General features: G+C 47.4%; 55 protein-coding genes, 1 pseudogene and 1 riboswitch (1 of these 57 running past the window's edge). Of the genes and pseudogenes, 14 read left to right on the top strand and 42 right to left on the bottom strand.

All coding sequences use genetic code 11. From position 1 onward, the window contains the following. The 12 genes from FGQ85_RS10725 to FGQ85_RS10670 all read right to left on the bottom strand — a co-directional run. On the bottom strand, window positions 1-541 hold the 5' end (the start) of the coding sequence (locus FGQ85_RS10725; protein WP_171027940.1) for a sensor histidine kinase. Its footprint begins 671 nt before the window's first position; only the first 541 of its 1,212 coding nucleotides appear in the window; the start codon lies at window positions 539-541; its stop codon lies off the left edge, out of view. 95 nt (window positions 542-636) lie between these two features. Further along, the gene (locus FGQ85_RS10720) at window positions 637-1,401 is read right to left on the bottom strand and encodes a LytTR family DNA-binding domain-containing protein (protein ID WP_138373442.1); all 765 of its coding nucleotides are present in this window, start codon (window positions 1,399-1,401) and stop codon (window positions 637-639) included. Beyond that, window positions 1,394-1,972, bottom strand: a complete 579-nt coding sequence (locus FGQ85_RS10715) for a hypothetical protein (protein ID WP_138373441.1) — start codon at window positions 1,970-1,972, stop codon at window positions 1,394-1,396. The genes FGQ85_RS10720 and FGQ85_RS10715 overlap by 8 nt, the downstream gene beginning before the upstream one ends. A 220-nt stretch (window positions 1,973-2,192) precedes the next feature. After that, a complete protein-coding gene (locus tag FGQ85_RS10710; RefSeq protein ID WP_087167095.1) occupies window positions 2,193-2,426 on the bottom strand; it encodes a polya polymerase in 234 nt (77 codons plus the stop codon). A gap of 42 nt (window positions 2,427-2,468) precedes the next feature. Then, the gene (locus FGQ85_RS10705; protein WP_118636084.1) at window positions 2,469-3,296 is read right to left on the bottom strand and encodes a S1-like domain-containing RNA-binding protein; all 828 of its coding nucleotides are present in this window, start codon (window positions 3,294-3,296) and stop codon (window positions 2,469-2,471) included. Further along, the gene (locus FGQ85_RS10700) at window positions 3,262-4,023 is read right to left on the bottom strand and encodes an acyl-ACP thioesterase domain-containing protein (RefSeq protein WP_087253702.1); all 762 of its coding nucleotides are present in this window, start codon (window positions 4,021-4,023) and stop codon (window positions 3,262-3,264) included. Before FGQ85_RS10700 ends, FGQ85_RS10705 begins: the two co-directional genes overlap by 35 nt. A gap of 12 nt (window positions 4,024-4,035) precedes the next feature. After that, window positions 4,036-5,223, bottom strand: coding sequence for a cation diffusion facilitator family transporter (locus FGQ85_RS10695; protein ID WP_138373440.1), 1,188 nt, complete (start codon window positions 5,221-5,223; stop codon window positions 4,036-4,038). A 40-nt stretch (window positions 5,224-5,263) separates the two neighbouring features. Continuing rightward, window positions 5,264-5,884, bottom strand: a complete 621-nt coding sequence (gene spoIIR / locus FGQ85_RS10690) for a stage II sporulation protein R (protein WP_138373439.1) — start codon at window positions 5,882-5,884, stop codon at window positions 5,264-5,266. A 59-nt stretch (window positions 5,885-5,943) separates the two neighbouring features. Then, window positions 5,944-6,636: a GntR family transcriptional regulator gene (locus FGQ85_RS10685; RefSeq protein ID WP_087167090.1), complete on the bottom strand. Its 693-nt coding sequence runs from the start codon at window positions 6,634-6,636 to the stop codon at window positions 5,944-5,946. Beyond that, complete coding sequence (ispE, locus tag FGQ85_RS10680) at window positions 6,636-7,523, bottom strand: 4-(cytidine 5'-diphospho)-2-C-methyl-D-erythritol kinase (RefSeq protein ID WP_087167089.1); 888 nt, start codon at window positions 7,521-7,523, stop codon at window positions 6,636-6,638. The genes FGQ85_RS10685 and ispE overlap by 1 nt, the downstream gene beginning before the upstream one ends. 117 nt (window positions 7,524-7,640) lie before the next feature. Continuing rightward, window positions 7,641-9,200: an SPOCS domain-containing protein gene (locus FGQ85_RS10675; RefSeq protein ID WP_087253694.1), complete on the bottom strand. Its 1,560-nt coding sequence runs from the start codon at window positions 9,198-9,200 to the stop codon at window positions 7,641-7,643. 11 nt (window positions 9,201-9,211) lie between these two features. After that, window positions 9,212-9,643, bottom strand: coding sequence for a protease complex subunit PrcB family protein (locus FGQ85_RS10670; RefSeq protein WP_087167087.1), 432 nt, complete (start codon window positions 9,641-9,643; stop codon window positions 9,212-9,214). A 168-nt stretch (window positions 9,644-9,811) separates the two neighbouring features. Here FGQ85_RS10670 and FGQ85_RS10665 point away from each other — a divergent pair, with 168 nt between their 5' ends. Next, entirely contained in the window at window positions 9,812-10,546 is a 735-nt protein-coding gene (locus FGQ85_RS10665; RefSeq protein ID WP_118636088.1) for a lysophospholipid acyltransferase family protein, read from the top strand. Between the two features lie 64 nt (window positions 10,547-10,610). On the opposite strand, the gene FGQ85_RS10660 is transcribed toward FGQ85_RS10665, so the two are convergent. Genes FGQ85_RS10660 through FGQ85_RS10650 form a run of 3 tightly spaced genes read right to left on the bottom strand, consistent with a single transcriptional unit; the run spans window position 10,611 to window position 12,749 of the window. Continuing rightward, window positions 10,611-11,333 carry a DUF3226 domain-containing protein gene (locus FGQ85_RS10660; protein WP_330616859.1) on the bottom strand — a complete coding sequence of 241 codons (723 nt, stop codon included), beginning with the start codon at window positions 11,331-11,333 and terminating at the stop codon, window positions 10,611-10,613. Between the two features lie 9 nt (window positions 11,334-11,342). Next, complete coding sequence (locus tag FGQ85_RS10655; RefSeq protein ID WP_087167084.1) at window positions 11,343-12,452, bottom strand: ATP-binding protein; 1,110 nt, start codon at window positions 12,450-12,452, stop codon at window positions 11,343-11,345. A gap of 33 nt (window positions 12,453-12,485) precedes the next feature. Then, window positions 12,486-12,749, bottom strand: a complete 264-nt coding sequence (locus FGQ85_RS10650; protein ID WP_087167083.1) for an HPr family phosphocarrier protein — start codon at window positions 12,747-12,749, stop codon at window positions 12,486-12,488. A gap of 188 nt (window positions 12,750-12,937) precedes the next feature. Here FGQ85_RS10650 and FGQ85_RS10645 point away from each other — a divergent pair, with 188 nt between their 5' ends. Genes FGQ85_RS10645 through FGQ85_RS10630 form a run of 4 tightly spaced genes read left to right on the top strand, consistent with a single transcriptional unit; the run spans window position 12,938 to window position 17,763 of the window. Next, entirely contained in the window at window positions 12,938-14,398 is a 1,461-nt protein-coding gene (locus FGQ85_RS10645) for a nicotinate phosphoribosyltransferase (RefSeq protein WP_087167082.1), read from the top strand. A gap of 13 nt (window positions 14,399-14,411) precedes the next feature. Further along, window positions 14,412-15,470, top strand: a complete 1,059-nt coding sequence (locus tag FGQ85_RS10640) for a D-alanine--D-alanine ligase (RefSeq protein WP_138373438.1) — start codon at window positions 14,412-14,414, stop codon at window positions 15,468-15,470. 23 nt (window positions 15,471-15,493) lie between these two features. Next, window positions 15,494-16,936 carry a UDP-N-acetylmuramoyl-tripeptide--D-alanyl-D-alanine ligase gene (gene murF, locus FGQ85_RS10635; RefSeq protein ID WP_138373437.1) on the top strand — a complete coding sequence of 481 codons (1,443 nt, stop codon included), beginning with the start codon at window positions 15,494-15,496 and terminating at the stop codon, window positions 16,934-16,936. After that, window positions 16,933-17,763: a Cof-type HAD-IIB family hydrolase gene (locus FGQ85_RS10630; RefSeq protein WP_330680249.1), complete on the top strand. Its 831-nt coding sequence runs from the start codon at window positions 16,933-16,935 to the stop codon at window positions 17,761-17,763. The genes murF and FGQ85_RS10630 overlap by 4 nt, the downstream gene beginning before the upstream one ends. A 206-nt stretch (window positions 17,764-17,969) precedes the next feature. Here FGQ85_RS10630 and FGQ85_RS10625 read toward each other — a convergent pair whose 3' ends face one another. The 3 genes from FGQ85_RS10625 to FGQ85_RS10615 form a co-directional block, all read right to left on the bottom strand. Further along, window positions 17,970-19,082 carry an aldo/keto reductase gene (locus FGQ85_RS10625; protein ID WP_138373436.1) on the bottom strand — a complete coding sequence of 371 codons (1,113 nt, stop codon included), beginning with the start codon at window positions 19,080-19,082 and terminating at the stop codon, window positions 17,970-17,972. A 144-nt stretch (window positions 19,083-19,226) separates the two neighbouring features. Then, window positions 19,227-21,125 carry an ABC transporter ATP-binding protein gene (locus FGQ85_RS10620; protein ID WP_138373435.1) on the bottom strand — a complete coding sequence of 633 codons (1,899 nt, stop codon included), beginning with the start codon at window positions 21,123-21,125 and terminating at the stop codon, window positions 19,227-19,229. A 22-nt stretch (window positions 21,126-21,147) separates the two neighbouring features. After that, complete coding sequence (locus tag FGQ85_RS10615) at window positions 21,148-22,887, bottom strand: ABC transporter ATP-binding protein (RefSeq protein ID WP_138373434.1); 1,740 nt, start codon at window positions 22,885-22,887, stop codon at window positions 21,148-21,150. 177 nt (window positions 22,888-23,064) lie between these two features. Between FGQ85_RS10615 and FGQ85_RS10610 the strand changes: the two genes are divergently transcribed. Then, window positions 23,065-23,955 (top strand): LysR family transcriptional regulator, encoded by an 891-nt coding sequence (locus tag FGQ85_RS10610; protein WP_087167076.1) that lies wholly within the window; start codon window positions 23,065-23,067, stop codon window positions 23,953-23,955. 33 nt (window positions 23,956-23,988) lie between these two features. On the opposite strand, the gene FGQ85_RS18845 is transcribed toward FGQ85_RS10610, so the two are convergent. From FGQ85_RS18845 to FGQ85_RS10590, 5 genes and pseudogenes are all read right to left on the bottom strand, one after another. After that, window positions 23,989-24,432 carry a GNAT family N-acetyltransferase gene (locus tag FGQ85_RS18845; protein ID WP_243128539.1) on the bottom strand — a complete coding sequence of 148 codons (444 nt, stop codon included), beginning with the start codon at window positions 24,430-24,432 and terminating at the stop codon, window positions 23,989-23,991. Between the two features lie 84 nt (window positions 24,433-24,516). Next, a pseudogene (locus FGQ85_RS18840) lies at window positions 24,517-25,023 on the bottom strand (O-acetyl-ADP-ribose deacetylase); the annotation flags it as partial. Between the two features lie 23 nt (window positions 25,024-25,046). Further along, window positions 25,047-25,715 (bottom strand): HAD family phosphatase, encoded by a 669-nt coding sequence (locus tag FGQ85_RS10600; RefSeq protein ID WP_138373433.1) that lies wholly within the window; start codon window positions 25,713-25,715, stop codon window positions 25,047-25,049. 6 nt (window positions 25,716-25,721) lie between these two features. After that, a complete protein-coding gene (locus tag FGQ85_RS10595; protein ID WP_138373432.1) occupies window positions 25,722-27,374 on the bottom strand; it encodes a glycoside hydrolase family 32 protein in 1,653 nt (550 codons plus the stop codon). A gap of 148 nt (window positions 27,375-27,522) precedes the next feature. Then, window positions 27,523-27,906, bottom strand: a complete 384-nt coding sequence (locus FGQ85_RS10590) for a DUF2007 domain-containing protein (protein WP_087167072.1) — start codon at window positions 27,904-27,906, stop codon at window positions 27,523-27,525. A 179-nt stretch (window positions 27,907-28,085) separates the two neighbouring features. On the opposite strand from FGQ85_RS10590, the gene FGQ85_RS10585 reads away from it, so the two are divergent. Together FGQ85_RS10585 and FGQ85_RS10580 are read left to right on the top strand one after the other, a co-directional pair. Next, window positions 28,086-29,075: an SPFH domain-containing protein gene (locus FGQ85_RS10585; RefSeq protein WP_087167071.1), complete on the top strand. Its 990-nt coding sequence runs from the start codon at window positions 28,086-28,088 to the stop codon at window positions 29,073-29,075. Between the two features lie 24 nt (window positions 29,076-29,099). Further along, entirely contained in the window at window positions 29,100-29,282 is a 183-nt protein-coding gene (locus FGQ85_RS10580) for a hypothetical protein (RefSeq protein ID WP_087167070.1), read from the top strand. Window positions 29,283-29,343: 61 nt separating this feature from the next. Here the strand turns inward: FGQ85_RS10580 and mgtE are convergent, their stop codons facing one another. After that, window positions 29,344-30,678 carry a magnesium transporter gene (gene mgtE / locus FGQ85_RS10575; RefSeq protein ID WP_138373431.1) on the bottom strand — a complete coding sequence of 445 codons (1,335 nt, stop codon included), beginning with the start codon at window positions 30,676-30,678 and terminating at the stop codon, window positions 29,344-29,346. Window positions 30,679-30,871: 193 nt separating this feature from the next. Further along, window positions 30,872-31,041: riboswitch (M-box (ykoK) riboswitch) on the bottom strand. An 89-nt stretch (window positions 31,042-31,130) separates the two neighbouring features. On the opposite strand from mgtE, the gene FGQ85_RS10570 reads away from it, so the two are divergent. The 4 genes from FGQ85_RS10570 (at window position 31,131) to FGQ85_RS10555 (ending at window position 35,031) form a co-directional block, all read left to right on the top strand. Further along, a complete protein-coding gene (locus FGQ85_RS10570; protein ID WP_207738726.1) occupies window positions 31,131-31,811 on the top strand; it encodes a response regulator transcription factor in 681 nt (226 codons plus the stop codon). Next, window positions 31,808-33,166, top strand: a complete 1,359-nt coding sequence (locus tag FGQ85_RS10565; protein WP_138373430.1) for an ATP-binding protein — start codon at window positions 31,808-31,810, stop codon at window positions 33,164-33,166. Before FGQ85_RS10570 ends, FGQ85_RS10565 begins: the two co-directional genes overlap by 4 nt. A 108-nt stretch (window positions 33,167-33,274) precedes the next feature. Next, a complete protein-coding gene (locus FGQ85_RS10560; RefSeq protein WP_087253638.1) occupies window positions 33,275-33,919 on the top strand; it encodes a PepSY domain-containing protein in 645 nt (214 codons plus the stop codon). 308 nt (window positions 33,920-34,227) lie between these two features. Beyond that, entirely contained in the window at window positions 34,228-35,031 is an 804-nt protein-coding gene (locus FGQ85_RS10555; RefSeq protein ID WP_138373429.1) for an AraC family transcriptional regulator, read from the top strand. 12 nt (window positions 35,032-35,043) lie between these two features. Here the strand turns inward: FGQ85_RS10555 and FGQ85_RS10550 are convergent, their stop codons facing one another. From FGQ85_RS10550 to FGQ85_RS10480, 15 genes are all read right to left on the bottom strand, one after another. Then, window positions 35,044-36,408: an MATE family efflux transporter gene (locus FGQ85_RS10550; protein ID WP_087167064.1), complete on the bottom strand. Its 1,365-nt coding sequence runs from the start codon at window positions 36,406-36,408 to the stop codon at window positions 35,044-35,046. A 77-nt stretch (window positions 36,409-36,485) separates the two neighbouring features. After that, on the bottom strand, window positions 36,486-37,451 hold the full coding sequence (locus tag FGQ85_RS10545) for an aldose 1-epimerase family protein (RefSeq protein WP_087253633.1): 966 nt from the start codon (window positions 37,449-37,451) through the stop codon (window positions 36,486-36,488). Window positions 37,452-37,477: 26 nt separating this feature from the next. Next, entirely contained in the window at window positions 37,478-39,439 is a 1,962-nt protein-coding gene (locus FGQ85_RS10540; RefSeq protein WP_138373428.1) for a beta-L-arabinofuranosidase domain-containing protein, read from the bottom strand. Between the two features lie 167 nt (window positions 39,440-39,606). After that, window positions 39,607-42,027 (bottom strand): ABC transporter permease, encoded by a 2,421-nt coding sequence (locus FGQ85_RS10535; protein WP_138373427.1) that lies wholly within the window; start codon window positions 42,025-42,027, stop codon window positions 39,607-39,609. Further along, window positions 42,024-42,698, bottom strand: coding sequence for an ABC transporter ATP-binding protein (locus FGQ85_RS10530; RefSeq protein WP_087167249.1), 675 nt, complete (start codon window positions 42,696-42,698; stop codon window positions 42,024-42,026). Before FGQ85_RS10530 ends, FGQ85_RS10535 begins: the two co-directional genes overlap by 4 nt. A gap of 118 nt (window positions 42,699-42,816) precedes the next feature. Next, window positions 42,817-44,052 (bottom strand): HAMP domain-containing sensor histidine kinase, encoded by a 1,236-nt coding sequence (locus FGQ85_RS10525; protein ID WP_138373426.1) that lies wholly within the window; start codon window positions 44,050-44,052, stop codon window positions 42,817-42,819. Beyond that, window positions 44,049-44,753 (bottom strand): response regulator transcription factor, encoded by a 705-nt coding sequence (locus tag FGQ85_RS10520; RefSeq protein ID WP_138373425.1) that lies wholly within the window; start codon window positions 44,751-44,753, stop codon window positions 44,049-44,051. Before FGQ85_RS10520 ends, FGQ85_RS10525 begins: the two co-directional genes overlap by 4 nt. 24 nt (window positions 44,754-44,777) lie before the next feature. Then, entirely contained in the window at window positions 44,778-45,542 is a 765-nt protein-coding gene (locus tag FGQ85_RS10515; protein WP_243128538.1) for a class I SAM-dependent methyltransferase, read from the bottom strand. Between the two features lie 98 nt (window positions 45,543-45,640). Further along, complete coding sequence (locus FGQ85_RS10510; protein WP_138373424.1) at window positions 45,641-46,525, bottom strand: HAD family hydrolase; 885 nt, start codon at window positions 46,523-46,525, stop codon at window positions 45,641-45,643. Window positions 46,526-46,702: 177 nt separating this feature from the next. Beyond that, window positions 46,703-47,536, bottom strand: a complete 834-nt coding sequence (locus FGQ85_RS10505; protein ID WP_087167057.1) for a MurR/RpiR family transcriptional regulator — start codon at window positions 47,534-47,536, stop codon at window positions 46,703-46,705. Beyond that, entirely contained in the window at window positions 47,524-48,294 is a 771-nt protein-coding gene (locus tag FGQ85_RS10500; RefSeq protein WP_087253613.1) for an inositol monophosphatase family protein, read from the bottom strand. The genes FGQ85_RS10505 and FGQ85_RS10500 overlap by 13 nt, the downstream gene beginning before the upstream one ends. A gap of 44 nt (window positions 48,295-48,338) precedes the next feature. Continuing rightward, window positions 48,339-49,133: a PHP-associated domain-containing protein gene (locus FGQ85_RS10495; RefSeq protein WP_138373423.1), complete on the bottom strand. Its 795-nt coding sequence runs from the start codon at window positions 49,131-49,133 to the stop codon at window positions 48,339-48,341. Between the two features lie 9 nt (window positions 49,134-49,142). Continuing rightward, entirely contained in the window at window positions 49,143-49,979 is an 837-nt protein-coding gene (locus FGQ85_RS10490) for an energy-coupling factor transporter transmembrane component T (RefSeq protein WP_138373422.1), read from the bottom strand. Between the two features lies 1 nt (window position 49,980). Next, on the bottom strand, window positions 49,981-51,675 hold the full coding sequence (locus tag FGQ85_RS10485; protein WP_138373421.1) for an energy-coupling factor transporter ATPase: 1,695 nt from the start codon (window positions 51,673-51,675) through the stop codon (window positions 49,981-49,983). 27 nt (window positions 51,676-51,702) lie between these two features. Next, window positions 51,703-52,554 (bottom strand): cell division protein FtsQ, encoded by an 852-nt coding sequence (locus tag FGQ85_RS10480; RefSeq protein WP_138373420.1) that lies wholly within the window; start codon window positions 52,552-52,554, stop codon window positions 51,703-51,705. A gap of 319 nt (window positions 52,555-52,873) precedes the next feature. Here FGQ85_RS10480 and FGQ85_RS10475 point away from each other — a divergent pair, with 319 nt between their 5' ends. Beyond that, window positions 52,874-53,935: an NAD(P)-dependent alcohol dehydrogenase gene (locus FGQ85_RS10475; protein WP_118636108.1), complete on the top strand. Its 1,062-nt coding sequence runs from the start codon at window positions 52,874-52,876 to the stop codon at window positions 53,933-53,935. 20 nt (window positions 53,936-53,955) lie between these two features. Then, window positions 53,956-54,864, top strand: coding sequence for a GTP-binding protein (locus FGQ85_RS10470; protein ID WP_138373419.1), 909 nt, complete (start codon window positions 53,956-53,958; stop codon window positions 54,862-54,864). A gap of 537 nt (window positions 54,865-55,401) precedes the next feature. Here the strand turns inward: FGQ85_RS10470 and FGQ85_RS10465 are convergent. From FGQ85_RS10465 to FGQ85_RS18835, 3 genes are all read right to left on the bottom strand, one after another. Next, window positions 55,402-56,412: a PD-(D/E)XK nuclease family transposase gene (locus tag FGQ85_RS10465; protein ID WP_138373418.1), complete on the bottom strand. Its 1,011-nt coding sequence runs from the start codon at window positions 56,410-56,412 to the stop codon at window positions 55,402-55,404. Between the two features lie 265 nt (window positions 56,413-56,677). Next, window positions 56,678-57,187, bottom strand: a complete 510-nt coding sequence (locus tag FGQ85_RS10460; RefSeq protein WP_243128537.1) for a DUF4405 domain-containing protein — start codon at window positions 57,185-57,187, stop codon at window positions 56,678-56,680. 12 nt (window positions 57,188-57,199) lie between these two features. After that, a complete protein-coding gene (locus tag FGQ85_RS18835) occupies window positions 57,200-57,361 on the bottom strand; it encodes a hypothetical protein (protein ID WP_243128536.1) in 162 nt (53 codons plus the stop codon). Between the last annotated feature and the right edge of the window lie 310 nt (window positions 57,362-57,671).

Here is a 57,671-nt window from a genome sequence, read left to right as displayed (position 1 = left end):
TTTGAAAACGATTAAAAAGCACGAAAACACCTGCTGTCAGCGCAGCTACAACCCCCATCGAAACTGCCGCTCCCAATCCTTGCGCCTTTCTGGAATCTATTGCCATATTCATCATTATTACCCGATATATCTTCAAAATTCCTAAAAATACGACACAAAGGAGTGCTAGCGTCTTTCTGTCCCCTTCTAAAACCAAGCTTTTCTCTTGCCATTTCGCCAAAAGCAACGCTACACCTGCTCTTGGTATCAAAAACAACGCACATTGCACCATGGACTGTGAAAACTTATAAATCTCTTCCCAAAATTGTTTTCCGATCATTTCCATGCTGATAAATCCACAGAAAAAATCCAGCAAAGCAAGAATCGTATAATATAGAATAATGATTTCTATTTTAATTAACATATTCTTTCTCTCTACAATCCAAGCACAGAGTAGCGTAGTTAAAATAATGAATACAAACATAGTAATAGAGAAAAAAATGATCTTTCGATTAATCCCTAACAGGATACCTGCCCCCAGAATATTCCCCCAGATCAGCACCTTCTGCCAGTTCCGCAGATATTTCTTCTCCAGCACCGTCCGGTATAATACCTGATAGCACATCCATACTTCAAAGATAGAAAGCAAAATCAATACTATGACATGGATTTGTCGTTCCATTCCCGTTCCCTCCAGTAAGCTTCAATCTTTTTCTTCGCTGCATCGATCCGGTACTGATTCAGTTCAAGTTCGTAGTCTTTCTCCATGTAGATCGTATTGTCCTGGATTCCCTGGACATTGCGGAGGTTGATAATATTACTTCGATCTGCAAGGAAAAATTCATTACTGTCCAGCTTTTTCATCAATTCGCTTAAAGGAATCCGTTCTTTGAAGTTCCCGTGGAAGGTCGCATATTCTGCATATTTTCCCATCTTTTTCTTATGGACGGTAATAATTTCACGGAAATAGACTTTTTGTTCTTTTTCTTCCGGTTCATCCTGTCGTTTCAGCATTAGATATTCATTTTTTTCTGCTCCCATCCGGCGCATGAGTTTTTCCAGGATGTGCGGCAGCCGCTCATCCATCGTTTCTTTCAGGATATACTGATCTGCCTCGATCTCATAGCTTTCCAGCGCAAATTCCGTATGAGATGTCAGGAACACAAGTCCCCGGTTCGGATATGTTTTTCGCAGAAGCCTTCCAAATTCAAGTCCGGTCATCCCGTTCCCAAGTTCGATGTCCACAAAAAAGATATCCCCTTCCTCTCCGTATTCCTGCGTCTTCGCATACTCCAGAAATGCTTCTCCCGATGAGAAAACCAGAAGTTGTGTGTTCAGAAATGCGTCCGCCGTTTCTTTGATTTTGTCCCGGATCATATCCTGCATCCATTTGTCATCATCAACGATAATAATTTTAAACATGTGATTTTTCCTCCTTCAATAGCAGATAATATCGGTTCTGATTGACATCGTGGAAAATTGCTTCTCCATCCTGTATTTGAAGGCGGAAAGTATGCTCCCACAGTCCGTCTTCCCCGTCTCCGGCAATCATTCTTCCGCAGTGATAGAGGAAGATTCCCTCCTCCTGCTCTGTCACTTTCCGGATGATATCATCCACCGCATCACTGATTCTCATAGAATGCCGGGCCGGATTCCATCGTCCAAGCAGACGGTTGACTCTTGTTTTGTTGACGACGATCTTTTCGCAGAAATGTCTCCGAAACTCTTTTCTCACCTCCTTGTCCGCTTCCAGCAGGCCGAAGATCTCTTCCGCCTCATCTTTTACATCGTCGTATGAAAAGCCAAGCTCTCCATATGCCTCCATATGGCAGAGCGCTTTCTTGAGATCTTCTTCCTCTTTCAAACGCTCATACCGATCCCTCAGCCACTGAATGCTCTCTAATAAAATCTTCCTACACTGAAGTGCGTCCGTTTTGTAAAATTTTGAGACCGCAAGTTTGATTCCTTCGACTTCTACTTTGGCAAATTTCATTTTTTCTCCCTGCGCCCTCAACTTAACTATCTTTTCGTCCTGATGAAATTGTACTACATTTCTCACTAATTTTCGCCCTGCTGGCCATGAAATCATCATTTTTGTCCTCGAATTCTCCGATTTTCCCTTTTCCTTTTTGTATTTCTACGCTTGCAAAATGTATTGAAAAGGCGGAAGATCTGATCTTCCGCCCTGCTTTCTTTGATTCTGTTTTGTTTTCTTAGCCGTTAATCATGAAGGATACGAGTTTGTCGATATCTTCCTTTTCATAGGCAATGATTTCCAGTTCCGGAATTTCTCCGTTGGAAAAGATATTTGCCAGAGATACATACTGAGACAGTTTTGATTTGAGATTCAGTCTGTCACCCTCTCCTGTTACCAGTTCCACCTTTCCTTTACAGCTGTCCACTACTTCAAAAAATTTGTCAATGTCCGTAATGTTCTGTACTTTCATCTGCGTTTCTCCTTTCTTTTTCCTGTTTGTTTCTTATATGATTTATTTGCCTGCAAGGACAATGTCCTTTTCCCTGATTTCAATCTTTTTCTCTTTCAAGAGGCGTCCCACCGCCCGTTTGAATTCGTTTTTGCTCATCTCAAATTCCGTGCGGATCGTTTCCGGCGCCGCCTTATCCGTAAATGGAATCCGGCCGCCATGTTTTTCCATGTAGTCCATCAGTTTTGCCGCGTCTACATCCATCTGGATGAATGCTTTTTCCCGCACGCTTAAATCCAGTTTTCCGTTGTCTTTGACTGCAGATACTCTGGCACGGATCGTCTCGCCTACCCGGTAGGAATGGTACACTTCCCGTTTCGGGATCAGGGCAGAGTATTTTCCGTCTACCGCCACGAAGACACCGAAGCGGTCACTGAGTTCGTAGACAATTCCTTCCACCATATCGTCTTTCTGGTACGGGGAATCGCAGGACAGCTTTTCGTAGACTTTCATGGTCGCGCACAGGCGGGAGCTTTTGTCAATGTAAAGGCTTACCAGAACGTGATCGCCCTTTTTCACCGGTCCGGTCTGCTCCCTGAATGGAAGGAAGAGATCCTTTTCCAGTCCCCAGTCGAGGAATGCGCCGTTCTTTCCGGTATCGATCACTTCCAGAACCGCCAGTTCTCCAAGGGTCAGCTTCGGCTCATTTGTCGTTGCAATGAGACGGTCTCTGGAGTCTTTATATAAAAAGACTTCCACCGGATCTCCCGGGCCCGCCCCCTTCGGCACCTGTTTTTTCGGAAGAAGGACATGCTCCTCTTCCGTTCCCAGATAGACTCCGAAATCTACCTGCTTTTCAATCGTCAATACTTGCTTTTCGCCCAATTTCATCGTTTTGTTCTCCTTTATGCTTTAGCTCCACAACCGCGTACGGTTTTCCATTCTCATCCCCAAGCAATACTGTCGAAATGCCGTCCTGTATCTTGTATGAAGGATAAAGAATGTCCCCGTAAACCGCTGATTTCTTATATTCTACCCGCAGGCCGGAAAAGTCCGGCTCCATCCCGTTTTCTTCCAGAAGTTCCACCGCCATCTGCACATACTGGCAGTTGTTGACGTGATGGTTCGTGTCTATATGATACTTCCTGACTTTGATCGGAGACGTTTTGACTCCTCCTTCCGGCATCGGCACTTTCCGGGATGCATATTCCATCGGATACGGCTCTTCCATCCCGTAGCGGCTGATTTCCTCTTCGGAAGGCCGGGTCGGACGTCCGGATGCCAGATCCATGTAAACCCAGATTGAGTTGGCATACGCCGTGACTTCTCCATTTTGATCCTTCATGACAAAGTTCCGGTCACCGAAGAATCCGTGGAATCCGGTCGGCCAGGTGCAGGTCCGGATTTCTTCTCCAAGTTTTGGATAGCGCAGGATTTCTACCTGCCAGGAAGAAAGCACCCATGCTTTTTTCTGTTCTTCGAGATACTTCGTTCCTACGCCAAGATCCTCCGACTGAAAGATGCTTGCGTCCTGGAACGAATTGATTATGCCCGGAAGTGTCATGCATCCGTTGTCCGACACTTCACTGAGCCGTACTCTTGATTTCACCTCGTACATATCATCCCTCTTTTACTTTTCTTTTGATTCTGCCACATAGCTTTTTTCCATCGTAATTACGCATTGATACCGCTCGTCCAGATGACGGATTTTCTCCATCACCAGATGAAGCAGTGTATTTTCCTCTTCTTTATCATACCCGTGGGGCATCACCATGTCAAAGATCAGATTGATCTGATGTTCGCCCGGCACCATACGGAAGTCATGAATGCTTGCTTCCGGAGCGGTCTCGGCCACAATGTGTTCCACCTTTTCCCGGATCTGAAGCACATCCTGATCTTTTGTCTCAATCGGATCCATGTGGATCAGAAGATAGATGCCCAGATATTTTCTGGCGTCCCGCTCGATCCGGTCGATGATCTCGTGGGAAACTTCGATATTCACGTCATTTGGCACTTCCGCATGGATGGACGCCATGCTCCGTCCCGGTCCGTAATTATGTACCAGCAGATCGTGTGTCCCGACAATGCCGTCGTAAGATTCCACAAATCTGGTGATTTCATCGAAAGTTTCCTGCGGGACCGCTTCCCCGATCAATGGTTCCAGTGTATCTTTTGCGATTCCGATTCCGGCCCACATGACAACGAGTGCCACGCCGATTCCGACGAAACCGTCGATATTGATGCCTGTCACACGGAAAAATAATACTGAAAGAATTGTCGCCGTTGTCGTTGCCACGTCTCCCATTGCATCGGCCGCCGTGGCCATCATGACTTTAGAATCAATCCTTTTTCCAAGCTTTCGGTTAAACGCCGCCATCCACAGCTTGACTCCGATGGACAGAATCAATATGACAACAGAAATGGTATTGAAGCTGAGGATCTCCGGATTCCGGATTCTCCCAACGGCGTCTTTCAGGAAGGTAAAGCCTACCTGCAATACGATAAATGCCACAATCAATGCCGCGATATACTCGATCCGCCCGTGTCCGAAGGGATGTTCCTCATCGGCGGGCTTTTCCGCCATCTTGACCCCGACGAGACCGATGATCGATGATCCGGCATCGGAAAGATTGTTGAATGCGTCTGCCGTAACGGAAATACTGTGAAGTATAATTCCGATGGCGCCTTTTACAAGAAAGAGAAAAACATTGCAGAGGATGCCCACTACGCTTGCCAGTACTCCGTAGGCTGTCCGCACCGCAACCGTCTCTGTCTGTTCGTAGTTTTTTACAAACCGTCTTACTAAAAATTCTGTCATTCCTTTTCCCTTTCGTCTTTTGTCCTGAAGTACTTTTTCTTTATGATCCGAAGAAGAACCATCTGATTTTGAATTTTGATGTCGCTGTCACCATCTCATATTCCTCTTCTGTCAGGACATGTTCCAGCTGCTTTTTTCCTTTTTCCGGGACGACCGCATGGACGCTGTCGATAAAGCAAAGGCTCGGATACAGAACACACCACCAGTTGTGCCCTTGGGCTTCTCCGATCTGGATCCGGAGCGCTTCATACGTTCCGGCCGGAAAGGTGATATCCCCGTAGGTCTTTTCCGGGAAGACTGTCCACTCAAGGGATGCCCGGACCGGATAGGAATATCCTTCCTTCTGGATGGTCTCTTCGGCAAGTGCTTCGATCTGCGGAAGGTGGGAGCGGATAAATGCTTTTGTCTGTGCAAGGCTTTCTGTATCCATCTCTTCTTCCATCCAGGAGACAACCGTATCCTTTACTTTCATTTTCAGGTTCTGGTCCTCTTTGCTGTCGCTGTTTGCAAGCACATGGAAGCGCAGCACTTCCTCTGCCATGTGCTCCTGTGTTTTCTCTACTTTTGCGCTGACTGTCTCCGTGCGCCAGACACACGCAGTCAGCATCAGCGAAATCATGACAGCTAACGCTGCCATGATGAGATTTCTTCTTTTTTCCATGATCCATGTCCCTCCCGTTGTTTCCATTACTAACGGGAGTATTGCCGGATCTGGTTGATTTATTCTGCTTTTTCCGGATTTTTATTCCGGCGGATCGTCTCAAGCACGGTTCTTGCCTGCTTGTCGATGTGTACGCCGATTTTTTCTTCCGCCTGCTCTTTTGCGCCTGCTTCCAGATAGGTGATCAGCTCTTTGTGTTCTTTTGAGATCTGCGGATGGAATTCCCGGTGCTTTAAGTATTCCACCCGGTACCGGTACATCTGCTCTCCCAGATTGTTCAGAAGCTGGATCAGCCTCTGGTTTTCTGTAGAGTTGTAAATGATGTCGTGGAAGTGGACGTCTGCCTCGGCAGTCCTTGTCACATCATCAGATGTCAGCGACCGGTCAAACTCTTCCGCCGCCTTTTTGAGCTCTTCAATCTGCTCCTTTGTGATCCGCTCGCAGCTCAGGCTGACCGCAAGCACTTCCAGCGCCCGTCTGACTTCCAGCACGTCCCGCATGCTTTTCTCCGTGATTTCCGCCACTTCTGCTCCTCTTCGCGGAATCATCAGTACCAGCCCTTCCAGCTCCAGCTTCCGGATCGCCTCACGGATCGGTGTACGGCTCACGCCCAGCTTTTTCGCAAGCTGGACTTCCATCAGCCGTTCTCCCGGCTTTAACTCTCCTCTCAAAATCGCCTGGCGGAGTGTATTGAACACCACGTCGCGCAGCGGAAGATACTCATTCATTTCTGCTCCAAAATCTGCTTCCATCAATCGTTCCTCCTGTTCTTTCGTACATTGTGAATGGTTGTTGTGTAAATCTGTCTTGCAAATCCTTTCTGTCGAATCTGTTCCGCTGTTTTCTTTGCCATACTGCGTTCCCTGAACAGGCCGAATACGGTAGGGCCGCTTCCGCTCATCATAGCGTTCATGGCTCCGCCGCGAAGCATCTCTTCTTTGATCTGCGTGATCACCGGGTACTGTTTCTCTGTCACACTCTCCAGGACATTTCCCATCGAGCCGGCCACACGGGTGACGTCTTTTGCCCGAAGTCCTTCGATGATTCCGTCAATGTCCGGATGATCCACGATGGCAGAAGAATCCAGCTTTTCGTAGACCATCTTTGTGGAGACGCTGATGGGCGGTTTTGCAATGAGAACGTGGCATTTTGGCATGGCCGGAAGGCGGGTAAGCTTTTCCCCGATTCCTTCTGCCAGAGCCGTTCCCCGCATGATACAGTACGGGACATCCGCGCCAAGTGTGACCCCGCGCTCCATCAGTTCTTTTTCACTTAATTTCCATCCGAAAAGCCGGTTCATCCCGAAGAGCACGGCGGCGGCGTCCGCGCTTCCGCCTGCCATCCCTGCCGCCACCGGAATGTGCTTTTTCAACGTGATGGAAACTCCGTGCTTTTCTCCAAATTCATCCAGCAGAATCTTTGCTGCACGAAACGCAATGTTGCTTTCATCCGTCGGCAAAAAAACGAGATTGGATGCAACGGTAATGCCAGGCTCTTTCCGCTTTTCCAGCGTGACCTCATCATACAGGTAGACGGTCTGCATGATCATCCTGACATCGTGATATCCGTTTTCTCTTCTTCCAAGTACATCGAGCCCCAGATTAATCTTTCCAAGTGCTTTTAACTGAATTCGTTCCATCCAATCTCTCCTTAGTTTATCCTCTTTTCTCTCCTGCCCTTTTCTTCCTGTTCCGGATCTTATAAAAGATTCTATATAATAGAAGAAACGGACAATATGTATTTTGTATACATTTCCTTATAGTATACTCAAATTTTCCTTAAAAATCAATATCCTCTCACCTGGACGCAGTCCTTTTTCCTTCTCGATTCCATTGACCTCACAGATGCTCTCTTCGGTCGTTCCGAACCGCTTGGCAAGGGAGAACAGATCATCTCCGTCTTTGACCGCATACCCTACAATACCCGGTCTCTTTGCCAGTTCTTCCATCGAGCGTTCTTCCATGGTAATGCCTTTGATATTTTCGATTTCCACCGGTTTCCTTACCAGCGCCCGGAAGCAGACGGCAGCCTTAATCTCCGCTTTCCCCTGTCCCAGAAGGTTGACTGTCAGCTGTTCGATGCAGCCGTTTAAGGAACAGCGGATATCCGGATACATTTCATTGCATTCCAGCATACAGGAAAACGGGACCATGCCCTGCCAGGTGTCAAACGGAATATCATCATCCGGCTTGACATACAAAAATCCGATGTGCAGGATTCCTTCTACCTGAATTCCTTCTTCTTTCGCTTCCGTCCGGACAATTTCAAGGCTGCCCGACGTATGGCAGATCTGAAAAATATTGTCTTTGAGTTCCGGCAGGGAAAGGGTCTCGCTGACGCTGCATTTCAGGTGGTTCTGCATCACCATCTGCTCATATTCATCCTTCTCCTTTTCAGATGTCAGATTGCAGCTTAAAGAATACAGATCCTGAAGGATTTCCACTTCTTCCTCCTCGAAAACGGAAGCTTTCACTTCCAGCGATGCCTCAATGCCGACAATCCGCATTTCTCCGTCCTCATCCAGCCGCACTTCCGCGTTTTCGTCGGTAAAAGCGCTGTCGATCTGGTGGAACATTGTCTCGTCTGCTCCCGGGCACGGAATTCTACCCTCGAAGCGTACCGGCTCCTCAATCCAGTTCAGTGTCTCATCCGGCGTCTCATAAAAGGCAAAGACAAGCAGTTCCCCTTCCACAATCAGTCCGTCCTGCACCAGTTTCGTATCCAGCCGTTGCGGTTTGATATCCGTCCACAGAAGGGAGGCAATATTTTCTTTCCCTTTCGGAAGGTGGATTTCCTCTTTGATCCGGTATGTATCACGGATGGAGGTCAGCATCTTCAGAATCTTCCGGGTCTCCTTTTTCTTACAGCACCGGTCGACGCCGTCCACGTCTATCGTCAATTCGCCTTCCTCTCCGGCTTCCGGAACCAGCACCATCTCCGCCATGGTCCGGATATTGAGCTTTCTGGAGTGAATCATCACCGCCGTCACATCGGTTCTGGTGCTTCGGATCAGCCAGTCTCCCCGTTCCTCTTCTGTGTAAACCATCTCTTCAAACGGGAACTGTCCGGAGAGTTCTGCCATCTTTTCATCCGCCTCATCGGTGACATAGAGAATTTTGAACATCAGCTTTCCATGGATTTTCACATAATGATCCACCTTTCGGATTTCCTCGATCCGCAGCGTTCCTTCGCTTTGCATGACTTTTTTGATATCCTTTTTGTTGTCCGGCACATTGTAGTCTTCATCAATCAGAAACTGGTCTGTCACCGGCTTTCCGCTCCATTGTTTCATAATCTGTTTTTTTACCAACTCCATAGGGAACCTCCTCATTCTTCAAAGACAACATGTCTGTCCTGATAATCCAGTTTCACGACAAGATAAGGCCATGTGTGTTTTTCGATGACCTGTTCCTTTTCTCCCGGTCCTTTCAGCTCCGTGCGGATATGGACGGCGTTTTCGGTCTCGTAAAGTTCTTTTACCTCAATGCTGTATCCGCTGCTCTCCTTTTTTCCATACCCTCTGACAAGGTACATCTGTCCCTGGTCCGTGTACGTCAGCTTCATCGGTTCGTCCTTTTTCTCTTCGATTTGAGTCTTTAATTCCTCCGGTATGTCTTCCTTTTCCAGGACCGTAAAGTCCAGCTCCTGCTTTTTCGTTCCTCCCAGGTCCGTGACAGAGCATCCGGACATGCATAAAATCAGGAAGACTGCAGTACAGGAGAAGATGATTTTTCGGAAATTTCCTGCTTTTTTGCTCATTCCATGCGATCCTGCAGTTTCTCTTTATCATCTTACACAAACTTCCCATAAAAAATACCAAATCTTGATTTCTTTTCGCGCATTTTTATAGTATAATAGTGTTACTTTGTAAGTACGTCTTTTTTCGACATACTGTCTATTAAATTTTATGGAAAGGAGCGTATCCCCATGATTCGCTTTATCTGTATTGTCATTTATCTGGTTGTCTATCTGATTCTTTCCATACCGGTCTTTTTTGTGGAATGGCTGATCGGAAAGAAAAACCGGCAGATGCGCGATCTTTCTTCCCTGCGGATTGTGCAGTGGGGTTTTAAATGTATCCTGAAAATCGCGGGCGTAGATGCTACGGTGATCGGACTTGAGAATATTCCGGATGAGCCGGTCCTGTTTGTGGGAAATCACAGAAGTTATTTCGATATTCTGCTGACCTATTCCAGATGCCCGCGGCTCACTGGATATGTTGCCAAAAAGGAGATGGAGAAGATTCCTCTTCTCTCCACCTGGATGAAGTATGTATACTGCCTGTTTCTGGACCGCGAAGATCCGAAGCAGGGCATGAAAACGATTCTTCAGGCGATTGACTATGTAAAGAGCGGGATTTCCATCTGTATTTTCCCGGAAGGAACGAGAAATACCGGAGAAGAGTTAAGTCTTCTTCCTTTTAAAGAGGGGTCCTTTAAGATTGCGGAAAAGGCGGGATGTGCGATTGTCCCGATCAGTTTGAATAATACCGCTCAGATTTTTGAAGCCCATCTTCCGTTTGTCCGGAAGACTCATGTGGTCGTAGAGTACGGGAAGCCGGTATATCCGAAAGATCTGGACAAGGAGACAAGAAAACATCTCGCGCCGTATTTTGAAGCGATTATTAAGGAAACGATTGAGAAAAACGCGGATATGGTATAAGGCAACAGTTAAGGGGAGACAGCGGCCCTATGAGTCACTGTCTCCCCTTTATCGTTCTGTTCTTTTAAAGATCCGCAAATTTTTTGAAACATTCCTGTATCTTCTGATACTTCTCCCATGGCACACTTCTGAGTATGTTCTGCCGTTCCACAAACTGCTCTGCAGCAGTCCTAACTGAAAAAAATACATCAAATTTTGCCTTAGTAATATATCTTCGTTTATTTAAATATCTTTTTTTCGGATCTACGGATTCTACAAACTGATTGCTTTGACAGATCAATTGAGCGTCATATGGATCGTTTTCAGCAATCGCTTTCAAAAGAAATGTTTCCATCGCTCCCGTTTCCTCAAACGGAATTACCAGTAATAATATATCCACCGTAATTTCCTTTTTCTGTCCGTTTTGCATATGACAATGAATCCATTCATTATTCTTTATCTCTTGCTGAGTTTGTACATGTCGCTCAGACATCATGTCTCTAATCTTAGTACAGAATTCTGCCTCCGTATCGACCTCATCCCGATCCGTCAGAATCACAATTTTATTATATTCTTCTTCATCGGCAGCCAGACTGTTTAGTTCCAGCATATATCCAAACTTTTCCAAAATCCGACTGGCTCCTCCGCTTCCTCCTATGCACAATAATCGCTCTTCTTTTTTGAGAACACGAAATGTTTTAAATTTTTTACTTATGAGGAAACTCTCCCGGGTGTCCTCCCACTGATATGTGTTTCTCATAAAGTACTGGATCAGAACGGAATCCGTTGAGCCTTCGCAGATTAACATACTTTTCATTTATCTCAACTCCAATCCCATTTCGTCCTGTACTTCCAACGCTTTATTTCCGGAAAGCCGCCTAACTGTGATTTTATCCTTCTTTCTGTAAAGAGTATATACTGCTGTACGACTTCTCACTTTTTCAGAACATTTTAAAACTTTATCAATCGCTTCTTTGCTGTGTGACGTTAAAAACACCTGTACATTCAGTTTAAGACAAGTTTCCAAAATCCATCGAAATGTTCTGCTCATAGCTGATGTATGAATTGCAGTTTCAAATTCATCCAGAAGCAAAATCCCGTCTTGCGCCTTTAAAACTGCACTCATCAGCAAAACTGCTTTTTTCATTCCATCGCCATATACATTCAATGGCAAAGCTTCCTGATACGACTTTGACAAGATTTTATAGATACCTTTTCCATAATTATGATTCCCTTTATCATAATTAATGCTGATAATATTTTCATCATAATCTTTTAATATCTCTAACATTTCTTCATAAAGATTCGGATATTTTAGAATATCTGTAAGATATATATCTGCATCCGTATGACTGGATGGCGCAATATAGACTATATTATGTTTTTGCTTTCCTTCTGTTCCAACGGAAGCGGTATCTAAACGTCTTTGCCCCTCATACACCCAGCCTTTTGCCACGGTCGAATCATTGATTCGGATACAAAGCTCCATCTTTCCCACTCTCTGAAGCATTTCTTCTGAATCGCTTGGGGCATAATTGACAATTTCTCTTACTTGATTATACTCAGATTCGGTCATCTCTTCGTCTATAATCCGTGCATCAACTCGTATTCTTTCTTTTACAACATGTTTTGATATAGAGTCCTGGCTTTTAATAGTGTATTCGATACTCTTATCTTTTTCATTGATATTAAATAGGTCATAGAATCCTTCATAAAAAGAATATGCCGACGCTGACGATCCCTTTCTTAACAACGTCCCCCACATTTTGAGGCTTTCTGGATTACTGTAACTTTCTATGACTTCGAGTACACTTGTTTTTCCAGAATTATTATCCCCTGTCAGAATATTAATACTGGAAAGCTGATCTAATTGTAATGAAGAAATTCCTCTGAACGATTGAATGTCCAGACTATTAATATATGTCATTCGCCTTTCTTCCTCTCTGCCCACTACATTCTCTCACCTTACCTGGTCATTTTTCAAAAAGGCCTCAATGCCGATGACTGCCTCTTCTTCGTCGTCACCCTCTGCAGTGATCTCGATCTCCATTCCCTTTGATGGTCGGAAAGCCATCATCCCCATAATACTCTTTGCGTTGATATGCATATCGCCGCTCTTTAACATAATCCTGCTCTGGAACTGGCATGCAATACGAACCAGTTCTGCGCCCGGTGCCTCATATCTGCTTTCGATATCTGCTGCTATCACTTTTCGTGTGGTCATATTGACTCCTCCTTCCATCTGGAAATGTTCTTTTTTTAAGTTTATTATATACCAGTTCCCCGGGGCTTTCAATTTGAAGTTGCGGATTTTTTCTTTCCCTTTGCCCGGATGAGTGCTATAATGTTTCCAGTATTATGCTGAAAAAAAGGCCGTACGCTCTTTTGTGCGGCAAAAAAGGAGTGTGTCCTATGTTGGAACGTAATTTGACATTATTGACAGATTTGTATGAACTGACAATGATGCAGGGATATTTTAAGGAGAAGGATCACGACAAAGTCGTTGTATTTGACGTCTTTTACCGTGCCAACCCTTGTAATAATGGCTATTCCATTGCAGCCGGGCTGGATCAGGTGATCGAGTATATCAAGGGGCTGCATTTTTCGTATGAAGCAGTGGATTATTTAAGAAGCCTGCACATTTTTGATGAAGATTTCCTTCATTATTTAAGTGGATATCATTTCAGCGGTGATATCTACGCAATTCCGGAAGGAAGTGTGATTTTCCCAAGAGAACCGATTATCAAAGTCGTTGCCCCGATTATGGAGGCCCAGCTGGTGGAGACGGCGATTTTGAATATCGTAAACCACCAGTCTCTGATTGCTACCAAGACTGCCCGTGTTGTCTACGCGGCAAACGGCGGCGGCATCATGGAGTTCGGCCTTCGCCGTGCCCAGGGGCCGGATGCCGGACTTTACGGGGCGAGAGCTGCCATGATCGGCGGCTGCGTCGGCACATCCAATGTTCTGGCCGGACAGATGTTTGATGTTCCGGTGATGGGAACCCATGCCCACAGCTGGATTATGAGTTTTCCAAATGAATACGAAGCATTTAAGGCGTACGCCCGGATGTATCCTGATTCCTGTACTCTGCTTGTGGACACATATGACACCTTAAAATCCGGTGTACCGAACGCGATCCGTGTGTTCAGTGAGATGCGGGAAGAGGGAATCCAGTCGAAAAGCTTCGGAATCCGTCTTGACAGCGGCGACCTTGCATATCTTTCTAAGAAGGCACGTAAGATGCTGGATGACGCAGGATTCCCGGAGGCGAAGATTTCCGCTTCCAATGATCTGGATGAATATCTGATCCACGATCTGAAGCAGCAGGGAGCAGCCATCGACGTCTGGGGTGTGGGCACTCACCTGATCACGTCCAAGGACTGCCCGTCCTTTGGCGGCGTCTACAAGCTGGCGGCTATTCAGGATGAAAACGGCACGTTTGTTCCGAAGATCAAGCTGTCGGAGAATACGGAAAAGATTACCAATCCGGGCAACAAGACGATCTACCGGATCTACGAGAAGGAAAGCGGCAAGATCAAGGCAGACCTGATCTGTTTTGCAGATGAGACTTTCGATGAAAATGACGATCTGCTTCTGTTCGACCCGATCGAAACATGGAAAAAGACGAAGTTAAAAGGCGGCACTTACACGATGCGTGAAATGCTCGTTCCGGTTTTCATCAACGGAGAATGCGTATACCAGTCTCCGACCGTGATGGAGATTGCGGATTACTGCCGCCAGGAAAAAGATACACTGTGGGATGAGACAAAGCGTCTCTTCTACCCTCACAATGTCTATGTCGATTTATCTGACCGGCTGTATCAGGTGAAGAAGGAACTGCTCGATCAGATGAGTATGGATAATTTATAAGGAGGATTTGATTATGAGAATTATTGTATTAGCAGGAGGACTCAGCACCGAGCGTGACGTTTCTTTAAGTTCCGGTGCAGGGATCTGCCGTACCTTACGTGAGAAAGGCCACGACGCTTTTCTTCTGGATCCGTTCCTCGGGCTTCCGGATGCCGGGGATGATCTGGAAGCGGTCTTCAAAAGACCGGACGCAGGTCTTGGAATCGCATCCGGAATCCGCTCCACAGAGCCGGATCTGGAAGCGGTAAAGGCATGCAGAGAAGACAAATCAGACTGCTTTTTCGGCGCCAATGTCATCGAACTTTGCCGGCTTGCGGACATCGTATTTATGGGACTTCACGGAGACGTGGGAGAAAACGGAAAACTCCAGGCATCCTTTGATGTCCTCGGTATCCGTTATACCGGCCCAAGTTCCCTTGGCTGCGCCCTTTCCATGGATAAAGAAATTACGAAGGTGATCTTCGAGGCAAACCAGATTCCGACTCCAAAGGGAACCTGGATGAAAAAATCTGCTTCGGATCATTCCCTTGCTTCCACCGGACTTTCTCTCCCGCTCGTGGTAAAACCGTGCTCCGGAGGTTCCAGCATCGGCGTTTATTTCGCCCACACTGAGGAAGAATTTGACCAGGCTGTCCGGGAATCCTTCCGCTATGAAGACGAGATTATTATTGAAGAGTATATTAAAGGAAGAGAACTCGCCTGCGGCGTCATCGATGGAAAGGCTCTTCCTGTTATCGAAATCTGTCCGAAAAACGGCTGGTTTGACTATGCGAACAAATATCAGGACGGCATGACAGAGGAGATCTGCCCTGCCCGGATTCCGGAAGAAACAGCACTTCGGATTCAGGATATTGCGGAGAAGGCATTCAAGGCGCTCAAACTTGACGTGTATGCCCGTGCCGATTTCCTTCTGACTGAGGACGGCAGCATTTACTGCCTGGAATACAACAGCCTGCCTGGAATGACAGCCGCAAGTCTTCTTCCAAAAGAAGCAAAGGCGGCCGGAATCGAATTCGGCGACCTCTGCGAACTGCTGATTGAAAAATCCATGGATGCCCGTTACCGCGGGTAATTACCAAAGACAGGAGAACACATATGAAAGAATTATCACTGGCAGCTATTGCCTCCGCCTGCGGCGGTACCTGCTACGGACCGGAAGAGCTTCTCAGCCGGGAGATTACCGGCGTGGCAATTGACAGCCGCAAGATTGAAGAAGGATTTCTCTTCGTTCCAATCAAAGGTGCGCGCGTAGACGGACATGATTTTATAGAACAGGTTATGGAGAAAGGAGCACTGTGCTCCTTATCCGAACATTCCCTGGGAGACGTCCCGTACCCGTATATTGTTGTAGAGTCCACCGAACAGGCGCTCAAAGATCTGGCCCGCTATTACCGCAGCCGGCTGAATCTGAAAGTGATCGGCATTACGGGAAGCGTCGGCAAGACCAGCACCAAAGAGCTGATCGCCTCTGTTCTGGCGCAGAAATATCACGTACTGAAAACAGAAGGAAATTATAATAATGAGATCGGTCTTCCGCTGACCATTTTCCGGCTGACCGAAGAAGATGAAATCGCGGTTCTCGAAATGGGAATCGACCATTTCGGAGAAATGCACCGTCTGGCGGATATTGCAAGGCCGGATGTCTGTGTCATCACAAATATCGGATACGCACATCTGGAAAGTCTCGGTTCCCGTGAGGGAATCCTCAAAGCAAAGACTGAAATGTTCGATCACCTGCAGGATGAGTTCTGTGTTGTTTTAAATGGAGATGATGATATGCTGCGCACGGTCTCTGATGTGCGCGGGCAGAAACCGGTATTTTTCGGCATCGATTCTGCCGCTCCGGTTTTCGCATCCCACATTGAAAACAGAGGACTCAAGGGAACACTCTGCACAATCCAGCTTCCGGCATGCGGCGATTTCCCGGAGGCAACGATTCAGGCCGACATCCCGATTCCAGGAAAACACATGGTCTACAACGCTCTCGCAGGAGCTTACATCGGCCGCCTCTTCGGACTCTCAGCCGAGGAAATCGAATCCGGTATCCGGACTCTCCAGCCGGTATCCGGACGGAATCACCAGATTGAGACCGATACTCTGACCATTCTGGACGACTGCTACAATGCCAATCCTGCATCCATGCGGGCATCCCTCGATGTCCTCGCCATGGCTTTGGGACGCCGCACCGCGGTTATGGGGGACATGAAAGAATTAGGCAAAGACGAAGACCGCCTTCATTTTGAAACCGGAGAATACGCTGCCCGCAAAGGCATCGACCAGATCATCTGCATCGGACCTCTGGCCGAACACATGTATCAGGGTGCCAAAAATATTGCCTCCGGCAATACCGTACTCTACTATCCGGACAAAGAACGCTTTTTAAACGACGTCTCTTCTTTATTTCAAAAGGGGGATACCGTCCTTGTAAAAGCTTCCAATTCCATGAAATTCTCTCAGATTGTGGAAACATTAAAAGAATTCGGCTGTAATGGATACTGCCACACAGGCAACAGCACGGAAAAAGGAGAAACATTATGATGGATTACCAGATCCTCGCCCTGGATCTTGACGGCACACTGACCAATTCCAAAAAGGAGATCACACCTCAGACCAAAAAGGCACTGATCCGGATACAGGAAAACGGAATCAAAGTAGTCCTTGCAAGCGGACGCCCTACAACCGGCGTCCTTCCTCTTGCAAAGGAACTGCAGCTGGAACGCTTTGGAAGCTACATTCTCTCCTTCAACGGCGGACGCATCACCGACTGCCGGAGCCGGGAGATCATCTACAACAGACTCCTTCCAAAAAACATTGCTGCACCTCTGTTTGAAATCGTCAGACACTTTGATGTCGACATTGTAGGATATTCCGAGAAGGCCATACTGTCCGGGCTCCACACGAACCAGTACACCGAACTGGAATCCCGGATCAACGGGCTCCCGGTCCGCCATATCGAACCATTTACCGAACATATCGAGGCAGACAACAACAAGTTCCTCATCACAGGAGAACCAGATGAAATCGCCCGTGTAAAAGACAAGCTCATCCCGCACTTTCACGGACTGCTCAACATCTACTGCTCCGACCCGTTCTTCCTCGAAATCATGCCGCAGAACATCGATAAGGCACACTCCCTTGAGAAACTCCTCTCAAGCATCGGGCTGACCACCGACCAGATGATCTGCTGCGGAGACGGCTACAACGACATCACCATGATCCAGTCCGCAGGACTCGGCGTCGCCATGGCAAACGCACAGCCCGCCGTCAAAGAAGCCGCCGACTTCATCACACTCTCAAACGACGACGACGGCATCCTCTACGTCATCGGGGACGTGTTCCGATGCTTCGGAACCTGTCCCCAATGAATTTTCCATGAAAATGCCCGCCAGCCCTTGATTTTACTGGGCTGGCGGGTGTTTTTTGCGTTTTGGGGACGTGTTCCGGCGTTTCAGAACCTGTCCCCAATGAAAATTTTAAGAAAAAGCCCTCTAGCCCTTGATTTTACTGGGCTGGAAGGCATTTTTTGTATTTTGGGGACGTGTTCCGGTGAATCGGAACACGTCCCCAAAAATTATTCAAACATCCGGGCTGCGTCTTTGAGGAGTTGGCGGATCTGGAGGTGTTGTGGGCAGGCTTTTTCGCATTTGCCGCACTGGATGCAGTCGGATGCTTTTCCTTTTTCTTTTGTGATGGTCTGGTAGTCTTCTTTGCTTTTTTCGTTTTCGTACTGGATTTTGTCGTTGACGCAGTTGAAGATTTCCGGGATCGGGATCTGTTTTGGGCATCCGTCGGTGCAGTACCGGCATGTGGTGCAGGAGATCATTTTCTGTGCGTTGAAGATCTCTGCTGCCGTTTTGACTGCGTCCTGTTCTTCGGGTGTGAGTGGCTGGAACCGGGTCATGAAGCTTAAGTTATCGTTCATCTGTTCCATGTCGCTCATACCGGAGAGTACCATCATGACATTGTCAAAGCTTGCAGCGAAGCGGATGGCGTAGCTTGCGTTTGTTCCGCCGTGGAGTGCGTCGAGTGTGTCCTGTGCTTTTTTCGGCAGGCGGATGAGTTTTCCTCCTTTGACCGGTTCCATGACGATGACCGGCTTTCCGTGTTTCCGGCAGACGTCATAGCAGGCTTTGCTCTGTACTTCTTCATCAAGGTAGTCTGCATAGTTGAACTGGAGCTGTACGACTTCCAGCTCCGGGTGATCTGTGAGAATGCGATCCAGTACTTCGGCGCTGTCGTGGAAGGAGATTCCGACGTGGCGGACTTTTCCTTCTTCTTTTAATCTCTGAGCTGTTTCATAGGCGTGGCATTTCTGGAATTTTTTATAATTTTCTGCATTCTGTGCGTGCATCAGGTAGAAATCGAAGTAGGACACGCCGCACGCTTCCAGCTGGCTTTCAAAGAATGGGCGGATATCTTCTTCTGTCTCGAAGTATGGTTCTGTCAGTTTGTCTGTCAAAATAAAGCTTTCTCTTGGGTACCGTTTTACAAGGCATTCCCGGATGGCTGTCTCGCTTTTTCCTTTTAAGTAGCCTCTGGCCGTGTCAAAATAATTGAATCCGGCCTCCAGGAAGGTGTCTACCATCCTGGTAAATTCCTGCTGATCTACTTCTTCGCCGTTCATTGGAAGGCGCATGCATCCGAATCCAAAATTCTTTTTTACATTTTCAAATCTGTTGCTCATGTTGTCTTCACCGCTTTCTTTTTTCTTCTCCTTTTATTGTAATCCAATCTTTCATCCCAGGCAATCATTTCTCGCACACAAAAACTCCGCCTGCGGGAGAAGGAATCCCGCCGGGCGGAGCTTTGTCTGAAAAGAGATGTGTCTCTAGGAAGCAAAGTTTCCTGTATAGAGTTGATAATATTTTCCTTTTGCCTCGATAAGATCATCGTGGGTGCCTCGTTCAATGATACGCCCCTGTTCCATAACCATAATGCAGTCTGAATTCTTGACTGTGGACAGGCGGTGGGCAATGACAAAGGTGGTCCGTCCTTTCATGAGGGCATCCATTCCGGCCTGTACGAGTTTCTCGGTACGGGTATCGATAGATGAAGTCGCCTCATCAAGAATCAGTGCCGGCGGATCCGCAACTGCCGCCCGGGCAATAGCGAGAAGCTGCCGCTGTCCCTGGCTTAAGTTGGATCCGTCTCCCGTCAGCATGGTATTATAGCCGTCAGGCAGCCGCCGGATAAATCCGTCCGCATTCGCAAGTTCTGCCGCCTTGATACATTCTTCGTCCGTGGCGTCAAGTTTTCCGTACCGGATATTTTCCATTACCGTACCGGTAAACAAATGGGTATCCTGAAGGACCATACCAAGAGATCTTCTCAGATCCTGCTTTTTGATTTTGTTAATATTGATGTCATCATACCGGATTTTCCCGTCCGCAATATCGTAGAACCGGTTGATCAGGTTTGTAATCGTCGTTTTTCCTGCACCCGTCGCGCCGACAAACGCAATCTTCTGTCCCGGTTTTGCATAGAGACTGATATTGTGCAGGACAATCTTGTCTTCGTTATATCCGAAATCGACATCATCCAATACAACGCCGCCTTCCAGTCTGCGGTATGTAATGGTGCCCTCCGCCTTATGCGGATGTTTCCACGCCCAGATATTGGTCCGCACCGGGGATTCAATCAGATTGCCGTTCTCATCCTCTTCGGCATTGACCAGTTCCACATATCCTTCGTCCTTCTCCGGCTCCTGATCCATCAGTTCAAAGACACGCTGTGCTCCGGCTGCCGCATTGACCACGAAGTTGATCTGCTGGCTTACCTGGGTAATCGGGTTGGTAAAGCTTCGGTTCAGTCCCACAAAGGTAACAACAGTACCGATGGTAACTCCTGCCAGCCCGTTGATCCCGAGGATTGCTCCTACAATAGCCACCAGCGCATAGCTGATCCACCCGATATTGGCGTTAATCGGCATGAGCAGGTTGGCATAACGGTTCGCCTTGTTTGTACTGTCACGAAGCCGTTCATTGACTTTGTGAAAATCCGCCATCGCTTCCTGTTCATGGCAGAACACCTTCACAACCTTCTGCCCGTCCAGCATTTCTTCGATGAATCCATCCACTGCTCCCAGATCGATCTGCTGGCGGACATAATATTTTCCGGACAGTTTGGAAAAATTGGCCGTTACAAGCAGCATGACACATGCTGTCAAAATGGAAATCACGGTAAGAAACGGATTTAACACTATCATGGTAATCAATGTCGCAATCATGGATATCACGGAATTGATGATCTGCGGAATACTCTGGCTTAAAAGCTGTCTCAGTGTATCCACGTCATTGGTATAGACCGACATGATATCCCCATGTGCATGGGTGTCAAAATATTTGATCGGCAGAGACTCCATCCTGCGGAACAGATCATCTCTTAAATGCCGCATCGTTCCCTGGCTTACATTGACCATGATCCTGTTATAGGTAAATGCCGTGATAACTCCCGTTGCCATTATGCATACCAGACGAATCAGGTCTAAAGCCAGACTGCTGAAATCCCTGGAGCCGCTTTCGAGCATTGGTGTAATGTGATCATCAATCAACGTCTGGGGGAATGTCGCCCCTACAACAGTTGCGATGGCAGTAATCAAAATGCAGATAACTACAATCAAAAACGGAATTTTGTAATAATGAAGCATATATCGAATGACCCTGTTGATCAGCCTGACGGCTGTATTCACTCTGGATCCTGATGGTTTTTCATTGATCTTTTCGCTCATAACACTGTTTCCTCCTTTCTGATTATGCCGGCTGGTCAAAGTCGCCGCTGCCTTCCAGCTGCGAGTTGTAAATTTCCTGATAAATTGCATTGTGTTTCAGCAGGTTTTCATGTGTATCGAACGCATCGATCTTTCCTTCATCCAGAACAAGAATCCTGTCTGCGGACTCCACACTGGAAACACGCTGTGCAATAATAATCTTTGTTGTTCCCGGAATCTTCTTTGCAAAGGCTGCCCGGATGTTTGCATCGGTCGCCGTATCTACCGCGCTGGTAGAATCATCAAGGATCAGTACTTTCGGTTTTTTCAAAAGTGCACGCGCAATACACAGACGCTGCTTCTGTCCTCCGGAAACGTTGGCTCCTCCCCGCTCGATCCGGGTTTCATATCCTCCCGGCATCCGGTCAATAAATTCATCCGCGCACGCTGCTTTGCATGCCTCAATACACTCTTCCTCTGTGGCATCCGGATTTCCCCATCTTAGGTTATCCAGAATCGTTCCCGAGAACAGGGTATTTTTCTGAAGCACAACGGAAACCTGATTCCGAAGCACTTCGGTATCATATTTGCGGACATCCACGCCGCCTACACAGACAGAGCCTTCATCCACGTCGTAGAGCCGGCAGATCAGATTGACAAGGCTGCTTTTCCCGGAACCGGTTCCTCCGATTACACCAACTGTCTCACCGCTTTTAATGTGAAGATCAATATCAGAAAGAGCATTTTTACCGCTTCCATGTTTATAGGAAAAGTTCACATGATTAAAATCAATCCTGCCGTCCTCAACTTTCATCACCGGGTTCTCAGGATCCGTCAGATCCGGCTTTTCATCAAGCACTTCACCGATACGGCGGATACTCGCCATGGACATACTGATCATAACCACTACCATGGACAGCATCATCAGACTCATAAGAAGAGCCATGATATAGCTGAACAGACTGGTCAGGTCTCCTGTTGTCAGTGAACCTTCCACAATAAACCGGGCACCGAACCAGGAGACGGAAATAATGCAGAAGTAAACCGCAACCATCATGGCCGGGTTATTGAATGCCAGAAGCCCCTCTGCCTTGACAGACAGATCGTAAAGAATCCTGGATGCTTTTGCAAATTTCCTGTTTTCGTAATCTTCACGTACAAATGCCTTTACCACACGGATTGCAGTGACGTTCTCCTGTACACTTGCGTTCAGATCGTCATACCGTCGGAAAACCTGACGGAAAATTTTCAGAGTGATGACCATGATTGAGCCGATGACAACCACAAGGAACACAACAGCAATGAGAAACATACTGCTGAGCCGCCGGTTGATGATCATACACATGGTAAAACTGAAAATCAGGTTTAACGGCGCCCGGACTGCCACACGGATCACCATCATGTAGGCATTCTGTACGTTGGTAATATCCGTTGTCATACGTGTAACAAGTCCCGGCACGCTGAATTTGTCAATATTGGAAAAAGAAAAGGTCTGAATATTGGCATAGATTGCCTCCCGCAGATTTGCGGACAGACCGGATGCGGCGCTTGCAGCATTTTTTCCTGCCATCGCTCCAAAGATCAGGCTCAGAAATGCCATGACAATCATCAGGGCACCATAACGATATACGACGGAAAGATTCGACTGCTCCAGTCCTCTGTCAATAATAATGGCCGTAACAAAGGGCATGAGTATTTCCATAATTACTTCGAGAGCGGTCAGTCCAATACACAGAAAGGTATCCCGTTTATACTTTCCCAGCTGTTGTAATACTTTTCTCACTGTAAAAACCTCCTGTCCATTTACTCTTTTACCTTATTTTTAATTTTTCCAGTACCGGATGCTTTTTGTCAGCTTCCGAACTGTCTCCTATTTATTAAATCACAAATTTCCTTGAATGAAAAATGAAAAAATGGTATCATTAATGCTACAAACGCAATAATAGAAAGGAACGGAACCATGAATACACAACAGCTGAAAACATTTGTCCAGGTGGCGGAAAACCTGAACTTTGCAAGAGCCGCTGAATCTCTCAATATTACCCAGTCCGCAGTCTCCCGCCAGATTCATGCTCTGGAAGAGGAACTGGATACCAAACTGCTGCACCGGACCACAAGGACTGTCCGCCTCACCCCTGCCGGAATCAGCTTTCTTGACGATGCAAAGCAGATCATAGAACGACTGAAATACGCTACCGCCAAAATTCAGCACCACACCGCTGCTGCCATGCAGGTGGTCTCCATCGGGTGTGGAAGCGAGGCCCACCTTGATTTTCTAAACGGCATTCTCGATTCCTGCTTAAAGGAGATGCCTGCGTTTCATCCGTTTCTGAGAATCATCTCACACCGCTCGCTTCTGAATCTGTTTTATCAGGGAGAGCTTGATCTTCTGATCGGATTCCAAAGCGACATCCCTTTAAAAGGAAACGTCGTTTACGATGAACTGCTCCATATCCCGCTTTGCTGCGTATTTCCGCGCGGTCATGCCTATGCCGGAAAAAAGGAAGTTTACGAACAGGATCTTCTTTCAGAACGCCTTGTTTTCTGCAACTCCTATGCGCTTCCTGCCGGCGCCTTGGAATATCAGAACCGCATCACCGGTTATCTGCCGCCCGAATCGGTTTACTTCTGTGATAATTATCAGGCAGCTCTGACACTGGTCCGTACCGGATATGGATACTGCATCCTTCCGCAGTCCCGATTCCCGGATGAACAGCTGTGCTACATTCCTCTCGCCGGCACGGATCCTTTATCCTACGGAATTTTCTATAAAAAAGGAGTGGATAACCCACCCTTGAAAAAATTTATCTCTATCGCAAAAAGGAGTGTGAAAGAGGATTTCCTCTCATGAAAATAAAGCCATGGGAGCTGTCTGTCCCATGGCTTATATTTCCTTACAAAGAATATGGCGAAGCGATCTGCCGTATTTTTCTTTCGTCGCCCGGATTCCGTAACCCCGCTTCTGCACATTGGAAAGGCTGTACGGGTTGTCCGGATGAACGGTCGCCAGCAGATAACGCATGCCCCGTTTCTTCATTTCCTCTTCGCAGACTTCCATCATCCTGTCCTGCAGATGATGCCCGCGGTAAAGAGGATCCACAGCTGCCGTATCCATATGCGCCGACAAAAGCAGCTGTTCTTTTGAAAATCCCAGATCATTGCCAAGGTTGTACGGGACATCCCCCGGGATCTCCACAAGAAAACATCCTGCAGGAATTCCCTCCTGCTTAGTCCTTGCAATGACTGCAAATCCGGCGTTCTCTTCTTCCTTTACACACACTTCCAGAAATTCTTTTCCATCCTCGTAAAACCAGTCCGGATTCTCCATATATGCAACGGTTGTTTCCATCAGCTTCTGAATATCCGCAAGATCAGCTTCCCCGGCTTTTTGGATCACAAATTCGGTCTGCCCGATTTCCTGATATGCCTCTTCGTAGGCTTTCTTTGTTTCTTCATCAAAGCATACCATCACCACTTCCCGGACCGTGCTCTGAGTATGAAGAAATGTAAGAATCTCCCTGACAGCCGTCTTTGCCGCAAGGGAAACCGGGTATCCGTAGATTCCGGTACTGATGGACGGGAAGGCTACAGTATTCCGTTCATAGGCAGCTGCAAGTTTTAAACTGTTCCGGTAGCAGGAGGCCAGAATCTGTTCCTCTCCACAGTTTCCGCCACGGTATACCGGCCCCGGTGTGTGAATGACATAGTCCGCCGGAAGGCGGTAGCCTTTTGTGATCTTCGCCTCACCGGGCCTGCATCCATTGAGAGTACGGCACTCTTCCAGAAGTTCCGGTCCTGCTGCCCGGTGGATGGCTCCGTCCACTCCGCCGCCTCTAAGCAGCGATGGATTCGCCGCATTGACGATGGCATCCGCTCTGCATTTTGTAATATCTCCCTTGATAATCCGAAATGTTCCCATCTGTATTCCTCCTGTCTCTGACTTTACTCTGCCTTTTTGTTCCATTCCCGGATGATCTGCGGAATATCACAAAGTGTATCTGCCTTCCGATCGATCAGCGAAAGAAGCTCCTCATCCGGCTGGGTGAGATCCGGCACCATAATGACACGGCATCCGGCACCGGCGGCCGCACGAACGCCGTTTGGCGAATCCTCCACCGCCGCACATTCTTCCGGTTTTCTTCCGATCTTCCTGCATGCATATTCATACACATCCGGAAACGGCTTGCCACGCTCTACCATAGTAGCACAGACGATGTCGTCAAACAGATCCAGAATTCCAATCTCACTTAAATAGCTTCTCGTCCGCTCTTCATCCGTTGCCGTCACAACGGCAGTCTGATATCCGGCTTCCCGAAGACTGCAGAGCACTTCGTCCACGCCGTCCTTCTTCTCGATTCCGTTGGCTTTCAGATGCTCGCTCATCAGCTCTTTTCTCCGCTCCCGGATAGCCCAATAATCGTACTGCTCACCATACGTCTTTGCGAACCATGGGGCAGCGTACCTGCTGGCAAAACTGCGGAACTGATAAGAATCCTCTTCTGTCAGCAAAAGCCCGGCTTCTTCTGCCGCCTGTCTCCAGAACCGGGTCAGGTATTTTTCCGTATCAATCAGAACACCGTCCATATCAAAGAGTACTGCTTTTATTCTCATCTTCTCTTACCATATTCCTTCCATCTTTTCTACAAGCAGGGATTTCACCGCACCCTTTTCCTGTACGTGGAACTCAAAGTTCCCCATCTCGGACTGCTGATAAAACTTCTTCGCTCCTGCCGCCTGCCCTTCATTTAAAAATACCTCGCAGACATTCCGGTCCACAAAAACTTCCACCACTGTCACCTGATCAATGTCCGCAGGATAGAGAATATTTTTCGCTCCTTCCCCGACAGTCCGGAAACGGCACTGTCCGTCTTTCTGCTCCAGATAGAGCTTGCGGTCCTTCCATTTATAAAGCGTCATGCGGAAATCCGCCGAATGTTCCAGTTCCAGTCTGACATAGTAGGTGTTCCCTTCGATTCCGGAAAGTTCCACATTCTCGTCACATCCTTCATAGACCGGGTAACGGATCAGCTGATAAATTCCCTGAACCGGATTCTGGTACAGCCTTCCATCCTTGACATGGAGCACCCTCGGAATACTCATGCTTCCGCAGGCTCCATTTACTGATTTGACATGTTCCTTTGCAACATCGCTGATCCAGCCGATGGCAACTCTCCCGATCTCGGTTTCAAGTGTCTGCACGGCATAAAAATCCGCGCCGAAATCATATAGTCCCTTCGTCTCCGCATGGAACTGATCCTGATACCATTCTCCGATATGGTAATATGTCCCGTTTTTCCTTCCGTGCTCGTCCACGTGGCCGCAGTATCCGGCTGTCAGCACCCACTGATTGTCCAGTTTGTAAAGATCCGGGCATTCCAGAGGAAAACATCCTTCCTCCTGCTTTTCCTCGAAGATCTCCTGACAGTACGTCCACTGCACAAGATTGTAGGACTTATAAAGCGCAACCGCCGGGTGTTCCTTTGTCCGTGTGCCGATGATCATCTTGTATTCGCCATCTTCAAAAAATACTTTCGGATCCCGGAAATCCTGGATTTCCTCATCTTCCGGTCCATCGATAATCCGGCTCTCCCGTTCCCACGAAATTCCGTCCCAGCTTTCCGTCATGACCTGGTATTCCCTCATATTCTGCGGTTCTTTCCGCTTTCCGATATGTCTTGTAAAGAACAGCCTCATTTTCTGCTCATCATCAATCAGCGCAGTCCCCGAAAACGCTCCTCCCACAAGTTCCGGATGATTCAGAATCTCCTGCTGCGGCTCCATGCACACCGGGAGGTGTACCCAGTGAATCAGATCCTGGCTGACTGCATGTCCCCAGTACATATTGTCCCACTCTTCCGAGAATGGATGAAACTGGTAAAACAGATGATAGTATCCGTGATAAAAGCAAAAGCCGTTCGGATCATTCATCCATCCCTTCAGTGGTGAGAGATGAAACTGATTTCGCACCGGCGTATCGTACCATCCTGCCCACTGGCTTTTACCGTAAAATCTGCCGTCCTGGATCAGGCAGATTCCCCGCTCCATGATATTTTCACATCCGCTTAAATCCGCGTAGGAAATCTCGCAGTCCTCGGGCGTCACCTCATAGGTTGTTCCCTGGTTGACAGCGATCCGCATCCACTTTCTGTACTGGTCAATCCGGAACATCTTGCGCGCGCTTCCGGAAATCATATGAAGTCTGCCTGTCTTCCCAGGTTCTGTCTTAATAAACAATTCCAGCTGTCTGTATTTTTGTGTATTAAATCTCATGTTTTTCCTCCTGTTCTCAGGCGTATTTGTCGTCAGTTATCTACTTCTACTGTACAGTTTATCACAAAGCGCCGCATTAAAAAAGCGGTATCCCTTCCGAACGCTCGACAAAATCCGGCCGGAAACGATACCGCCTTCCCTTTGATGTCTACAGAATGATGCTTACAAGAATTCCCGCAGTCAAAAGAATCAGAAGAATCCCTACACTGACCTGAAGCCATCTAGGATTTTTGACCTCCTGATCTGAAATTTCATCTTCCGGCTCCACATCTATCTCAGATTCCGCAAGAATCGATTCGATAATTACTCCTGCCTGCTCCGCATCCCGTCCATCTACATAGATCTTCTCTCCGAAGATCGAATTCCCCGTATACACATCCATAACTCCTCCGGCCCCTCTGGCCTCGCGGAATCCCTGAATACCGTTTCTCTGAAGTGCCTCCAAAAGCATCTCGGCCTCGATTCTGTCGCCTGCCGTATAAATGCAGACCGGACTCATAGCCTCCACTTTTTCCCTTCTTACTGCTCTCATACGAACACCTCTTTTCCTTTACACCAGCGGATTTTCTGATCAAAGATTTCTATCTTTATTATACTTCTGTTTTTTCTCATTTTCAATTCGGATTTCCCTTGACAAGACCTGTTTTAAGATCTATTATGATATCAAAATAATATCACTTTAACTCATGTTTGAATGAAGGAGGAAGAGTTATGGAGGCAAAAGAATCCCTGATCCAGGAGGAACGGATTATTCACGCACTGAACGGTTTTCTCATGTTGTTTGTCAGTACCGTAGTACTGATAGCAGGTACCGCGCTTTTTATCGCAGGACCCGTTTTTTACAGCATGGACCGGGTATCCGGCGGACTTTGCGGTGTTCTCGTGACGCTTGGCATCATCCTTTTCGTTGTTGCCATCATTTTGTACTGCGGACTGAAGATTCTCAATCCGAACGAAGCCCTTGTATTTGCACTCTTTGGTAAATACTACGGCACGATCAAAAAATCCGGCTACTACTGGGTAAACCCTTTCTGCTCGGCAATCAACCCGACAGGAAACAAAGCCGGTTTTACCGTTTCAGCCGGCGGACGTACTTCCGTAACGCCTGCCGCGAAAAAGATTTCTCTTAAGACAATGACTCTCGACAATGCAAAGCAGAAAGTCAATGACGAACTGGGAAATCCGGTGGAGATCGGCGCCATTGTCATCTGGAAGGTTGTAAATCCGACGCAGGCTGTCATCAACGTGGAGAATTATAAAAACTACCTCTCCATCCAGTGCGATGCCATCATCCGGAATACGGCCCGTATGTATCCTTACGACACAAGCGAAAAGGGTGACGAAAAGTCTCTGCGCGGCAGCAGCCAGGAGATTGCGGATATCATGCAGCTGGAGCTTCAGGAAAAGGTAAAAGATGCCGGTATCCAGATCATTGACGTGCGTATCACCCATCTGGCTTACGCACCGGAGATCGCGTCCGCCATGCTTCAGAGGCAGCAGGCCGCAGCCATCATTGACGCACGCCAGAAGATCGTGGAAGGTGCAGTCGGCATGGTGCAGATGGCTCTGGATAAGCTGAATGAAAATGATATTGTAGAGCTTGACGAAGAACGCAAAGCCGCCATGGTCAGCAATCTTCTTGTCGTACTGTGCGGCAACAAGGACGCGCAGCCGATCGTAAACAGCGGTACCATCTATTAAAATCAGGAAAAGGTGGGACACATTTTGGAGAAAAATACGACTGAAAAGGGAAAAGCCAAAAAACAGGTCCCTTTAAGGCTCTCCCAGAGCCTTTATAACGAAATCGCCCAATGGGCAGAAGATGATTTCCGTTCCATGAACGGGCAGATCGAATATCTTTTGACCGAGTGTGTGAAATACCGGAAAAAGAAACTGAATAAAGAGTAAAAAACAGGAAGAGTTTCCAGGCCGGAACTCTTCCTGTTTTTTTATTCTTTATGCTTTTTTTCTAAACAAGATGTAACAGGTGTGTTGCCACCTGAAAGTATACCATGATAGAGCAGACGTCCACGATCGTTGTGATCAGCGGCGCCGCCATGATGGCCGGATCCAGGCGCAGCTTCTTTGCGACAAGCGGAAGCACACATCCGATCAGCTTCGCGATCAGAATTGTCGCAACAAGTGAGATCGATACAAGAAGTGCCAGCATCGGATCATGGTAACGGATCACCATATAAATTCCGTTGACTACCGCAAGAGCCGCTCCCACAAGAATGGCCACCCGGAACTCTTTGAAAATCACCTTGAAAATATCTTTAAAATGAATCTCGTCAAGGGCAATACCGCGGATAATCAGCGTCGAGCTCTGGGAGCCGCAGTTTCCGCCGGTGTCCGTCAGCATCGGGATGAAGGAAACGAGAAGCGGAACGGCAGTAAATGCTTCCTGATAGTGCGCGATGATCGTCTGTGTCAGCGTCGCGGAAAGCATCAGCACCAGAAGCCATCCGATCCGGTTTCTTGCGTGTTTGATCACGCCTGTTTCAAAATACGGCTGTTCACTCGGGCTCAAGGCGTTCATGATTTCCATATCTTCTGTCGTCTCATCAACGAGGACATCCATCGCGTCATCGACTGTCACGATTCCGACCATATATCCCTGCTGGTCCAGAACCGGGAGCGCCAGAAGATCATACTTGGAAAGCAGATGCACTGCCTCCTCCTGGTCGGTATGAGTTGTGACGGAAATAATCTCTGTCTCCATCAGCTCTTCCATCGTCATGTCATCGTCCATTGTCATCAGATCCTTGGCAGAGACGATCCCGACAAGCCTTCTATTTTCCAGCACATAACAGGTATAGATCGTTTCTTTGTGAATCCCGGTCTGTTTGATGTGGTCCATGGCCTCTTTGACCGTCGTCGTCCGGCGCAGATCCACATACTCCGTCGTCATGATGCTGCCCGCACTGTCCTCCGGATAATTCAGAATTGTGTTGATCTGTGCACGTCTTTCTTTATCGACCTGCTCCAGGATCCGCGTTACCAGATTGGCCGGCAGCTCCTCCAGCAGATCGACCGTGTCGTCCATGTAAAGCTCGTCAATCAAGTCTTTCAGCTCTTTTTCCGTAAACATTTCCACCAGATAAGTCTGCATGGAGCTGCTCATCTCCGCAAATACTTCCGCCGCTTTTGCTTTTTCAATCAGGCGGAACGCCAGAATCATTTCCTTATCTTCCAGCTCGGCAAGAAGAGCTGCAATGTCTACGGTATTCATGACCTCCAGAATACTTCTGACTGCCTTGAACTCTTTTTTCTTCAAGAGGTCTGTTAAAATCTGTCTGTTCATAGCAATCCCTACTTTCTTTTATGAATTTTTCCATGTAACAATACGAGTCATAACTGCCTCCAGCATCCATTGCACCTCACCTGCCTTTCTTTTATCGGACGTTACTGTTCATTCCGTGGAACATTTTGTTTTACAGGGAAGAAATTTCCTGTGAAACAAAAAAATCTCCGGCAAAAACCGGAGATACCTGATCCTGTCCTTTCTTACGTACAAGCTTTAGTATCACAGGGCATAAAAACTGCGTTAGGTTATGCCTTATCGCCGACATAACCTGTTGACCAGCGCATTGTGTCTCCACAATTTAGCGGCAGCAATCTTAGGTGTCCCAGATCCCTGTGGTAACCTCACCTACCGATTTCCTATACCATCATACTTCGATTATCATCCGGTGTCAAGTTTTTGTTTCTTTCTTTTCGGATCTGATTTATACTGGAAAGTATCAAAGGAGGGTGATGCATGTGCGTATATTAATTGCAGAAGACGAAAAGGATCTGAATCAGATTCTTACTTCACGTCTGAAGGCCGAACACTACAGCGTGGATTCCTGTAAAAACGGCCGGGAAGTGCTGGAATATATGGCCGGCGCCGAATATGATGCCCTGGTCCTGGATATTATGATGCCGGTACTCGACGGCTTAAGTGTCTTAAAGAAAATCCGTCAGCGAGGCTGTACCGTTCCGGTTCTTCTTCTGACTGCAAAAGACAGCATCGAAGACCGCGTGGCAGGTCTTGACGCCGGAGCGAACGATTATCTTGTCAAACCATTTGCCTTTGAGGAGCTGCTTGCACGAATCCGGGTACTGCTACGCAAACCTGCCGAGACTCCATCCAGCTGTCTTCAGACTGCAGATCTGAAGATCCTTCTGGATACCCATCAGGTATTCCGCGGGGATACGGAAATCCGTCTCTCCGGGAAAGAGTTCTCCCTGCTCCGCTACATGATGCAGAATGAAGGAATCGTGCTGTCCCGCGACAAGCTGGAACAGCATATCTGGAATTATGACTATACCGGCGGTTCCAATGTTATCGATGTCTATATCCGCTATCTCCGCCGCAAAATCGATGACGGGTACGAGCCGAAACTGATTCATACAGTACGGGGCGCCGGATACGTCCTGAAGGTGGTATCATGAAACGATTATCTTTAAAATTAAAAGTAACATTACTGTATTCCTTTTTCATGACACTTCTGACCTGCGCGGCTCTTGCGATTTTGTTCTCCCTGAGCAATCAGGAGATTCTTGCTTCTACGCAGAATACACTGAAAAAGCAGGTGCAGGAAAGCATGGAGGATGTCGAATGGGAAGACGGTTCTTTTGATCTGGATTCGGATTTCTATGATCTGGACGGCGGTGTGTATTTGTCCCTTTATACGGAGACCGGAGAGCTTCTGTATGGACGGATTCCCTACGGATTTGATCTGAAGCCGGATTTTTCCGACGGACAGCTCCAGACACTTTCCGATTCCGGCCGTCAGTGGTACGTGTTTGACCTTGCCCACCGGATTTCCGGCTATGGACTCGTCTATATCCGCGGAATTTCCTCTGTCACAGAGGCGGAATCCAGTTTCCGGATCACGCTCCGTTTCGCCATGATTGTGCTTCCGCTTCTGGTTGTGTTGACTGCAGTGATCGGATATCTCTTTACGCGAAGGACGCTCCGCCCTGTCCGCAGGATCACGGATACGGTACAGGAAATTCAGACAAACCAGGATCTTTCCCGACGCGTCGAGCTTGGAAATGGAACCGATGAAATTTATCAGCTTGCCGATACATTTGACCAGCTGCTTGACCGGATTGAACGTGCCTTCCGGAGGGAACAGCAGTTTACTTCTGATGTTTCCCATGAGCTTCGTACTCCGATTACCGTGATTCTGGCCCAGTGTGACGCGGCACTTGCCGACGAAACCCTGAACGGTGAACACCGTCAGCAGATTGAGCTGATCGAAAAAAAGGCGCGGAATATGGCTCAGATTATTTCCCAGCTTCTGCTGCTCTCAAGGGCAGATCAGGGAAGACAGAAGCTTCAGCTGGAAACGCTCAATCTCAGCGAGCTCACTGAGATGGTCTGCGAAGAGCAGGCGATTCTGGCCGGAGAAAAACAGATCATCATCAACACACAGATTGAGCCGGAACTATATGCCTCCGTCGATGAGACCTTTTATATCCGGATGCTTGTCAACCTGATTTCCAATGCCATCTGTTATGGCAACGAAGGCGGACACATTCTTGTCTCCTGTTTCCGGCAGAACGGATTTATCACCGGATCCGTGGAAGACGACGGCATCGGCATTTCCGCAGAAGATCTGCCGCACATCTGGGACCGGTTTTACCGGGCAGATACCTCCCGAAGCGCGTCAGGACATTCGGGACTTGGGCTTTCCATGGTGAAATGGATTATCGAGGCTCATGGCGGTACAATCACAGCGGAAAGCATCCCGGGAAAGGGAACCATATTTACCTTTTTGCTGCCGGAAGAAAAAAAATAAATTTCTGTTTTCCTTTAATGTTCCTTTAATCTTTGGGTACTATACTTACATCAACAACAAAAAAACACCCCGAAAAACCAAAGGGACATCATAGAAAGGAGATTTATTATGAAAAAAAGAATGATTGTTACAGCAGCAGTTACCCTTACACTTCTCGGCCTGGCTGCCGGATGCGGAGGCGGAAATGATATCGGAGAGGACAGGGCAAAGGAGATCGCTTTAGAAGACGCAGGCGTAGCCGAATCCGATATTTCCAGATTCCAGTCTTCCAAAGAACGGGACGATGGAAGAACTACCTATGAGATTCAGTTCAACTCCGGCGATACAGAATATGACTATGAGATCAACGCCGAAAACGGTGACATCCTGAGTTACGATACGGAAACTGCAGGAAACGGACGCAGTCAGATTCAAAGCGGCACAGACACTGCCGGCAATACAGACACGGCTCAGTCACAGGATGACACCCAGAACAGCACCCAGGATAACACCCAGAATAATACTCAGAACAATACCCAGAGCAATACCGGAACTACCCAGACTCCGAATGTTCAGATCAGTGAAGCGGACGCAAAAGCCGCAGCTTTGGAACGGGTTCCGGGCGCAACCGAGCAGGATCTGCGCATGGAGCTGGAACATGATGATGGAAAATATATCTACGAAGGAGATATTATCTACCAGCAGACCGAGTATGAATTCGAAATTGATGCAAATACAGGAAACTTCCTGAAATGGAGCGAAGAGAGAGCATAACAGCTCCCTGTAAGAAAAACTGAAACATGATGAAAGGCGGCTGCCGTAACCGGTCTGATTCCTGACCGGATCACGGCAACCGCCTTTTTCTTTTGTCTTTCATTGTCCTTCCCGCCATCTGTTAGAAAAGATCTCTTGTGTAGATCTGCTCCATGCATGTCTCGAAAGACTCTCTTAAAAATGCACTCCATTTTCTAAGCATTTCCGGCACCTCCTTTTAATTTTGATTGCATTGTAGCTTAATTTTCGCTATAATTCTTGTCAAATATATGGAGAAACCGGCCAGATTTTGCAGGAGGGATATGTATATGCACTTTTTTTATGAACTGAAAGAATCCAGTATGGAAATTGAGAAAAAGACTTCTGTCCATGTTCCTCCCCACCTTCACCGGTCACTGGAATGCATTTTTGTTACCAGTGGTACGCTGGAACTTGGCATCGGTACAGAGCTTTTCCATATGAATACCGGCGATTTCGGAATTGTATTTCCTGAGCAGATCCACCACTATCAGGTCTTTGACAGCGCGTTCTGTCAGGCAGTTTATCTGCTTGCCGCCCCTTCGCTTTCGGGTCCATTCTCAGATCATCTTCAAAACTTTGTTCCTGAATATCCTGTCCTGTCTGCGGCAAACGTCCATCCGGACATTACGTATGCCCTGCAGTCTCTTCTGAATCTTGGAACCCCTGCCTGGACTTCAGTGCTTTGTCAGTCCTACACCCAGATCATCCTTTCCCGGACACTTCCGCTTTTCTCTCTACAGCCCAAAAAGGATTTGACAGGGCAGGACATTGTATTTGATGCCGTCTCCTACATGGCAGGACATTTTACAGAAGAGCTCTCTTTGTCCCGGATGGCCAAAGATCTTGGTTACAGCCAGTTTGCGCTTTCCCGTGTCTTTTCCTCCGTTTTTCATACAAACTTTAACCAGTATTTAAATGACCTTCGTCTGAACTGTGCGCTTGGGCTGTTGAAGAACACCTCGCTTCCGGTTACTGAACTTGCCATGAATGCCGGTTTCACCAGTCTGCGCACATTCAACCGTGCCTTTAAGGAGCGCTTTCACATGTCGCCAAGAGAATACCGGAAGCAGCAGGCAGCTCCCGGTTCCTGATTTTCTTCTTTTTCAGGAGACAATTGCTTCATGCTTCCATTTTCCGCTTTTAAAGCGGAGCAGAAAACAGACAGAGCGGGCAACCCAGTCGATAATCATGGCAACCCAGACGCCAAATACACCCATTCCAAAATACTGTCCCAGAATATAGCTGAAAATAATCCGGAAAATCCACATGGAAACCACAGAAATAACCATACACATCCTTGCATCTCCTGCTGCCCGGAATACAGCCGGTGTTGTAAATGCCAGCGGCCAGATCAGTACACTGCATATTGCATAGAATCCGACAATCTGTGTCGTTGTGGATGCCGTAAGCTTCGACAAATGATACGCTTTTAAAATCCACGGCAGTACAAACAGAATAATCGTATTGGTTACAATCATGCTCAAATATGTAATGATCATAAGTTTCTTTGTGTAGTATTTAACCTGCTCATAATCTCCGGCACCCACACATCTGGCAATAACCGTCGTCACTCCCAGTGCGATGGCCATTCCCGGAAGAACCTGAAAAGAAGCAATAGTATTGGAAACCGCATTGGCCGCAATTGCATATGTACCAAATGTAGAAACAAGGCTCAATACAATGATCTTTCCAAGCTGAAACATACTGTTTTCCAGTCCATTCGGAATTCCGACCTTCAAAATGTTCCTGATCATCTGCCAGTCCGGACGGTAATGTAGATTTCTCTCCATGGATATTGTCTGACCCGGACGAAGCAGCAGAGAAATGATCAGTATCGCCGCCACCATTCTGGATATGAGCGTTGGAACAGCCACCCCTTCAGTTCCCCTGTGCAGTCCATAAATCAAACATGCGTTACCTGTCACATTGATAATATTCATAATAACAGACACCCGCATGGAAACTTCCGAATTCCCCATTGTACGGAAAATAGCCGCACCGCCGTTATATAATGCAATGAACGGAACAGATGCCGCCACAATCATCAGATAAATGTCTGCATGCCGCATGACATCCTCTTCGATCTTTCCAAACACTCCATGAAGAATCCAGCTTTTGCACAGATAAATCAGTACGGTAATCACAACTGCACAGATCGTAATAAACCAGATAAGCTGTGTAGCAGCCTGTCTGGCTTTTTCTTTATCTTTTCGTCCAAGATACTGCCCTGCAACCACGGCACCTCCGGTTGCAAGAGCAGAAAACACGTTGATCAGAAGCACCATGATATTATCCACCAGCGACACCCCGGAAACCGCCGCTTCTCCTACATTCGCTACCATAATGCTGTCCGCCATCCCGACCAGTACGGATAAAAGCTGCTCAATTACCAGCGGAATCAGCAAAGCCGTCAGATCCCGGCTGCTGAATAAATATCCGGATCTGTCCACCTTCTCTTTTCCTCTCATTTGTATATCCCCCTTTTCACGTAATGTCTATTATAAAACTTCTGTCCGGAGGATACAATCCTTTCTGCCCGGTTTCTCTATTTCTCGAGCAAACGCACTTTCACATGGTAGGTAAGGGTCTTCCCCGGTTCCAGAAATTTCAGGCGGCCGTCCCTCCTCATGACATCTCTGCCGTCCGGATAACAGTTGCCACATTCCAGGCCAAGCACATAATCCCGGACGCCCATCATTTTCCACTCGGTAAAGCAGTCCAGTTTCTTCGGATCAAACCGGATTTCCAGGCCGATTCCAAGTTTCGGCTGGCAGATGGACGCACGACCCTCTTTTTTACATTCATGGTAATAACAGCGTTCCTCATAGCCTGCCTGCGGTTTCTCCATATGCATCCAGTTTTCCAGGTCTTCTGCCGCATGGGCATTGCGCGGGCGCACCTGTTCCGAGGATACTTCCACAATACTGTCTTCATCCAGGAGTGGATAGCCCATATTCATATGGTACAAAAGCTCAATCGGCTCCGTCCGGTCTCCTTCATTGACAATCCTGTCACAGATCGTAAACGAAGCTTCCGTAAGGCTGACCCGGATCTCTCTTATCAGCTTCAGTTTCCTGCCAAAAATCACCTCGTCCCGCATCTGCGCATGAACAACGATCTCGCCGTCTTCCTCCTCCCACCGGTAATATTCCGCAGGGACATTGGCGATCGAACCGTGCATCGGAACCTGTTCCCCGCCGTCTTCACACGGCACGCCTGCCGATTCCAGACCGCATGTGGTCAAAAATCCTGCTGTAAAGGATTTGAGAAAATGATCCTCTCTCCTGTCATAATATGCCGGTCCCACATACCCGCACGGGGAAAAGTACCCCATATTGATTCCGCGGAACCGAAGTCTGGAAATATCCGCCGCACGGTCCAGCGACACCGTCAGATGCACCCCTGTCCCGCTGCTGATTTCCAGCAGACGCATTCCATCTCCTTTCCCGCCTACAAGGCGGTGTTCTTCCACACTCCAGATCTGCGAATCATGTCCAATATACGGATTCATACCCATTCCTCCTCTTTCTTTATCTGTCAATCTGCTTTCATCCAGACCTGCATTTCTCCTTCACCCCGGTTGTTCCACAGATAATACGGGACAGCCCGGACTTTGACTTTTTCCTTCACCGGACGATACGGCATGTAAAGGTCCTGCCCCTCCGGCAGTTTGATCCGGACAGCATCTGCCTCCAGCTCCACATATCCATTCCACTCCGGACGGGCCGTCTCCCGGATTCCCGTTTCCGTATTCAGCACCAGTTCATCCAGACGCGGCCCGTTGTCCGCTTCCTCCAGGCAGTACACCAGTGGTCCTCTTGTCATGGCCGCCCTGCCAAGATCATAATGGATCTTCGGATTTGCCCCGACAAACTGTGCTTTCATCTCAAAATCTGCCTGAATCGTGGTCTCCTGTTTCCAGTTCCTGCAAAACACAGCATATCCCTTTTCAACCTGATCCGGCACCACCGCTTCTCCATTGATCGTAAAGCGCCAGTTTTCTGCCCAGCCGGGAATCCGAAGCGCAAATTCAATATCTCTTTCTCCATCACCCTGAATCGTAAAGCTGATCTTGCCATCGTTCGGATACTCTGTTTTCTGGATGACCGAAAGCGTCTGTCCCCCTGTATTCAAATGCGCAGTCCCTGCAATATACAGCTGGACATTGACCCGGCTTTCCCCGACCGTATAAATATATTTCCAAAGACTTCCGATCAGCCTTGCGAGATTCGGCGGACAACAGGCACATGAGAACCATTTCCTGCGGAGAGTCCCGACATGATGCCGCTCCGGATTTGCCTTGCTTACCTCCGGAACCGCTTCCAGCGGATTCACATAGAAAAACCGGTTCCCTTCATAGTTCATTCCGCCAAGCACAGTATTATACAGAGCCTGCTCCATTACATCCCCGTATACCGAATCCGTTTCGCACTGCAGCATTCTATGAGCAAAAAAAATCAGTCCGATGGACGCGCAGGTCTCGGAATAATTCGTATCATTCGGCAGATCGTAGTCTTGCGTAAACGCTTCTCCGGACGAAGTCGCACCGATTCCGCCGGTCAGATACATCTGCTTTGTAGTCACATCATCCCACAGCCTTCTGCAGACCCGGTAAAGTTCCTGGTCCTTCGTCTTTGCTGCAAGATCAGCCATCGCCGTGTACATATACATTGCTCGCACCGCATGGCCAACCGCCGTCTCCTGCTGCCGGACCGGTGCATGAAACTGATTGTAATAGCTATAAGGATAGTGATTGTACCTCTCATTGGGTTCCGGAATTTTTGCCCCGTTCCAGAAAGTGGTCCTTCCGCGCTTTTCAAACTCCTCCTCAAAAAAGCGGTTCGTCCCTCTGGTCTCCAGAAAATATGAAGCAAGCCGCAGATACTGCTCTTCTCCCGAAACCTCGTACAGCTTCAGCAATGCAAGTTCAATCTCCTGATGCCCCGGGTAACCGTGCATCTTTCCCTCTTCCTGTCCAAAGATTTGCGTCAGATAGTCCGCAAGACGACAGGCCGCCCGGTAGATCTTTTCTTTTCCCGTTGCCTGATAATAAGCAATCGCTCCCTCGATCATATGCCCCGCACAATAAAGCTCATGGCACTCCAGCAGATCACTCCACTTTTTGTCCGGCTCCCGAATCGTAAAATAGGTATCCAGATACCCGTCCGGCTCCTGCGCTTTTACAATCAGATCAATCAGAGAATCCGCCTGCTCCTCCAGATGAGGATCACGCTCCAGCATTAAAATATTTCCGACAGCCTCCAGCCACTTATACACATCACTGTCCTGAAACACCTGCCCGTAAAACGCCCCCTCCATCTCACCTGCCGCAATCCGGAAATTGTCGATCGCATGACTGGGCTCGGCATCCTCTCTCCGATCATTCAAAATATCCCACTGATACGGAATTACACCATTCCGTATCACCCCGATATACCGGTTCCAGAATCCACTCTCAATCCTGCAGGCCCCCTGCCCCGGAATCTCATTTCTCTCCACTGTCCATCACTCCTCACCTTCCTTGATACATATCCTATATTACAGGTTGCTCCTATAAACATACTATATCTTCCACACACCACTTCCGTCAACATAAAAACTTGGGGACGTGTACCGATGCACAGGAACCCGTCCCCAATGGTGTTATTTCCTACCATCTCAGTAGGTTATTCTTGATAGCGAATCCGTTCGACGATGGATTCTTTTTTGATATTTCGGCTCAGGATGAAGGAGAGTGAGATCTGTAGTGCCGTTAGGATGATAATCATGGCAGCGATCTCGATGACCGGGATGTGGTACACATCCAGACCGAAGTATCCATGTTCTCTTCCGTAGCAGAAAAGTGCGTATCCTGCCGGCATGCCGACGAGGATGGATACGAGGATACTTCCGGCGGTGAAGAGGACTCCTTCGTTTCTGAGCATGCTGTTCATCTGGCTGTTTGTCATGCCGAGTGCCTGCATGACGCCGAGTTCTCGTTTTCGTGTGATGATGCTGATGATTATGGTATTTGCCATATTCATGAATGCGATCAGTCCGACGAGGAGGAGGAAGCCGTAGGCAAGTGTCTCGAACATGCCGAGGCTACTTTCGGATGTCTCCAGTGCGCCCTGATAGGTGCTGAATTCGTAATGCTGTTTATCCGTGAGCAGGTCTTCCAGCTGGTTTTGTACGTCTGTGCAGTCCTGTGGGCGGCAGTCTACCCAGATGGTACCGATGCTTTTTCCGGAAAGTCCCAGCTGATCATAGGCTTCATCTGTGATAATCCAGTCGTAATTGCTGCTTCCGAAGGCTCCTGTCATTGTTCCCTGGAACCTGGCTTCGCCGCCTGCGTCTCCCATAGTCATGGTGACGGTATCTCCGAGATCATAACCGCTCTCTTCGATGAAATAAGACCAGCCGTAAAGGATGTCTCCGTTTTTCGCTGCGGTTTCGTAGTCAACTTCTCCTTTTAATGACCCCTGGTATTCTTCGTCATCGAACTGTTCTTTGTTCAGAACGCCGATGGACTGAAGATTGCCGTTCTGATCATAAGCGTACATCATGTAGCGGATCTTGATATCTGTAACGGCATCGATTTTCCTGATCTGTTCCACCAGTTCCTCATCCAGAGGGTTGGCTTTTAAGATGGAGTCCAGATTGTTTTCCGGATAGGCCGTATCAGCCTTGCTGTAGGTAAGGTCGATCTGGAACTGTCCGTACGGTACCTGTTTTCTTGCGTCATATCTGGTGCTGACATTTCCGGTAAAGTTGGCTGCCACTACAAAGAGGACACAGGAAAGTCCCATGGAAATAATTGTGGTGATGGTCCGCTTCCGGTTCATGGACATATTAGCCTGGGTCAACTGGCGCACGCCCATCTGTTTTCTGCCCCTGCGAAGTCCTTTGTTTTTCTTCTGACTGCCCTGGAAACGGATTGCCTCCACCGGCGAAATCCTGGAAATCACTTTCATCGGACGTTTCAATGCCGCCCATACCGCAATGGCTGATGCTGCCGCACAGAGGAGAAGTAATGGAATCGATACCATATTAACCTGTACCACATCCTGGTTTCCTAAGGTTGTGCTCTGAGAGAGCCAGCTGTTCATAAAGCCAATGGAAACGGTGGTTCCGACAATCAGTCCTGCCGGAATACTGATTATGGTAAGCAGCATTCCTTCCCGGAATACCAGTTTTTTCATCTGTTTTTTCGTTGCGCCAAGCGCCTTGATTTTTCCGTATTCCTGAATCTTCTGAATCAGTCCTACCTGAAAAATGTTGTAAATGACCATGACTGCAAAGAATACTACAATCAGTGCCACAACGATGCAGCCGACAATCATTTCCATACCCGGATCCAGAACCCACATAGAATAATACATATTGTCAAAGGCATATTCCGGATTGATCCCACATTCCTCCGCCAGGTCTTTGATGGTCATCTCCAGAGTGGAGGAATTTACATCCACGGAATCGGACAGGCTGAAATAAATCGTATATGCCCGTTCTTCCGGTGCATAGAGGGATTCATAGCAGGCTTTGGAGACGTAGGCCGTATAAGACTGATTTTCCTGCTCTTTCACCGTCTGGCTCATGATGCCGCTTACAAGAAACTCTTTTTCCTGATAGGTCTCGTGAGTATTTCTCCGGAACCGGATGTTCACCTTGTCTCCCACTTTCACATCCGGATAGCCGATCCGCTCAAACATGGCCTTCTGCCCCGCAATTTCATTTTCCTGTTCCGGGAAGGCACCTTCCTGAAGCTGCCTGTCAAGATTAGCCAGATCCCTGGTCTCATTATCCATCCAGACCATGGAAATGCTTCTCGCGTTTTCAATAGTTCCAATAGTTGCCGCTCTTCCGATCCGGTCAAATTCGCTCCGCTTTTCCATCTCGCCGATCTGATCTTCGGTTACTCCGGCGTAGGAGCCGTAATAGGAACCATAAAATTCTTCTGCGTTTGCACTCTGAAATTTGATCTGGCCGTACCCGAACGTGGCGATTGCTGAAAGCAGTACCGTGGTAAGGAAGATGGAAAGCATAATAAGAATGCTTCTTGTCTTATTCTTTTTATTGTTACTCAGTGCAAGTTTTGTGATCATTTTCATCTTAACTCTTCCACCTTTCCGTCCTCAATCACGAGAATCCGGTCCGCGATCTGGGCAATGTCTTCGTCGTGTGTAATCATAACCAGTGTCTGTCCGTATTTTTCCACGGACATTTTCAGAAGTGCTATGACCTCGTCACTTGTCCGGGAATCCAGATTTCCCGTCGGCTCATCGGCAAAAAGGATATCCGGGCGGGAAGCAAGCGCCCTTGCGATGGCAACTCTTTGCTGCTGACCTCCGGAAAGTGTATTTGGAAGATTGTGAAGCTTCTTTTCCAGTCCCAGCGTCTTTACAATATCCATGACAAATGCTTCATCCGCTTTGCGTCCGTCCAGTCCGATCGGGAGCACAATATTTTCCCACACATTAATGGAGGAAACCAGGTTAAACGACTGGAAAATAAAACCTATTTTTCTTCTCCGAAAGACTGCAAGAGCGTCTTCTTTGTACGAGAAAATGTCTTTCCCACGGATAAATACTTTCCCGCTTGTCGGGGTGTCAAGCCCGCCCAGCATATGAAGCAGCGTGCTTTTTCCAGAACCGGATTTTCCGACAATCGCGACAAATTCTCCTTTCTGGATGTCAATGTTGGCATTCTGCACCGCTCTTACTTCGTTTTCGCCGCTTCCATAATATTTACATAAATTTTCTGTTCTTAAAATTTTATCCATATCATCTGATTCCTTTCTGCTGTCATTTTCCTGTTCTGTCATCTATCTTACCGCGCCTGTCTTTCATTTCCCTTGCAGAAACAGAAAAAAAGCCTTACAGTTTTGTAAGACTTCTATTCTACCGATATGGAATCTGCACTACAAACACGGATCCTTTCTCTTTTTTCATCTTCTTTCCATCCAGAGAAATGGTGCCGTGATGGCCTTCAATGATCTTCCGGGCAAGGTAAAGCCCCACACCGGAACCTTCCTCCTTTTGAACTTCCTTTTCATCCCCCCGGTAAAATCTCTGAAAGACTTTGTGATAGTTTTCTCTGGCAATTCCGATTCCCTGATCCTGGATCTCTATTCTCAAAAAGGATGCCATTCTGGCTGCGCGGATCGTCACGGTTGTTCCCGGCGGACTGTATTTTACCGCGTTATCCAGCAGATTAACCAGCGCCTCACACAGCCATTTGGAGTCGAGCGGAAGAATAAGATCTTCCAGCTTGTCTTCCGCCTCCATCTCGATTTCAATCTCCTTTTTCTGAGCCTTTACCCATACACGGTTGACCGCTTCCAGAATCACATCAAAGATTCTGCCCTCTGTAAGCTTCAACTCAATCATTCCGGTCTCCATCCGGGAAATATTTACAAGCGCTTCCACCAGCTGTCCCAGGCTTTGCATCTGTTCTTCCAGTCTGCCCTCAAACTCCCGGCGTTCGTCCTTTGTCAGGTCCTCATTTTTCAGCACTTCAAAGCAGGAATTGAGCGCCGCTACCGGTGTCTTCAGCTGATGGGAAATATCGGTGACCAGCGTCTTCGTCTCCTGCTTCTCCTGCTGTGCCTGTGCTTCCATCATTTCCACGTAGTTTCCGAGAGAATCCAGCTCATCCAGAATCCGGTCTTCACTTTCTTCCTCTTCATACCAGTCCATAAGATCCTGCCGGTAATCACCCTCCCGGATTCTCGCAATCCCGTCTGCCGCCTTTTTGCTCTGTTCTTCCATTTCCTTTTTATGTCTGTGTTTTTCATAGAAAACAACAGCCGCATAGCCAAGATAAAGAGCCACTGCACCGCCTGCCGTCCATCCGCAGTTTCTCAGAAAACGTTGCCCTTCCAGACTGTCCCTGACATGCTCATATCCGTAGTCTCCGAGAATATCCTGCACTTCTTCTGTATTCAGATCCCCGTCCTCTTTCAGAATCTGAAACACCTCTTCCGCTGGATTTTCCGCCAAAAGCAGTCTTGCCCTGGAAGCCAGATTTTCCTGATATGTCTCATACTGCCAGAACAAAATCATTGCTGTCACGGCGGCCGTCACAAGAAATCCGAGAACCAGTTCTGTAATACACCGCCTTGTCTCTTTTTTCATGACCTGTTCCCCTGCCTTTTCTGGCAGTCCTGATCCCAGATGTATCCCAGCCCCCGAACATTCCGGATATACTGAGGATGTGAAATATCCGGCTCAATCTTTTCACGAAGCCTTCTGATATTGACTGCCACTGTATTTTCATCTACGAATTCACCATCCACATCAAAGAGCTGATCCAGAATCTGTCCCTTTGACAGGATCTGTCTTGGATGTTCCAGAAAAAGTTTCAGCATCTTCCACTCATTTTTTGTAAACGAGACTTCCCCGTCCCCCTTTTTTGCGCACATCCTGGACATGGAAAAGACGAGTTCCCCGGATTCGATTTCATCTGCCGGCGCTTTCTGATGCCGTTTAAAAAAGGCGTTCACTTTCAGGACAAGCACCGACAGGCTGAACGGTTTTGTGACGTAATCATCCGCCCCTGCCTCATATCCCATCACCTGATCCATCTCCGTATCCATCGCGGTCAGACAGATCACATGTGTCATGCTGTCTTTTCGGATCCGGCGAATCAGATCCAGACTGTTTCCATCCGGCAGATTTACATCACAGATCACAAGCCCCGGCTCCTCTTTCACGAACATCTCCCAGGCCTCTTTGATCGTTCTGGCGCTATCCACCTCATACCCTTCTTTTTTTAATGTATACTCAATCCCACGATTGACACTTTCCTCATCTTCCAGCAATAAAATTTCTGCCATGCCTTTCACTCCTGTCTATTGCTTTTACGTCTCTTTCTCTGCACGCACTGCCAAAAATGTCGGGATTCCATGCTCATGAAGATTCCCTTCTCCATTCGTGTCTTCATAAAGATGGGTAAGACAAAATCCAGCCTTTAGAAGCCCGCCGATCTGCTCCTCCACCGTATGAGAAAACTGAATCCCGTCACCGCTTTGCATCGCTTCCTCATACAGTTTCCTGTCTTTCAACGGATTGTACGGAAGCCCGTGAACAATACAGGTCTCTGTATCATCGAATATATAATTCATCCCGTTATCCACGCCGGCAAGCAAAATTCCACCTTTTTTCAACACACGGAAACATTCTTTCCATACCGGCAGGACTTCTTCCACATAGCAGTTGGAAACCGGATGGAAAATCAGGTCAAAGGTCTCATCCGCAAACGGAAAGGTCTTAGTCATATCCGCTTTGACAATCTCAATGTCGTACCCTTCCCTTTTTGCCACCATCTCTTCACTTGCAAGCTGCCGGTTCGAATAGTCCAGCACGGTACAGATCCCGCCAAGCGCCGCAAAAATGGGCATCTGCTGTCCTCCTCCGGAAGCAAGCCCCAGAATCTTCTTCCCTTTCAACTCCGGAAACCAGGATTTTGGAACCGGCTTTGTCGGTGTCAGCACCATCTCCCATTCTCCGTTTACGGCCTTTTCATATACCTCGTGGGAAATCGGTATGCCCCAGATCCAGCCTTCCTCTACCCACTGGTCGATTGTTTTTGCATTCTCTTTTGTGTAATCCTTCTCATACATCATCAAATTTCCCTCCCTATGCTATCTATGATACCACAGCCAGAGTATGGAAGAAAACAAAAAACTGACAGGTCTTCCCGTCAGCTTCTGTTCTTTTCTATTTACTTTTTTATCTCATCCAGCCGGTTTTCCAATGCAAGGCGCATTGCAAAGGCCGCACCGTCCTCATCATTGGTTTTTGTAATGTAACCTGCCGCTTCCAGTATCTTTTCATGGGCATTTCCCATCGCTACTGCCGCGCCGAATCCGGCCTGAAACATGGACAGATCATTCAGACTGTCTCCAAGTACCATCACTTCTTCTTTCCGGTACCCCAGCTTTTCCATATATCTTGAGATCGCATGCCCTTTTTGTGCCTTCTCATCCGTCAGCTCCAGATTGTTAAAAAAGGAAGATGCAACCGCGATTCCCGGAATCTTTTCCATCTCTTTCCAGATCTCCTGAATGATTTCCCCGGTCTTTGCGTTGATAAACACTTTATAAATCGGAATCTTCATCTCCCAGAGCTCCTCCAGGCTCCCGATTCGGCACATGCGCCTCAGCAGCTGCTGAAACTGATCCGATTCAAGGATTTCTTCATCCGTATTTCCCGGGAAAAACAACCTTGACTCTTCCAGAAGCCTCTGCTCCAGATCTTCTTCCTCTGTCAGGACAATATCCTTTCCCGTTGTGCAGAAACGGATATACGCCGGGAACTTCTCCACACAGGAAACGATCTGTTCAAAGCACTTCGGATCCATAGGTATCGTCTGAAGAAGCTCTCCATCCCGGTTTCGGATCTCCGCGCCACTTCCCGTCACCCAGTCACAGTCCAGCGGAAAATTTTTTAATGTATCGGATGCCGATGGATAATCCCGTCCTGTTGCGATCATAAAACGGATTCCACCCTGTTGAACATCCTGTATTGTCTGATAAGTCTGCTCTGAAATCGTATGTCCGGAATTTAAAAGCGTTCCGTCCATATCCGCTGCTATTACTTTTATCATCTCTTTTCTCCTTGTCCCTGCATGCTCGTCTCCTTTATCTTATCACAGGAGAAAAAACCATACAATCTACATTCTGTCTATGATTTTCTTTCTTATTTCCGGTTCTGTAGGCAGATTTTCCAGATCAGTGTGAAACGGGGACGTGTTCCGATGCATCGGAACACGTCCCCAATGGTGTTAATCCCTATCTTTCCGATAGAGTTTCTTGAGATTTTGTACTTTGCCGAGGCGTTCGGCGGACTGGGATGCCATGCGTTCGGAGATGGCTAGTACCATGGCGTCGATCATGGCAACGGCGGTGGTCATGGAGTGGTATTCTTCTTTTTCTCCCCGGTATACGTAAATGTTGATGTCTGCCCGCTGGTCGCTTGGTGCGTAGAGTCTGCTTGTGAAGGCAAGTGTCTGGTAGCCTGCGGTCTGTGCGTAGTCCAGGATGATCCTTCCTTCTGTGGATACTTTGGAGTAACTGAAGATGATAACGAGGTCGCCTTCGCCTGCGTGTGCGATTCCTTCGATCACTTCGGAACCGCCGGATGGCACCATGGTCACATCAAATCCAAGTCTGCGAAGCCGGAAAAACAGCAGTTGTCCGGCAGATGCAGATGCGTTTTTGGCGTGGATATAGATTCGTCTGGCTTTCTGGATTGCGGTGAGTGCTTTATCCATTTCACCGATATCAATCTGATTCTGAGTCCGTTCAAGGCATTCCTGCTGGTAGGTAAACCATTTGCGGATGTCAAATCCCTGAATTTTCATCAGGGTGCCTGCGATTTTTCTGGCCGGTCCTTTTCCTACTTTGCGGGCAGCCACATGGTTTTTCATTTCTTTAAAATCGGTATAGCCGATATGTCTTGCAAATCTGGAGATGGTCGCTTCGGACATGTCCAGCCGTTTTGCAAGCTGTCCGATACTCATAAAAAGGAATTCATCCGTATAGTTCTCGATAAAGTCCATAATTTTTAAATCTGATTTTGTATACTTGCTGTCCTCATCCGGCATCAGCCATTCCATCTTTCTTCCTCCGTAATCTTAAGTAGTTTCTGAAATTCTTCCCGGATTTTTGGTGTGCATGCCATGGTATCCGGTCCCTCTATGACTGTCGTTCCGCCTGCTTCTGTGACCAGAAGGCTTCCGGCCGCGTAGTCCCAGATTTTCAGGTTCTCTTCATAAAATCCATCCAGACGCCCGCATGCCACATAGGAAAGTTCCAGTGCCGCGCTCCCGATTCTTCGTATATCCTGGCACTGATCATAGATGCGCCTCATTCTGGCAAAATTTTCGTCCGCGTGTTCCCGGCATCCTGGTGAGGTGCCTATGGCAGTCAGGCAGTCGCCAAGCTGTTCTTTTTTGCTTACCTGAATCGGCTTTCCATTTAAAAATGCGCCTTTCCCGAGTTCCGCAGTAAAGCATTCTTCATGAAATGGATCATAGACGACTCCAAACAGAATTTTTCCTCCTTTGGCATAAGCAAGAGAAATGGTGCTGTGCTGAAAATCATGGATCAGGTTCGTTGTCCCGTCCACCGGATCCAGAATCCAGATGCTCCCCTTCCGGTCGATTCCCTCATTCTCTTTCTCTTCTCCAAGAAGCTGAGCTGTTGGATCCAGTTCTTTTAACTCCGCAAAAATCTGCCGTTGTACCCGGATGTCCACTTCTGTTACATAGTCGGTCCGTCCTTTTTCCCGGATGGTGTCTGCCCCGTCTCTTCCGGTGAGCTCCGCCCCGTTTTTCTTTACAATCTCAACAGCTTTTTCAAATATCATTTCCATTTCCCTGTCTCTCCTAACCGCTCGATGTGCTCTGTCCGAAAACATTACGCCTGCTTTTCCACCAGCACGTTCACATAATTTCCGCCAAGGGCATCGATTTCTTTCAGTGCTTTCTTCAAAATTCCTGCTGTCCGGACCTTGAAAGAAGCATTGTCAGATATGAGAATCTCATACGCTCCTTTTTTCATCTCTGCATAAAGATCGCTTACTGTAATGATTTCTTTTTCAAATTTTGTCCGAATGCATCCGTACTGAACTGCCTGATGGGTGTCGCTTCCGCTTACCACCGGGATCCCTAGCTTGTTCCCGAGCCGGTATGTCTTTTCCTCGGTACCTTTCCGGTCCTGCGCAACATCCTTCCCGTTAAGATCCAGAAAATGGAAACGGACAAGCTGTTCCATCGGAAGTTCCGGAATATGTCCTCCCTCCCGGAACGGATGCCCTGCTCCTACTATTATAGGATATTTCTCAAACAAATTCATCAGTTTTTCGAATGTGAGAAAGGATCCTTTCTCCTTATTCGGTTCCAGTCTCCGGTTCAGTTCCAGAATATTCTCCGGCGTCCCGATTGATAAAATATGACCACCTTCTGCAATATCTGTCTCCATTCCGGCAAAAATCCGGAGCCCGCCTTCCGTAACGAGCGTATCCCCGTCCCTCCGGCATGTTTTCATCAGATAGCCGTAAAGTTCATCAAACTGTAAGGTGTTAAAATGTTCAGTCAGGCAAAGTGCATTCAGTCCTGCGTCCTTTGCCTCTCCAAACAGCCAGTCAGTGTATACCGTAGAAAACGGCAGTTTTTTTGCCAGTTTTCCGTGGGTGTGAAAATCAAGATACATGTGCGCCTCCTATATCATTACCATAACCAGTACAATGACCGCGATCCACAAAAACGAAACCGCTGCGAACAGCATGTCATTGTACGTCACCTTTAAGGAAGATAATTTCATCTTCTTTACTTCTTTGTTCACCGCCGCATAGCGGTACCCTTTGATCTCCAGGGCTTCCACTGTAGTTCTGGACCGTTTTGCCGTATTAAGCATAAGCGGATAAAAGGAATGGATAATGACCTTCACCTGGTAAATCAGATAACGGATCTTTCCCATCACGCCTTTGCTGTCCGGTGCGTTTCCCCTCAACCGGTAAGAAAGTAGCACATTCTGAAACTCCTCCATCAGCATCGGCAGCATCCGGTATGCATAGGAAATGGAAAAGGACAGCTTTTCCGGGCATCCATACCACATCAGCCCATTCGACAGACGGTCCGGATCCAGACCGGAAAATACGGTAATCGAGGCCAGTGAGACTGTTGCCACCTTTAATGTCAGTACAAGCAGCGGCACAATTGTCTCCGTATTGCCTCCAAAAAGAAGCGAGACAACAAACAGATATCCTGTCTGCGAAAACACTCCGAGACCGAATAAAACCAGCACCAGCCCTGCCACGCGTGCCATGATCGTGGTCACTGCCACCAGAAGAAAGCATCCAAGCAGAAATACCAGATCATTCATAAGCCATGGTACAACAGCAAAAAACAGATACCAGACGAGCAGCACTCTCGGATCCGTCTTTGCAATCAACGTATCATCATTTCCATACGCATTTTTCAGAACCTGATTCCGCAGAAAATCCATGGAAAACTTATCCAGAATGTTCTCGGACATCTTTTTCATCATTCCACTCATCTTAGTTTCCTCCAAATCCCTGTACAAATTCATCCACTGTGTAACAGAATGCGTCCGACTGAATCTCCTGTCCAAGGGTAAAAATCTCCGGTGGTCGGATTCCGGATTTTTTTACGACTTCCATATCCCCGAAAATCTCATCTCTCGTTCCGTCCGCAATGACTTCTCCCTGACACAGTACAATGATCCGTTCCGCCCACTCGCATACAAGCTGCATATCGTGCGTCGCTATCATCACTGTCTCTGTGATTTCTTTTATATCATTCAGTGTGCGCATAATCTCTTTTCTCGTCGCAATATCCAGATTGGCCGTCGGCTCATCCAGAAGCAGAATCTCAGGATTGAGGGCAATTCCGATGGCAAGTGATGCCCTTCTCATCTGTCCGCCGGATAAAAGCCGTCCGTCCCGGTCCTTGAATTCCGTGAGCCGGAACCGCTCGAGAAGTGCTTTCGTCCTCTCTTCCCAGTCCGATTCATTCCGGACTTTCATGGCGAACGCCACATCTGACTCAATGGAGTCTTTGATAAACATATCTTCCGGATTCTGGTATACCAAAGATACATACCTGGAAAGCTGTTCCGGCTTCGTATCCTTGATGGATTTCCCCTTTAAGAGGACTTCACCTTTTGCCGGCTTTATAAGACCGGTCATCATTTTCATCATTGTAGATTTTCCGGCACCGTTGGAGCCAATCAGAGCGATCTTCTCTCCTCTGTGAATTTCCAGATTCAGTCCGCCAAACACCTGAGCTGCCTTGCCTTTCACTGCCCGGTAGGAGACAGAAACGTCCCGAAACTGCACCATCGTCTCAGTTTCGGATATAACGGCACCTTCACGATCACCTCTTCTTTGGCATACAAGACCTCCCAGAAGCCGGATTCCATCTTCCATGCTGGATGGCAGCATGCCCGGCTTTGGAATGACCTGTTTTTTGACCATCTCGTAGGCTGCCAGTGTCACCTGAGGCGGAAAAATGTTGCAGGACTGGAGTTCTTCTACCCGGCATAACGCTTCTTTTGTCGGCTTCTTCCATTCCATATGCCCATCTTTCATCAGAATCACATGTTTACAGTACTCCGCAATATACTCGGTATGATGTTCAATCACAATAATTGTTTTTCCATACTTCTCATTCAGATTTTTTAAGATCTGATAAATCAGATCCGCATGATGAGGATCCAGCTGTGCAATCGGTTCGTCCAGAATCAGTACTTCCGGTTCCAGAGATACTACGCCCGCCAGCGCAAGCAGATGGGTCTGCCCTCCGGAAAGCTGCCAGATATACTCATTTTCTCTACCTTCCAGCCCGCACTGCGCCAGTGCTTTCATTCCCCGCTCTTTATAATCCGGCATGGCATAATTCATGCAGGCATAGGAAGCATCGTCCAGCACAGTCGGCCGGACGATCTGATTTTCGAAATCCTGATAGACATATCCCACTTTTCTTGCCAGAGTTCCGATGTCTGAATCCTGAACCTTTACCCCGTCTGCCTCCACACTTCCGGAATACGTTCCGGTGATAAAGTGTGGAATCAGCCCGTTCATTGTCTTGCATAATGTCGATTTCCCGCAGCCATTGTTGCCGACAATCGCTGCAAAATCTCCTTTTTCAATTTCCAGGTTTACGTCATTTAATGTATTTTTCTCCGCTCCCGGATAAGCAAATGTCAAGTGTTTGATTTCAATACTATTCATATCTGTCTATTCTGCTTCCCTTTTTACTTACGCATTTTTCAGTGTATTATCAGTAGTTTCCGCCTTTTTCTTCATCACGAGCAGCATCACAACCGCAAGGGCCGCTGCCACAACCATGCCTGCCGCCACTGCAGTACCGCTCTCTGCCCAGCTTGCTTCCCAGTCAATGAGGGAAGTGCCGCTCTCTGCCAGCATTTCCGCTCCGATCGCCGCCGCAAATGCCACCAGCGCGCCGATCACTACTTTTGCATTGATTGCTCCCAGAGCTGTTTCCTCTGTCCTCGGCTGCATGCCAAGAAGCGGCTCGATTTTCCCATAAAGTCTTGGCACAAGGAATATCGTCGGAAGCAGGCAGAACAGGATTCCGGAAAACAGGATATCATTTAAGCATGCAAAACCTTCTGTCGCAAATACACTTTCCGGGAGTCCCGGTACCGCCTCAAAATCCGTTACCGCAAACTGAACCTTCAAAATGTCCACAATCGTTCCCAAAAGCTGCTGTAAAATCACACCCGTCATCGATGCAATCCCTACCATCGTCCGGTTTTTCGGATTTCTCACAAGTCTTCCCGCAATATATACACCGATTGTGACTGTAATAAACTTTTCCAACTCTCCAAGCCCGCCAAACTGTCCCAGCATGATCTCACTGAATACCAGTTCTCCGGTAGCCGCTCCGAGTGCAGCTGACATCGGATCAAACAGAATCGCAAGAACCAGCGGAATAAACAGAAAATATTCTACGGAAAATTCCACAATTCCCACCTGAAATTTCGGAATCAGTTCTGTAAATAACGTAGCCAGACCGTAAAGTGACATCGTAAGAACAAAAATCATAAGTTTCTGCGACTGTGTCGCTGTCTGTTGTTTCGTAACCATTCTCTTTTCCTCCTGAAAACTTTCACGCTTTTTACATTAAAAATCATAACAATCCGAAGTAAAGTTTTCTTTCATTCTTTAGTTAAATGTAAGTAAATTTTCTTTCACTTGGTTTATGAAAGTTTATTTTCTCTTGTCTTCGAAAGCGATATCGAAGAACACTTTCTTTTTATTTCCCTTTTCGTCAGAACTTGTCATGTTTTTCACGTTATTAATAGAACTTTTACAATTTGAAAAGAAGTTTTTTCACTTTTCCCGTCCCATCCATGATATGATAGATCTAACTTATCAATTTTCAACTAAAAGGAGGTAGTGTAAAATGAAAGGCTATGCAATGCTGAAAATCGGTGAATCCGGCTGGATTGAGAAAGACCGCCCTGAGTGCGGGCCGCTTGATGCGATCTGTAAACCACTTGCTGTCGCAATCTGCACATCTGATGTTCATACGCTGTGGGAAGGTGCCATCGGAGAACGCCACAACATGATTCTTGGCCACGAATGCTGTGCTGAAGTTGTAGAAGTCGGCTCTCTTGTCAAAGATTTCAAACCAGGTGACCGTGTTCTGGTTCCGGCCATCACTCCGGACTGGAACTCTCTCGAAGCACAGGCAGGATATTCCATGCACTCCGGCGGAATGCTGGCAGGATGGAAATTCTCCAACTTCAAAGACGGTGTCTTCTCTGAATTCTTCCATGTCAATGACGCAGATGGAAACCTTGCGCTTCTGCCGTCCAACATCGATCCGGTAGACGCATGTATGCTCTCCGACATGGTTCCGACCGGATTCCACGGCGTAGAACTTGCCGACGTTCAGTTCGGTGACACCGTTCTCGTTATCGGAATCGGCCCGGTAGGACTGATGTCCGTTGCCGGCGCCAATATGCGCGGTGCATCCCGCATTATTGCAGTCGGCACAAGACCTGTCTGCGTAGAGGCGGCCAGAGGATACGGCGCTGTTGATTTTATCAGTTACAAAGACGGAAGCATCGAAGACCAGGTTCTTGCCATGACAGACGGAAAAGGCGTGGACAAGGTCATTGTCGCAGGAGGCGGCTGTGAAACGTTTGAATCTGCTGTCAAAGCATTAAAACCAGGCGGAAAGATCGGTAATGTCAACTATCTTGGAAGCGGCACCTATGTCAATATCCCGCGCGCTGAATGGGGTGTCGGCATGGGACACAAACAGATCAACGGCGGTCTCATGCCAGGGGGACGTCTCCGCATGGAAAAGCTCGGTGCACTCGTTTCCGCAGGCAAGCTGGACGTACATCCGCTCGTATCCCATGTATTTGACGGATGGGAACATCTGGAAGAGGCACTCTTCCTTATGAGAGACAAGCCAAAGGATCTGATCAAACCAGTCGTTAAAATTGAAGACTAACCAGAAAATCGGAGGATATTATGAAGATACTTGTCGTTTCCGGCTTTCTCGGCGCCGGAAAAACTACGTTTATTAAAGAAATGGCCCAGAAGACAAAGCGAGATTTTGTCGTCATGGAAAATGAATACGGAGAGGTGGGTATCGACAAGACACTTTTAGATAAGGAGAAGGATATCAACATCTGGGAACTGACGGAAGGTTGTATCTGCTGTTCCATGAAATCGGACTTTGCCTCCTCCATCCTGACCATCGCCAACACCCTCGATCCGGAATATCTCATTGTAGAGCCGACCGGTGTGGGCGTACTGTCCAATGTCATTCATAATATCCGGCAGATCGAATACGAACGGATTTCCCTTTTAAGCCCCGTTACCATCGTGGACGCCAACTGCTTTGACCACTATATGCGGGACTACCGGGATATCTTTGAAGATCAGTTAAAGGCAGCCGGGACCATCGTCATTTCCAAACGTAACTTCGATACACCGGAAGAGATGGATACTCTGGTTTCCAAAATCCGGGATGTCAATCCTGACGCCCGGATCCAGGCAGAGCATTACAGCCATATGGAGTTGTCCTGGTGGAACACCTTGTTGCATACGGATCTGAGCGGAAACCCCATAGCACCCGAAACAATGGAGACTCCAAATCTGCTCTCCCTTGGCCTTACAGATATTTCGCTTCCCGGTCCCAATCATCTGATCTGGTTTCTGGAACAGCTGATCCACGGTGCTTACGGGACGATCTGCCGAGCCAAAGGATTTGTTGATGCCGGCGGCTGTCTCTTCCGCTTTGATGTGGTGGACGACCGTTACACCATCACCGGATTTGACGAAGCCGAACAGCCAAAGAGCATTTTCATCGGTCCGAAAATCAAACGCCGGGAACTGCGCAAACTACTGATCAAAGAATTGCGAGAATCTTCTTAATTTCATGTGAGGCCTTCCGGATCAGCATTGCAAAGTCCGGAGGGCCTTTCTGCCCTTTCTGTGACTTCATCACGGAACTCTCCATTTAAATCTGAGATAATAATGCCAGAAAAAGCAAAGGAGGATTCCACCATGAAATTTCATCTTGACGAACGGTTAATTGAGCATATGAAAAAATCCAATCATAAAAATATCCTGATTACCCCAATGATGTGCCACACATGAGGCGGCTCCCGTCTGGATATATCGGCAAGGTTTGTCGATTCGGAAGAAACAGCCGTCCTAAAACGTGAGCATTTCTTAAGTTTCCCTCACGAATTCGGGGAGATTCTGATCCGCAGGATCCCGCAGCGCGTGGAAGAAACCGTAACCCTTGGGCTCTCCCGGTTTTTCCGGCAGATCACCGTACAGGGCATTTACTCCGCATAAAACACCTGTATGCTGCGGTTCGGATATTCTGCAACTGGCAACGCCAGATAAGGCGCCGGAACAGAGACTGAACTCTGTACCGACGCCTTATTGTCTTATACTCAAACTCTACTTTTCCTTTGCCAGCTCCTCTTCCAGTTTTTTAATCTGTTCCAGAAGGCGCTGGTTTTCCGCTTCCTGTTCCTTTAAAGATACTTCTTTCTCCTGCAGGCTTCCTTTCAATCCATCAATCTCTTCCTGCATTACATCAATCATATACTGCACGGTATTCCGATCCAGTTCCTGCAATTCTTTTGAGAACATCTCCATCACCTTCTCCACATTCCTGCACAGCTCGTAGATTTCTCCATACAACTTTTTAAACCCCGGAAATTTCTCGATCAGTTCCCCGATCTCCTCTGGATTCTCGGTGCTGAAGAATCTCAGCCATGCTTCTAATTTATTCTTTATACCTCTATTTTGCATAAATTTCCGGAATACGTCAAGCGGAATATACACGTATTCCTGCAGTAGTTCCATCTTGATTCCAGTATCGGATTTCTGTAAAAAATGATGGATGTACTCTTCCGGATACTGCCAAAATTCCTTAGGACTTTTTTCATATAGAACAATTGTAAATACTTTTTTAATATCTTTATAACTGAAAGCTTTCCCTTTCTCACCTTTGACCCTCTTATACTGCCGAAGCAACAAATCCGCGGAGTAGCACGCACTCCTCTGTCCTGCAAAGAGATAGCCAATCTTCTGTACCTCCACATTTGCGATGCTGTGATCCTCCAGTTCCACTACAATATCCATGATTACCAGAGACTGTTCATCCGCAATCCGCACTGTGTCATTGGGAAGTACTGTTAAAATCCTCACCTCCTGTTTCAGTATCAGTGACAGAAATTCCTCTATCCTCTCTGGAGCAATCTCCGGATTCAGAATCTCTTTAAAGAACGAATCATAGAGAATTTTCACGCCCCGGTTCCCGGTACAAAAATCCAGGAACGCTTCCTGCTGTTCCTTTTTCCATTGGCAAAACATCTCCGAAAGCCGTTCACTTCCAGAAATCTCCTTCATTACTTCTTCCCGTGTCTGTATCATCGGGAAATAATTTTTCAGAATTGTCGTCATAGCATTTCCTCCTTTTTCAGTTGTACATTTGGTCATTTGCGGGTTTGATACTCCGATATGGAGTTTTCCGAAAATGAGACTGTCTTTCGGCAAAAGAATCTTTCTTATTAAAGAAAGAACAATTTGGCGGATAGAATTCCACCGAAATAGATAGGCTAACTGTAGCATAGACAGCAAATATTTACAAGACCATTTTGCTCAAAAAAAGACCGTATTCCGGTGCTTTATACCTGAATACGATCTTAATAATTTAGAATCTGCAGCTCTATTTTTTCTTTTTGTTTCCTTTCGGGAGCCACTTCGACAGATAGTAGGCAATGCACACCCACAGTCCCATCATTCCCAGATATTCTGCGAAAAACTGTACGAGCGGCTGTGACATATCGAAGAATACAAACTGGCTTTTGAGGAAAAGATAATCAAAAATGTGGTGTTTTTGAAATGCGTATATTCCGTATATACAGATTAAGAGTGCCAATACTCTTAATATCCAGCTGCGTGGTACGGAGCCTTTTTTCAGCCCGCCAATCTGTCCGATTCTTCCCATGATCATGCCCCAGTGGAGTCCCAAGTGGATACTCATCAGAATAAATCCCCAGTAAGCTGAGATCATATGAAGGATCCGCGCAAAGCCCATTCCGCCTTCAATCGGAAGGAAAGCGAAAACTTCTCTGGACATCATAATACCACTTATCATCAGACCGATCATCGCAAGAAGCACCAAAATGTCCACTGCGGTCTGGAGAATCCGGCACGGATTGTACTTTCCTTTCAACAGATTCTGATATCATTTCCTGTTTACGATATGATGGAAGATGAAGAGGAGAAACATTGCTGTTCCAAGCCATTCGTGTGCGGTCTCCCCGATCAGCATATAAGCCATCTGGCATAGAAGCAATATGGTCATCACCAGGTCAATCCCCATTTTTATTTTTGCTTTCTGATTCACCTTGCACATCCTCCTTCCGCAATTCCGTATTCCATCGTTTTTGATTCTCTCTTATGATCTATGATAAAACTCCCCTTTATCTTGATCTGGTTTTCTTTTTCGTAAAATGGTAATACCATTAATTTGCAAGTTGAAAAAGTTTTCCATCTGATCTGAGTTTGTACTGTTTCATGCTTTGTTCTAAATAAAAAAGTAAGTGCAGCCGTAAGAATTTCTCTTCTCTGCTACACTTAGGTTAATTGAAAAATTAATTGCAACATAGGTTGTTGCAGTTAGAATTACAAGGCATATGGGCCATGAAGTTGCAGTT

The organism is Pseudoflavonifractor sp. BSD2780061688st1 E11 (assembly GCF_005844125.1).
GTDB classification, from domain to species: Bacteria; Bacillota; Clostridia; order Lachnospirales; family Lachnospiraceae; genus Sellimonas; species Sellimonas catena.
The sequence above is the reverse complement of the archived record's forward strand: the minus strand, read 5'-3'. Positions and strand labels throughout refer to the sequence as shown.

Coding starts and splice junctions, on each gene's coding strand:
- FGQ85_RS10700 (WP_087253702.1), bottom strand. CDS start 4,023: ATGTACGAGGTGAAATCAAGAGTACGGCTCAGTGAAGTGTCGGACAAC.
- FGQ85_RS10550 (WP_087167064.1), bottom strand. CDS start 36,408: ATGAGAGGAAAAGAGAAGGTGGACAGATCCGGATATTTATTCAGCAGC.
- ispE (WP_087167089.1), bottom strand. CDS start 7,523: ATGGAACGAATTCAGTTAAAAGCACTTGGAAAGATTAATCTGGGGCTC.
- FGQ85_RS10510 (WP_138373424.1), bottom strand. CDS start 46,525: ATGATAAAAGTAATAGCAGCGGATATGGACGGAACGCTTTTAAATTCC.
- FGQ85_RS10600 (WP_138373433.1), bottom strand. CDS start 25,715: ATGAGAATAAAAGCAGTACTCTTTGATATGGACGGTGTTCTGATTGAT.
- FGQ85_RS10595 (WP_138373432.1), bottom strand. CDS start 27,374: ATGAGATTTAATACACAAAAATACAGACAGCTGGAATTGTTTATTAAG.
- FGQ85_RS10705 (WP_118636084.1), bottom strand. CDS start 3,296: ATGAAATTGGGCGAAAAGCAAGTATTGACGATTGAAAAGCAGGTAGAT.
- FGQ85_RS10530 (WP_087167249.1), bottom strand. CDS start 42,698: ATGGATAAAATTTTAAGAACAGAAAATTTATGTAAATATTATGGAAGC.
- FGQ85_RS10565 (WP_138373430.1), top strand. CDS start 31,808: ATGAAACGATTATCTTTAAAATTAAAAGTAACATTACTGTATTCCTTT.
- FGQ85_RS10525 (WP_138373426.1), bottom strand. CDS start 44,052: ATGAAAAAAGAGACAAGGCGGTGTATTACAGAACTGGTTCTCGGATTT.
- FGQ85_RS10555 (WP_138373429.1), top strand. CDS start 34,228: ATGCACTTTTTTTATGAACTGAAAGAATCCAGTATGGAAATTGAGAAA.
- murF (WP_138373437.1), top strand. CDS start 15,494: ATGAAAGAATTATCACTGGCAGCTATTGCCTCCGCCTGCGGCGGTACC.
- spoIIR (WP_138373439.1), bottom strand. CDS start 5,884: ATGGAAAAAAGAAGAAATCTCATCATGGCAGCGTTAGCTGTCATGATT.
- FGQ85_RS10490 (WP_138373422.1), bottom strand. CDS start 49,979: ATGAGTGGAATGATGAAAAAGATGTCCGAGAACATTCTGGATAAGTTT.
- FGQ85_RS10715 (WP_138373441.1), bottom strand. CDS start 1,972: ATGAAATTTGCCAAAGTAGAAGTCGAAGGAATCAAACTTGCGGTCTCA.
- FGQ85_RS10515 (WP_243128538.1), bottom strand. CDS start 45,542: ATGATGTATGAGAAGGATTACACAAAAGAGAATGCAAAAACAATCGAC.
- FGQ85_RS10630 (WP_330680249.1), top strand. CDS start 16,933: ATGATGGATTACCAGATCCTCGCCCTGGATCTTGACGGCACACTGACC.
- FGQ85_RS10500 (WP_087253613.1), bottom strand. CDS start 48,294: ATGGAAATGATATTTGAAAAAGCTGTTGAGATTGTAAAGAAAAACGGG.
- FGQ85_RS10480 (WP_138373420.1), bottom strand. CDS start 52,554: ATGGTTACGAAACAACAGACAGCGACACAGTCGCAGAAACTTATGATT.
- FGQ85_RS10670 (WP_087167087.1), bottom strand. CDS start 9,643: ATGAGCAAAAAAGCAGGAAATTTCCGAAAAATCATCTTCTCCTGTACT.
- FGQ85_RS10485 (WP_138373421.1), bottom strand. CDS start 51,675: ATGAATAGTATTGAAATCAAACACTTGACATTTGCTTATCCGGGAGCG.
- FGQ85_RS10560 (WP_087253638.1), top strand. CDS start 33,275: ATGAAAAAAAGAATGATTGTTACAGCAGCAGTTACCCTTACACTTCTC.
- FGQ85_RS10695 (WP_138373440.1), bottom strand. CDS start 5,223: ATGACAGAATTTTTAGTAAGACGGTTTGTAAAAAACTACGAACAGACA.
- FGQ85_RS10465 (WP_138373418.1), bottom strand. CDS start 56,412: ATGACGACAATTCTGAAAAATTATTTCCCGATGATACAGACACGGGAA.
- FGQ85_RS10720 (WP_138373442.1), bottom strand. CDS start 1,401: ATGTTTAAAATTATTATCGTTGATGATGACAAATGGATGCAGGATATG.
- FGQ85_RS10505 (WP_087167057.1), bottom strand. CDS start 47,536: ATGGAATGGCTGATGCCGGATGAGGACAGCAAGTATACAAAATCAGAT.
- FGQ85_RS10545 (WP_087253633.1), bottom strand. CDS start 37,451: ATGAATCCGTATATTGGACATGATTCGCAGATCTGGAGTGTGGAAGAA.
- FGQ85_RS10625 (WP_138373436.1), bottom strand. CDS start 19,082: ATGAGCAACAGATTTGAAAATGTAAAAAAGAATTTTGGATTCGGATGC.
- FGQ85_RS10570 (WP_207738726.1), top strand. CDS start 31,131: ATGCATGTGCGTATATTAATTGCAGAAGACGAAAAGGATCTGAATCAG.
- FGQ85_RS10495 (WP_138373423.1), bottom strand. CDS start 49,133: ATGTATCTTGATTTTCACACCCACGGAAAACTGGCAAAAAAACTGCCG.
- FGQ85_RS10535 (WP_138373427.1), bottom strand. CDS start 42,027: ATGAAAATGATCACAAAACTTGCACTGAGTAACAATAAAAAGAATAAG.
- mgtE (WP_138373431.1), bottom strand. CDS start 30,678: ATGAACAGACAGATTTTAACAGACCTCTTGAAGAAAAAAGAGTTCAAG.
- FGQ85_RS10585 (WP_087167071.1), top strand. CDS start 28,086: ATGGAGGCAAAAGAATCCCTGATCCAGGAGGAACGGATTATTCACGCA.
- FGQ85_RS10650 (WP_087167083.1), bottom strand. CDS start 12,749: ATGACCACACGAAAAGTGATAGCAGCAGATATCGAAAGCAGATATGAG.
- FGQ85_RS10675 (WP_087253694.1), bottom strand. CDS start 9,200: ATGGAGTTGGTAAAAAAACAGATTATGAAACAATGGAGCGGAAAGCCG.
- FGQ85_RS10620 (WP_138373435.1), bottom strand. CDS start 21,125: ATGAGCGAAAAGATCAATGAAAAACCATCAGGATCCAGAGTGAATACA.
- FGQ85_RS10520 (WP_138373425.1), bottom strand. CDS start 44,753: ATGGCAGAAATTTTATTGCTGGAAGATGAGGAAAGTGTCAATCGTGGG.
- FGQ85_RS10475 (WP_118636108.1), top strand. CDS start 52,874: ATGAAAGGCTATGCAATGCTGAAAATCGGTGAATCCGGCTGGATTGAG.
- FGQ85_RS10655 (WP_087167084.1), bottom strand. CDS start 12,452: ATGACATATATTAATAGTCTGGACATTCAATCGTTCAGAGGAATTTCT.
- FGQ85_RS10665 (WP_118636088.1), top strand. CDS start 9,812: ATGATTCGCTTTATCTGTATTGTCATTTATCTGGTTGTCTATCTGATT.
- FGQ85_RS18845 (WP_243128539.1), bottom strand. CDS start 24,432: ATGGAGAATCCGGACTGGTTTTACGAGGATGGAAAAGAATTTCTGGAA.
- FGQ85_RS10645 (WP_087167082.1), top strand. CDS start 12,938: ATGTTGGAACGTAATTTGACATTATTGACAGATTTGTATGAACTGACA.
- FGQ85_RS10640 (WP_138373438.1), top strand. CDS start 14,412: ATGAGAATTATTGTATTAGCAGGAGGACTCAGCACCGAGCGTGACGTT.
- FGQ85_RS10710 (WP_087167095.1), bottom strand. CDS start 2,426: ATGAAAGTACAGAACATTACGGACATTGACAAATTTTTTGAAGTAGTG.
- FGQ85_RS10470 (WP_138373419.1), top strand. CDS start 53,956: ATGAAGATACTTGTCGTTTCCGGCTTTCTCGGCGCCGGAAAAACTACG.
- FGQ85_RS10685 (WP_087167090.1), bottom strand. CDS start 6,636: ATGGAAGCAGATTTTGGAGCAGAAATGAATGAGTATCTTCCGCTGCGC.
- FGQ85_RS10590 (WP_087167072.1), bottom strand. CDS start 27,906: ATGAGAGCAGTAAGAAGGGAAAAAGTGGAGGCTATGAGTCCGGTCTGC.
- FGQ85_RS10610 (WP_087167076.1), top strand. CDS start 23,065: ATGAATACACAACAGCTGAAAACATTTGTCCAGGTGGCGGAAAACCTG.
- FGQ85_RS10660 (WP_330616859.1), bottom strand. CDS start 11,333: ATGTTAATCTGCGAAGGCTCAACGGATTCCGTTCTGATCCAGTACTTT.